Origin of the sequence: Campylobacter sp. GB48 (assembly GCF_049221845.1) — a bacterium.
In the GTDB taxonomy this organism is placed as follows: Bacteria; Campylobacterota; Campylobacteria; order Campylobacterales; family Campylobacteraceae; genus Campylobacter_D; species Campylobacter_D lari_C.
The window spans coordinates 1-42,212 of the sequence record NZ_JBMJAR010000011.1 but is presented as its reverse complement, the minus strand read 5'-3'; the positions used below and the strand labels follow the sequence as shown (position 1 = coordinate 42,212).

Genomic DNA, 42,212 nt, shown 5'->3' with positions numbered 1-42,212 from the left:
ATGATTTTAAAGAGGTATTGTTTGATTGAGAATTTTCAAATCCCCCCCCCCGTAGAATAATAAGACATTAAAACTCCTTAGAATTTTTTATGATAAAAATAAATCGGAATTATAAGAGAGGAATGTTTAAAGTTAGTTTAAGTATAGCCTAATTAAATTTTTGCTAATAAAATTCTATATTGTTCTTTATTTACATTTATCAAAAGAGAAGCAAGTTTCAAAGCTCTAAATTTTTCCATTACAAAAAGATCTTTACTATCCTTTAAAACTATAGCAACTAAATTTTTCATTACTTTATCAAGCCAAATATTTTTATATTTATCATTTGCTGAATGGTATCTTCCAATAGCATTCCAACTAAAACCATGCTTTTGTATAATCTCATGGAGCAATCTTGCTGCTGTATCGATATTTACACTAGATTTTACAATCTCTTTTTCGGCAATTTTATAGCGTTTTAAATGAATGCTATTAATTTGCATTAAACCATAATCTCTTGTTTGATTTTTATTTTTGCCGATAATATTATGCTTGTATGCAGCATTTTCTGTTAAAGCTATAGCCTTAAGTAAAGCCATAGGTATGTTATATTTTCTAGCTGCAGCTTTAAAATCCTTGTCGTATTTATAAAAATTTTCAGGTATATAAGTATCACCTATAAAAATTTTTGTATCAAAAGCAAAAGTAAAATTAAAAAATACTACTAATAATAAAATCCTTTTTAACATTTTACTCCTTTATAATGCTTATGCTATAGCAAATTTATAAATAAAAAATATGTAAATAAGTTAATAAATTATCTAAGAATTTCTTTGATAGTAAGTTGAGGGGTGATTAATCCTCTAAAATTATTTTTTGAAACACTAGCTATAAAATTAATATTTTCCCCAATTTCTGGTTCATAGTCAAAGTTAAAAAATAAAGCTTCTAAAGTTTTATTTCCTTGTGTTAAAATAAGTTTTATATGGTTTTCATCTTTACCAAGTCTTCTTTTATTTTTTACAAAAAGTTTATCAAATTTAAAATAAGGTCTTGGATTTTTATGGCCAAAAGGTTCAAAAAATTCCAATATCTCTAAAAGCTCAAAATCAACTTCATTTGGATCAATACAACCTAAAACCTCATCAGTATTGTAAAAATCATCTTTAGGGATATTTTGACAAATTTCATAAAGCTTGCTTTTAAAAACACTAAATTTTTCAAGCTCGACTAAAACTCCAGCTGCGCCTTTATGCCCACCATAGCTTAAAACAAATTCTTTAGCTTGCTCTATAATATTTAAAATATCTATCCTACCTACGCTTCTAACACTAGCTTTAGCTTTTTGCTCACATTCTGAAAAAACAAAGGCAGGCTTGTTAAAATGTTTTGCTAAACGACTTGCAACTATGCCCAAAACACCCTCATGCCAATTTTGACCATTGACAATAATCACAGAATCATTTTCATCAACTTGTTCTAAACATTGTTTAAAAAGCTCACGCTCTTCATCTTTACGGCTATTATTATAAGCAATGATTTGCTCTAAATAACCCATAACTTCATCGATATTTTTAGAATGTAAAAATTTATAAGAAATAATCGCATCATCCATTCTACCAGCACTATTAATCAAAGGTGCGATTAAAAAACTAATATTATCAAGTTCAAATTTATCCTTACCAAAATACTGCTTAATCGCTTTGAATGCCACACGCTTTGAATCATTAATACACTCTATACCTTTTCTAACTAAGGCTCTATTTAAATCTCTAAGTTCCATCATATCTGCAATAATAGCTATGGATAAAAGCTCTATAAATTTACACATGTTATAATTAATCTTACATACTTCTTTTATTGCAGCGACTAAATACCAAGCCACTTGAGCCCCACAAATTTCAATATCAGGAAATTCACAATCTTGTTGTTTAGGATTAATGATTGCATAAGCTTTCGGTAAAGTCGCTGGGGGCATATGATGATCGGTAATGATTAAATCAATTCCTTTTTGCAAACAAAGCTCTGCTGCATCAAATGCTGCTATGCCATTATCTACAGTGATAATTAAATCTACTCCATCAAGTTCATTGATGATTTCTTCATTTAGACCATATCCATCTTTAAAACGATTTGGAATTTTTACTACATAATCAAAACCAATATCATCAAAAAATTCAGATAAAATCACACAAGAAATCACCCCATCTACATCATAGTCTCCAACAATAGCAAGCTTTTGATTTTTCTCAATCGCTTCTTTAATACGCAAAGCACCCTTATAGACATCTTTTAAACAAGATGGCATAGGTAAATCACAAAGCTTTACATGTGTATCGTTGATAAAACGCTGATGTAAAATTTCTTTTATTTTAGCTTTATTGAGCATGATTTGTTAAAGATGCCTTGATAAAAGAAAAAATAGCCGGATTAACTCTAACTAAGCGTGAAGTAAATTCAGGGTGAAACTGCACTGCTAAGAAAAATGGATGATCTTTAAGCTCCACAGCCTCAACTAAACCTTCATTTTCCCCGCTTATAATAAGTCCATTTTTCTCAAACATTTCTTTGTATTTTGGATTTGCTTCATAACGGTGGCGGTGGCGCTCTTTTACGCTTTTTTGATTATCATAAACCTTACTTAAAAGTGTATTTGGCTTGATATGACACTCATAAGCTCCAAGACGCATAGTTCCACCAAGTGGAGTTTTGCTTGTTCTAATTTGTTTTTCTCCACTTGCGTCAATAAATTCATCAATCAAAAAGATGATAGGATTTTTACAATTTGGATTAAATTCATGAGAATTTGCATCTTCAAGTTTTAAAACATTGCGTGCAAATTCCACTAAAGAAAGCTGCATACCCAAACAAATTCCTAAAAATGGAATTTTATTTTCTCTTGCATATTGTATGGCTTTGATTTTTCCTTCTACCCCGCGGTAACCAAAACCACCTGCTACTAAAATCCCACTTACATCTTTAAAGCTTTCTTCGACATTTGCATTTTCTAATTTTTCACTATCAATCCATTTTAAATTTACTCTCGCATCAAGTGCTGCACCTGCATGGATAATGGCCTCTGTTAGGCTTTTATAGCTTTCTTTTAAATCTACATATTTTCCTACAAAAGCAATGCTAAGTTCATTACTCGGAGCAATAACCCTTTTTACTAAAGAATCCCATTCATTCATATTTGGCTTTAAATTTTGAAGATCTAATAAACTTGCAATAGAGTTTAAAATATCTTGTTTTAAGAAATTTAGTGGAATTTGATAAATACTAGCTGCGTCCACACTTTCTATAACACAGTTTTTTTCAACTCCGCATGAAATTGCGATTTTGTCTTTTAACTCTCTATCTAAAGATTTTTCACTTCTGCAAATGATCATATCAGGGCTTATACCTATACGGCGTAATTCTCCCACGCTATGTTGAGTTGGTTTTGTTTTAAGTTCTCCTGCTGCTTTAATAAATGGCACTAAAGTTAAGTGAATATTAATAGCATTATATTTACCCACTTCAAGCTTTAAAGCTCTAATAGCTTCTAAAAATGGTAAACCTTCTATATCTCCTACTGTTCCACCTATTTCAACGATTAAAATATCTTTATCAACTCCGGCTTTTTTAATACGATCTTTTATCTCATCAACTATATGTGGGATTACTTGTATGGTTTTTCCTAAATAATCTCCTCTTCTTTCTTTTTCTATAACACTTTGATAAACTCTTCCTGTTGTGAAGTTATTATCCTGAGATAAGCTCTCATTTAAAAATCTCTCATAATGTCCTAAGTCTAAATCTGTCTCAGCTCCATCATCTGTAACAAAAACCTCCCCATGCTCTAAAGGACTCATCGTACCAGGATCTACATTAATATAAGGATCTGCTTTTAAAATACTTACTTTTAAACCTGAATTTTTTAAAATCGTAGCTATAGAAGCTGCTGCTATACCTTTTCCTAATGAGCTTAAAACACCACCGGTTACAAAAATATACTTAGTTTGTTTTAATTTCATAAAATAACCTTAATTTCTTTTTTTGAAATTATAACGAATAAAAAATTTTATTTTTATAAACATTTGTGTAAAATTCAATTATTTTTGAAGGAATTTTTTGATGAAAATCACATTATTAAATCATACTCCACTTTCTGTATGTTCTCATGCGACAAGAACATGTTGGCAAAGTTTTGACAAAGGCGATTGTGGTGGTGAGAAAGATAAAGAATTAATCGATCGAGTGGGAAATAAATTCAAACATGCTTCAACCTTAGAGCATTTAAACTATACTTTTTATATACAAGGTATTTCAAGAGCATGTTTACAAGAAGTTGCAAGACACCGCCACACTAGTCCTAGTGTAAAAAGCACAAGATATACTTTAAAAGAGCTAAGAAATGAAAGTGAATTTAAAGAAAATGACTTTGAAAATGCTAAAAGATACTTGGTGTTAACCGGAAATAAAGTGGTAGATAATGCAAGTATTAAAGCTTTAGAAAATTTGCGTTTGATTTTGCAAAATAGCATTAGTTTAGACATAGCAAAATACTGCTTACCAGAAAGCTATAAAACAGAATTAACTTTAACGATTAATGCAAGGAGTTTGCAAAATTTTATCACTCTAAGAAGCTCAAAATCAGCCCTTTGGGAGATAAGACAACTTGCAAATGCTTTATTCGAAAACTTGCCTGAGGAACATCAATTTATTTTTAAACATTGTGTTTATCAAGAAGAAAATTCCCAAGATTAATTGGGAATTTTACTATATTTTTTTAAGAAATTCAGTTTTTAGAACAATCACACCAAATTTATCTACCTTGGCTTCAATTTCAGTATCTTTGTTTGTAAGTTTAATATTTTTTATAGTCGTACCACGCTTTAAAGTAGTACTTGCACCTTTTACTTTTAAATCTTTCACAACAATTACACTATCACCTGCATTAAGCTCGGTTCCATTTGCATCTTTTGGCATATATTCTCCTTAAAATTTATAAGTATATCCTAGATATAAACCATAATTTGTTTGTTTAGGATCATAAAAGTTTGATGAATTAGCAGTGCTAAAATTTCTTGTATCATAATGAGTTTGTTCAGCTTTAAAACCAAACTCAATTTCATTTGCTTGATTTAACTCATATAAAGCACCGATTTTTGCCCCATACGTATAACCATCAAAGTCTTGAGATAATGATAAAATACTTGTTTTTAAAGTCATATTCGTTCTTGCATAACCACCATATACACCTAAAACTGCTCTTGTTTTTTCAAAGATTTTTGGAGTAAAATCATAACCAAGTAAAAATTTATGTGTGGTAAATTCTCCATCAATTTTAAACTTTGCGGTATTGATTACATCACTAAATTCACTTGAGTAATTATAAGCACCATAAAGTCTATGATTTTCACTAAAACGATAACCAACTCTTAAACCAAAAACAGGGATGTTACCTTCTAAATCACCATTATATTTGACATTTTTTGTTTTACTATGTTCAAGATCAGATCTTACCTTAGTATGAAACCAACCAGCATCAACACCTAAAAGTAAACCTGAATTTTCATCTGCTAAAGCCAAATTTGAAGCCAAAGCTACACTTGCAACTAAACTAAATAATTTTAATTTCATATTTTCCTCCTTTTAAAATAAGACTTAATATATCCTTTTATTTTTAATAAAAATTTAATTTTGTGGCACTACTAAATCAGATCTACATTCAATCACAGTATGCACATTACCACGAGGGTTAAAATCGCCTACTACTTTTATCCATTTTGGATCAAGTTTTTCTTTTAAAGTATTATAAATTTCATTAATACTTGCTTCATGTGAAACATTTCTATGCATAAAGGTATTGATATAAAGTTTGATTGCTTTAAGTTCTACTACTAATTTATTTGGAATGTATTCTAAGTAAATTGTAGCAAAATCAGGATAACCGCTACGCGGACAACAACACATAAATTCAGGCAAAGTAATTTTAATCACATAATCATTTTTAGCATCATTTGGCCAAACTTCCATATTTTCTACACTAAATTCTTTGATTTCTTTTTCACCATATCGCATTTATAATCCTTAATTTGTTTTTAAAATTTTATAATACCACAATATTTTATATTTTATTTTGACAAAATTTAAAAAGCTTATCTTGAAGTAAGAGTAATTTTTCGCTTTCATTGCTAAGAATTTTTATACACAAACCCTCATAAAAAAGTTGATTTATATCGTCAAATGAAGCTTTTAATTCTTCATAAAACTCATCATATCCAAAAAGATAAATACTCAAATAATGCGTATGATTTGCAAAAAAATTTAATTCATTTTCTTTCATATAAGAAGGATTAATTTTAATTTTATCATTTAAAATTAAAATATCATTTCTATAAATTTGAGTTAAACTCTCATAATTTTTAAAAGCAAATTTTTCATCCATAGCCACTCTACCAAAAATGACAAAATCAACATAAACTAATCTTGAAAAAGAAGCTAGATTGACCTTTGTATTTTGTATAAAATTTGCATTTTCTTGAAGCAAAAGTGGCTTTGGCATATAAAAAAAGCTTGCATTTTCTTCAAGAGTAAAATCAATATTTTTACTCGCAAAAGAATCTTTAGTATCATATACCTTTTCATAACTTTGTGTGAGTATAGCGGTATTTGTACTTTTCTTACATATGATTTCAAAACTTAAATAATCCTCTTTGAAAATTCCAGCACTAGAGTTTAAAACATATATACTAGTTAATTTTTTATCATAAAAATTCCTCATAAGCTTAAAAGGAGGTGTGAAAAAAGAATTTTTTATGATAGTTTTTTCATTGATAGTATCTAATGTAAGTTTAAAAATACTCTTTTGAGCAAACAAATCAATCCTTTAAAAGTGTGTATTTTTTAATCCAAGTAATGATTTCTTCTAAACCTTCTTTAGTTTGAAGATTACTCATGATAAAAGGTCTATCTCCACGCATTTTTAAAGTATCTTCTTGCATGATTTTTAAAGAAGCATTCACATAAGGAGCTAAGTCTATTTTATTGATAATCATTAAATCAGACCTACAAATAGCAGGACCACCTTTGCGTGGAATTTTTTCTCCTTGAGCAACATCTATAACAAAGATAAAAAAATCCACAAGTTCAGGTGAAAAAGTCATTGATAAATTATCTCCACCACTTTCTATAAAAATAAGATCTAAATCACTAAAACGCTCTTGTAAAAGTTCAACGGCTTCAAGATTACAAGAAGCATCTTCTCTAATGGCTGTATGAGGACAACCTCCAGTTTGTACTCCAATGATTCTTTCTTTTTCAAGAACGCCTTGTTTGATTAAAAAATTTGCATCTTCATTTGTATAAATATCATTCGTAATCACAGCCAAAGAAAGTTCATCTTTTAAAGCTTGGCATAAATTTAATACCAAAGCTGTTTTGCCACTACCTACAGGACCACCTATGCCTATTTTAACCATTATAACCCTTTTAAGAAATATAAATTTTAAATGCTAAATTTTGGTGTTTTATACCCAAATAATCATTTAAAATATTGTGATTTTCACACCAATCATTTAAAGTTAAATTTTGTAATTTAGAAAGAACTCTTTCAAAATCTTGCTGAAGTTGAAAAAGTAAAATCTGCCCTTCATTTTGTGATAAAGGAACAATTTTCACAAGAATATTAATAAAATTACTCATTAAAGCAAACAAAAAACTTTCATACATAAAATCAAGCTCATTATCTTTACAAAATAAAGCATACACAAAAGGATAAATAGGAGTTTGATTTTCTTTAATGTATTGATTTAATAAAGGATTTGATAATCCATAAAGACTGACATTTTTTACAAAGCGTTTAGCTAAAAAAACATAAGCTTGACTTTGTTCTTTTGCAACTATACTTGATAAAAATTTTCTTTGATAAATTAGTAAATTTTCTACATCATTTGCATTTTCATAAGCTATTTTCAAAGCTAAAAGTTCAAAATACAAAATATTAGAATAAAGCTGAGCTTTTAAAACTTTTTTAGCATCTTCTATATTTTTTATATAAGCAAAATTCACATAAGATTCTAAACCAAAAGAATGTGAAAAAGCTCCTATAGGAAAAGAAGAATCACTAATTTGTAAAAGTAAAAAATTTAATTTATTCATCTTTATTCTTTAATAAGTTTAAAATTTGGATCAACTTGGATAAAACTTGGCATATCAAGCATATATTTTGGCTCTAAAATTTCCTCACATTTTTCGTATTTTATATTAAATTTTTCTAAAAACCTTATGATAGAGTTTTGCTCTAAAGTAATGAGTTTATGATCTTTATAAAATAAATTTAAATGCATATTGCCCACTTGATAACTTATTAAAGCAAGGTTGTATTCATTTTCTATGTGAATTTTTAAAACCTTTTCAGGTTTGATTTTCACTAAAATCAAAAAATCCTCATCATATAAACAATCATTATGATTTAAACCTTTATTATCAGGCATTTTTATAGCGACATCTAGTCCTTTTAAAGTCGTTGTTCTTAATATCTTTTTAAAAGTATCAAACCAACTAAGCTCTAAAAAATCGCATTCTTTGTTTAAATCATAATGCGTTATTTTATTTTGAAGTAAAATCATTAAATCATAAAATATTTTCTAGCTAAAGCTAAAGAATCAACGCTCTTAGAGCTAATAAGCTCACCATTTATTTTTACTTCATAAGTTTGTGGATTTACTTCTATATCTTGAACTTTATCATTAAATTTCAAGTCTTTTTTAGTAATATTTCTACAATTTTTTACTGCAACACATTTTCTTTTTAAGCTTAATTTTTCAGGTATATTAACTTCTAAAGAAGCTTTAGAAACAAAATGTAAAGCATTTTCATTTAAATTTGCACCAAACATTTTTTCATAGATAATAGGCTCAGGCGTTGGGATAGAAGCATTAGCATCGCCTATTTTTGCACCTACTATCAAGCCACCTTTTAAAATAAGCTTTGGTTTTACTCCAAAAAATTTAGGTTGCCAAAGCACTAAATCAGCAAATTTTCCTATTTCAATAGAACCAACATAACTATCAATCCCATGTGCAATAGCAGGATTTATAGTGTATTTTGCTATATAGCGTTTAATACGAAAATTATCATCTAAATCATTATCTTCTTTCAAAGCACCAAATTCTTTTTTACATTTATCAGCACTTTGCCATGTTCTTAAAATCACCTCACCTACGCGTCCCATAGCTTGAGAATCACTACTCATAATGCTAAAAACACCCATATCATGAAGTTTATCTTCTGCTGCTATAGTTTCAGGACGAATTCTACTATCTGCAAATTCAACATCTTCTTTGATTTTATTATCTAAATGATGACAAACCATAAGCATATCTAAATGTTCATCAATGGTATTTTTAGTAAAAGGCATAGTAGGATTAGTACTTGCAGGTAAAACATTTTTAAAACCTGCTATTTTAATAATATCAGGAGCATGACCACCACCTGCACCTTCAGTGTGAAAAGTATGGATAACTCTACCATTAATAGCTTTAATCGTATCTTCTACAAAACCTGCTTCATTTAAAGTATCTGTATGGATAGCTACTTGTATATCCATTTCATCAGCTATATTTAAACTAGCATCAATCACACTAGAAGTAGCACCCCAGTCTTCATGAATTTTTAAGCCACATGCACCAGCTATAATTTGTTCTTTTAAAGCATTTTTATTGCTTGAATTTCCTTTACCTAAAAAGCCAAAATTCATAGGGTAATTTTGCGTAGCTTTTAACATAGAATGTATATGATAAGCCCCACTTGTACAAGTTGTAGCATTTGTTCCCTCACTTGGTCCTATGCCACCTCCTATCATAGTAGTAACACCACTATATAAAGCACATTCAATTTGAGTTGGAGAAATAAAATGTATATGAGTATCAATACCACCTGCAGTTACTATTAAACCTTCTGCACCAATAATATCTGTACTTGTGCCTATAATTAAGCTAGGATCAACTCCATCTTGTATATCAGGATTACCTGCTTTTCCTATACCTACTATATAGCCATTTTTTATCCCAATATCTGCTTTATAAATACCGGTATAATCAACAATCAAAGCATTAGTTAAAACTAAATCCGGAAAGTCTCCCTCACTCACACTTTGAGCCATACCATCTCTGATATTTTTACCACCACCAAATTTAACTTCTTCACCATATAAAGTATAATCTTTTTCAACTCTTAAAATTAAATCTGTATCTGCTAATCTTACTCTATCATTAGTTGTTGGACCATACATATTCACATAGTCTTTTTTGCTAATCTTAATCAAAGAAATCCTTTCTCTTTTGCTTTTGATAAAGCTTTAGTTTTATTTTCATCATTGATAAAATCATCACAAAGATTATTAAAACCTAAAACCTTTTTTAAACCACCAAATTCTATTAAACTTACTGTTTTTTCTTCACCTGGTTCAAATCTCACACTTGTTCCTGAAGCAATATTTAACCTTTTACCATAAGCTTTTTCTCTATCAAAAGACAAAAAGCGATTAACTTCAAAAAAATGAAAATGCGAGCCAACTTGTATAGGACGATCACCTTTATTGCTTACTTTGATTTCTATAGAAGTTTTATTTTCATTCAGCACAATAAATTCTGATGATAAAAATATCTCTCCAGCTTTTATCTTATCATCATTTGCTATAGGTTCGTGTATAGTAACTAATTTTGTACCATCTTCAAAAGGAAGTTCTATTTGAATTTCATCAAGCATACTTGCAACACCATCTATCACATCTTCACTTGTAAGTAAAGTTTTTCCTATGCTCATCAATTCACTTACACTTAAATTTTTTCTTGCAAGTTCCATTAATTCATAACATATATAAGCTAAAGCTTCATTGTAATTTAATTTTATTTTTTGCTCTTTTCTATCTTTAGCTATTTTCCCTGCATAATGAAGCATTAATCGTTGCAATTGCTGCTGAGTAAAATGCATTTTAATCCTTATAATTTTTTAGATATTATATAACTATTTACTTGCTTTTAGGCAAAAAATTCTATTGCATTTTTTAATTCAGTTTCATAATCTTTTTGAATTTCTATAAAAGGAAGATTTAAATTTTCACATTGAGTTTTAAGTTTTTGATGATCTAAAATAAGAGTGTTTATTTCTTCTTTTTCGCTAAATAAACGCTTTTCTATAGCATTTTCATTTTGATAGATTAATTCATAATTTTGTAAAATATATTCTTTTGAAAAAATGATATAAAGTATTTTAACATCAGAATGATTTTGAAATTTTTGTAGCTTTTTTGGAGTAAGATAAATTCCTTCAATAATTAAATTTTGTTTATTTTCTATACAAGTTTGAATTATACCATCTACAATAGGAAATAAAAACTCAGCTATTTTTTCATCCTCATCTACTTTAAAAGGAAAATCTTTCATTCCTTTAATCAAACCCATTTTTAGATGATCTAAACTCAAATAAGGATAAGAAAATTTTTCAAGAAGTTTTTGAGCAAGCAAGGTCTTTCCACTATGACCTTGCCCACCAATTAAAAAAATCATTTAAAGATTAAACATCCAAATGCTTAACATCTTTAGCATGAGCTTGTATATACTCACGGCGTGGTTCTACATCATCACCCATGAAAAGGTTGAAAGTATCATTTGCTCTTTGAGCATCTTCTATGGTGATCTTTAACAAACGACGATTACTCGGATCCATAGTTGTTTCCCAAAGTTGTTCAGGATTCATCTCACCAAGACCTTTATAGCGTTGTATATAAGCACCTTTTTTAGCATTTTTTTCAACTTCATCTAAAATTTCTAAAATATCTTTATCAAATTTTAAATCTCTATCTTTGATTTTTTGATAAATATAATTTGCCTCTTCATATAAAGGATTAGCAAATAAATCATCATTGATGATAAGCTCTTCTAAACCATTTTCAGTTTGTACATAAACACGAATTTCATTTTCATTGATATATGAATTTAATATATTATGATTTTGTTTTTCTAAAAATTCTTTTATAACTTTAAATAATTCTTCATTAGAAGCTTTTATCAAATCAGGATTTTCTATCAAATATCTAATCACTGAAATTACATTAAATCTTTTTTCTAATTCTTTTAAAACACTTCTATAAGCTGCAACGATTTTTAAAAAATCTTTTAAATCATTTAATCCTATGCCCTCATAAGTAGAACTTTCTATACCTATTTCGATCAAATAATCATTTAAAGCTTTTTCATCTTTTAGATAAATTTCTTTTTTCTGACCTTTTTTATAACGATATAAAGGTGGTTGAGCTAAATAAACATGTCCATTTGTTACAAGATCATTCATAAAACGGAAGAAAAATGTTAAAAGTAAAGTTTGTATGTGAGAACCATCTACATCAGCATCGGTCATGATAATGATTTTATGATATCTTAGTTTTTCTATATCAAACTCATCACCGATCCCACAACCAAAGGCTGTGATCATATTTTGAATTTGTTCACTTTTTAAAATTTTATCTAGTCTTGCTTTTTCAACATTGAGTATTTTACCTCTTAAAGGTAAAATCGCTTGGAAAGTTCTTTCTCTACCTTGTTTTGCAGAACCTCCAGCACTATCACCCTCAACTAAATAAATTTCACTTTCACTTGGATCTTTACTTTGACAATCAGCTAATTTTCCTGGCAAAGTTCCTACACTTGAACTTTCTTTTTTTCTCGTTAATTCTCTAGCTTTTTTAGCTGCTTCTCTACCACGAGCTGCCATTAAAGCTTTATTCATGATAGCTTTTGCTTCGATAGGATTTTCTTCAAAATATTTTGTCAAATACTCAAAAGAAGCCTTAGAAACTATAGGTCTAACATAGCTTGAACCTAATTTTCCTTTAGTTTGTCCTTCAAATTGTGGCTCAGGCACTTTTACACTTACAACCGCTATCAAACCTTCTCTTACATCATCACCTGTGATTTTAGAGTCTTTCTCTCTAGCACTAGCATTTGCTTCAATGTAATTACTAATAACACGAGTTAAGCCCATTCTAAAACCTGCTTCGTGCGTTCCACCATCTGGAGTTTTGATATTATTTACAAAAGAAAGTAAATTTTCACTATAACTATCATTATAAAGCAATGCTACTTCAACATTTACATCTTCTTCATCTACATTGAAAAATATTGCCTTAGTTAAAGCTTGTTTTTTATTTAAATCTGTAACAAACTGGCTTATACCACCTTCAAAATGAAAACTTTCTGCTTTTCCTACGCGGTTATCTTTAAAATTTATAGTAATTTTTGGATTTAAATATGCAAGTTCACGAAATCTTTTAGCTAAAATTTCATAATCAAAATCAGTTACTTCAAAAATTTGATCATCTGGCCAAAATTCTATGATTGTTCCTGTTTTTTTACTTTTACCTATGGTTTCAAAATTACTTGTAACTTTACCTTCTGAAAATTCTTGGCGATAAATTTCTCCATCTCTATGCACTGTAGCAACTAATTTTTTTGATAAAGCATTAACAACACTTACACCAACCCCGTGTAAACCACCTGAAACTTTATAAGTATCTTTATCAAATTTTCCACCTGCATGAAGCACGGTTAAAACTACAGTTAAAGTAGGGATATTTTCAGTAGGGTGAATTCCCACAGGGATCCCTCTACCATTATCACTTACTATACAAGAACCTTCTGTGGTAATTTCTACATTGATCGTATCACAAAAACCTGCCATAGCTTCATCGATAGAATTATCCACTACTTCATAAATCATATGATGAAGACCGCCTATATTGGTATCACCTATATACATACCAGGGCGTTTTCTAACAGCTTCTAAGCCTTTTAAAACTTTAATATTTCCTGCGCCATAATTTTGATTTTCTTGCATTTATTTTCCTTATAAAATAACTGGCATAATTACAGTTTGTAATTCTTCACTTGAAACTAAGAATGCCATATGAGGTTCATTTATGCTAAGTTTGAATGTTTCACTTTCAATAGAATTTAAAAAGTCAGTGATAAATTTATTTTTAATGCAAAGATTAAATTCCTCATCTATATCAAGTTCCATTTCAAGTTCAGTTTTTGCTTCCATATTATCTAAACTAATACCTTCAAATACAAGTTTATCTTTATGGAAATTTAATTTCATTTTTTCAGTAATTACATTGATTTTTTTCAATGCATCCATAAATTCCTCAGTTTTAAAAATAAATTCTTTTGTGATATTTTTTGGAATTACTCTTTCATAATCAGGGAATTTATCATTAATAAGTTTTGTAAAAAATTCAAAATTATCATTTTTTGCAATTAATATATTTTCATCATAATAAATTTCAATTTTTTCAAAAAAGATTTTTTGCATTTCTAAAATAGCTTTTTTAGGAATACAAAGGTTAAATTCTTTTTCATTTGTTTTATTTAGCGTGAAAATTGCTAAGCGTTTAGTATCTGTCCCTACGAAACTAATGTGAGTAGTTTTTATATCAAGTAAAGCACCATTTAAAGAATATTTTGGATTATTTGTATCAACTGCAGGTAAGATTTTTTTCAAAGATCTACTTAAATCACTTGAATCAATATCAAATTTATCTTTTCCTTCAGTGCTTGGGAAATTTGGAAAATCTTCATAATTAAACATAGGAAGTTTATATTTAGTTCCTTTTTGTCTAATAAAAAGGAAATTTTCTATGGTTTCTAAGACTACATCTTCATTATTTAAACTTTTAATAATATCTAAAATACTTTTAGCATTAGCAGTTGCAAAACCTGCACTTTCAACTTTGATTTTTTTGATTTTATAATTAATACCTATTTCATAATCACTTGCTCTTATGATTAGTTTATCTTCAACTACTTCAAAAAGTAAGTGAGAAGCGATGTTACTTGAGTCTTTTTTATCTACATAAGAATTAGTTAAAACTATGGCAGATTCTAAAGTGTTTTTATTAATGCTAATTTTCATTTTTACTTCCTTTGTTTTTTAAATTTATTTTATCATAATAATAAGCAATGTGAAAATGTGAAATGCTTTTTAAAAGTCTTTTTTTATAGAAAATTTACTCATAGAATAAAATTTTTTGTTTTTCACTTTTATTCACAGGGTGCTTTTTATTTTTGTCAAAATTTTATTTCTTAATTCTTCTACTATGGCTTTTAAGTTTTCATTTTCACTCATTAGTTCTTGAATTTTTTTAATATTATGTGAAATGGCGGTGTGATCTTTCATATTAAAAAATCTAGCAAGTTGAGGCATAGACATAGTTGTAAGTTCTCTTGCTAAAAATATCACGACCCTTCTTGCCATAACGATATTTTGTGTTTTTTTATTTGATTTTATATCATTAGGTTTAAGATTATAGCTTTTTGAAACATCAGCAAGTATATCTTCAACACTGATATTTTCTTTTGTTTCTTTAATGTGATCTTTCATAAAGCTTTTAACGATTTCCAAAGTGATTTCTTGGTTAAAAAGTCTTGCTTGAGCATTTAGATTTGTAATCATGCCTTCAATTTCTCGGATATTATCTCCCATTGAAGTAGCAATGTAGCTTATAACTTCAGGTTTGAGATAAATAGCATTAAATTCGCATTTTTTCTTGATAATTGCGATTTTTGTATCAAGTTGAGGTGGAGTGATATCTGCGATGATCCCGTTTGCAAAACGACTTTTTAAGCGTTCTGTTATGCCTTTTAGCATATTTGGAGGATTATCACTTGTCATGATGATTTGTCCAAATTTTTCCTTGATTTCATTAAAAGTAAAGAAAAATTCTTCTTGAATTTTGTCTGTTTTACCTAAAAACTGCACATCATCGATGAGTAAAACATCACAATTTTTGTATTTTTCATGGAATTTACTCATGGTTTTGTTATTTAAATGCATGGTAAAATCATTGATAAAATTATCACTTGTAGCATAAATAACCTTATATCCATTATCCAAGCATACATTTCCGACAGCTTGAAGCAAGTGAGTTTTTCCAAGTCCTGTAGGGCCATAGATAAAGATAGGATTGTATAATTTTCCAAGTTTGCTTTTATCGGTAATAGCTTTGCAGGTTGCATAGGCAAATTGATTAGAATCTCCTACAACAAAACTTTCAAAAGTAAAAGAAGGATTTAAAATAGTACTTTGAAATTTAATCTGTGAAATATCTGTAGAAAAATGTTTTTTCTCTACCTTTTGATCATTTGTGATGATTTTAACTTGAGGATTAATTCCTGTTTTTACTTCATAAAAATAAGCTAGTTTTTGTGCGTATTTTGTTTGTATAAATTTAGCCAAAAAATGATTTGGTGCGATAAATACTAAGATATTATTTTTACTTAATTTTTCACTAAATTGTAAGTGAGAAATATAAGTATTGTATTCGTTATTGCTAATTTCAGTTTTAAACTCAAGTAAAAAATCTTTTATATTCATTATTTTTCTTATAAATTATGATGTAAAACTTAAAATTCTAGCTTATTTTTTATAAAAAATGGTTAAAATTATTCACATAAAAATTTAAATTTCACATCTATGTGAATAAAAAGGTGAAAAGTTTGAAAGTTTTAGGGATAGATCCTGGTTCTAGGTATTGTGGATATGCTATTGTAGAAAGAATTAATAATAAAAATCAACTCATAGAAGCAGGTCTTATCAAAATCAAACCTAATGATTTGCAGTATCAAATCACAGAATTATGTGAAGGACTTGATCTAATCTTTAAAAATCATCAATTTGATGAGGTAGCTATAGAAGATATATTTTTTGCTTATAATCCAAAAACGGTTTTAAAATTAGCACAATTTCGTGGAGCTTTGAGTTTAAAAATTTTACAAACTCATGGAGAATTTGCAGAATACACACCTTTGCAAGTGAAAAAAACCGTAACAGGTAAAGCAAAAGCTACTAAAGAACAAGTAGCTTTTATGGTGAAAAGATTGCTTGGAATTTCAAAAGATATCAAGCCACTTGATATCACAGATGCTATTGCGGTGGCTTTGACACATTTAGCAAATTTGAGAGTAAAAAAGTGATTTTATTTTCCACTACCTATGAAATAAATTTCAACATCATGTAAAAGTTTTTCACATATAGCTGAATCAGTATTTTTTTCTACTACTAGGTTGATGTGATTTTTAGTATCTCTAAAGCTACCTGCAGATTTTGAATTTTTTAATTCTAATTTTTGATTATCTTTTAAATATTTGATAGTTATTACAAACTTATGTGCTGCACTTGCTTCGCCTAGGTTAGTTTCTATTAAAACATTCATATTTGATGCTTTTGCTAGAGTTGCTTGGGTTTTATTGATCACTTCTTTCATTCTTCTATTGAGTTCTAAAATTCTTGAAATGAATTTATTATCTATACTTTCAAATGCGATTTTTAGTTTATTCATTATTTCTTGATTAGTTGGTTTATCAGGAGCTACATACACCATATATAGACCGTTTTTAATATCTACTTTAGTACTTTTTGTATCACGTCCACTACCAAAAATTTTAATATAAATGGCATTATCAAGATATACTCTATCTATCATAGGTCCATAAATTTCATATTCTCTTTTTCTTACGATTACTTCTCTTGCGGCTACTTGAATTTTTACTGAACAATCATGAATTATAGGTTCCATTTCTTTTTTTATCTCAAGTAGTTCTCTAAGCATTTTCCATCCTTGTATATTTTTAAATAAATTATAACAAAAAAAAATTGAATTTTTTTGTTAATTTTAGTTTGTGATATTTTTATATATTTTTGATTTTAAATTAAAAGTTTAAGGAAAAAAATGAAAATAAAAACTATAGTTTCAAGTTTAGTTTTGGCAAGTGCTTTATTTGCTGCAAATTCTCACCATGCTCATCATGGAGCTTCTGGAAGTATCTCATCACAAATCATGATGAGTATGCATGAACCTATGATGAAAAATCCTTTAGTACAAAGTAATGACATAGAAAGAGATTTTTTAGCTAATATGATCCCACATCATCAAGGTGCTGTTGACTCATCTAAGCTTTTATTAGAGCATACAAAAAGTGAAGAGATGAAAAAAATCGCTCAAAATATCATCAAAACTCAAGAAAAAGAAATCCAAGAATTTCAAGAAATTTTAGATAAAAATCTTTATACAAAAACTCAAATTGATGAAGAAACTTATAAAAAATTCGTTCAAGAAGAAAAAGAGTTAATGCAAAAAATGATGATTTTAATGAGTTCGGTTAAAGAAAGCAAAAACATCAATAAAGACTTTTTAGAAGCGATGATAGCACATCATCAAGGCGCGGTAGATGCTTCAAAACAAATTTTATTTTATTCTAAAGATAAAACTATCACTGATATAGCGAAAAAAATCATTTTAGACCAAGAAAAAGAAATTCAAGATTTTACGAATTTGTTAAAGTATATGTAAAAATATATCAAGGAAATTATTCCTTGATATGAGTGCTATTTTATAGTTTTTATAAAATTTAATTTATTTCTTATATTATTTATTGAACAATATTTATCTATTTCCCAGTGATTTATTAAAAATTCAATTAATTTATTTGTTCTTTCATTTATTTCTTCAATTCCCCATTCTTCTTTTTCATTTATTTCTTGCTCAGAATAAGAACCGTTTTTATAACCGATAAATTCTCTATCTTCTCCATTTTTTTTGATATAGAAATTTTTGTTATTTAATTTGGAATTTTTAGCTTTTGATAATGGAATTAAATTTCCTAAAGAATTAATTATATATTTATAATCATTTGAATTAACTTGTTTTAGTTTATCTACCCAATAATCATCTGTAGGTGTTTGAGGTAAAATATGCTCAATACTATGATAATCTTTTTTTGAATTTATATATTCTTTCCAATTGATTTTAATTGTATTATTTTTACTTTTATGTTGAAGTGATAATTCATATTCAAATAAGAAATATGATAAACCAGTCCAACTATAATAACCATCTTTATTTTTGAATTTGTCTTTTAAATAAATATAAAATTGTTCAATATCAACATATGAAACAAGCCACCAATTAATTCCAGAATATTCATCATTTTTTAAATCATATACTCCTATGATATCTTTAATAGAAATATTTGATTTATCATTGTGATAATATTGGTTTGCATAGTTATAAAAAGTACTATCACCGGTATTTGATCGTCTTTTTGAAATTTCAAAAATTAAAAAAATAAATTTTTCTATCATTTTAAGTAAATCACAAATTTCATCATTATTAAATGTATTATTTTTACTAAATACAGCCATTAAAAGTGGTGCAAAAGATCTATAACCTAGTCTATTTAATTTATCAAGTAATGTTTTTACTTCTTCGGTGTAATTAGATTGTTCAGGATTAAAAAGATAATACCAATGTTCAATACTTGTGCTAAGACTTAAAATGTAATCATTTATTTCTTTAATAGTTAAAGGATTATCTATATTTTTTCCTAGTATCCTTTTACAAACAAATATTTCTTCTAATAACGATACAATATAATCATTTCCTTTTTCTCTACTGTATTTAAAATACATAATCCAGTGATTTTTAAGAAAAACATCATCATTTAAAGGTTGTAATTTATTTTTTCCTAGGTATTCATATATTTTTTTCCAACATTCATTAATTTTTCTTCTTAAAGAAAATTTATCCTCATCTTCAAATTTTGTAGATAAATAAATTAGTCTATTTTTTAATAATTCTAAATTAGATAATTTTTTACCTCTATTGTTCATGGTTTCAAAAGCAATGAATACATCTAAATCATTGGATATTTCATATACATTAAATAAAAGCTGTTCAGTTATTTTTTTAAAGAGATTTTCTTTTTGTTTTAATGTAAAATTATTGATTTTTTCTTTAAAAAATTTTTTTGCATTTTCTAGATTAGCTGTGTATAATGTTTCATTATTAGTATTTGATATGCTTTGATTTTCAAAAATTTTTGTTTTTAAAAATTCATAACTTGGGTTATCTGTTGTATATCCAAAATAATATAAATATTCACCATTTTGATTTGATTTTGCAATATATTTTTTATACAAATCATTATATTCTTCATCACTAAACCATAGAGTTTTATCTTTTATTTGTTGCGTTTCTTTTATATTATTTAAAATTACTGAAATTAAAATAATGCTTGTTGTTATTCTTTGCTGTCCATCTACAATATAAAATACATTATCTGACTTATATGCTCCATAATCTATTTTCCAATATTCAATCTTTTCTTCTTTTTTTTCTTGTGTAACTTTTTCTAGTGTTAAAACTCCCATATAATGGGTTTTATCATTTTCTAAATTTTCCAAATCTTCCCAAAAATCTTTTAATTGATTATACTCCCAAGCATAACCTCTTTGATAATCTGGTATTCTTAAATATTTTCCATCAAATACATTTTTTAGTGATTTTAATTCATTAGTAGCCATAATTATTCCTTATATAATTTTATGATTAATATTGTAAAAATTTACAATAAAATTGTGTTTTATATTACCTACAGCTTTTTTGTATCGTTTATCACTAGGTTTTAAATTTCTAATATCTTTATCTTGTAAGCTTTGTTTTGCTATGTTTGCTATTATTTTCCTTTAAATAACCCTATTAGGTTTTAAGAACCCTAATAATGACCTTAATTAATTGAAAATAATTATAACACAAAAGAAATTGATTGAAATCAAAGATCGTTTAATTTGTTTATATATAGCATTTTGAAAGCATTTTTTGGAAATTAAAGAAATCGAAAGAAACAAAAAATGGTGGCTCCGATTGGACTTGAACCAACGACCACCACCATGTCAAGGTGGTGCTCTACCAACTGAGCTACGGAACCAAAAAATGAAAATTATATAAAAATATTTTTACATTGTGCTTAAAATCACTTTTTAACTTTTTTCATATTGTTTAGCCATAAGTCTAGCTGCGCTTCAAAACCTATACCTTTGCTATGATAAAATTTCAAGTCTTTTTCTAAGTATCTTTGCTTAACCCAACCACCAAAATCATGCGGGTAAAGGTAGTTTTTTCTTTGTGGGTTGTTATTATCAAGATAAGGAAGTATTTTTAATGCGGGGTTGTTTTGCACATAATTTAGCGCTTCATTTATAGCAAGATAGCTTGAGTTTGACTTGGGTGAACTTGCTAAAAATACCACACATTGAGCTAAGATGATCCTAGCTTCAGGATAGCCTATGTTTTTTACTGCTATGAGTGTGCTTGTGGCTAGATTAAGTGCTTGTGGGTTTGCATTTGAGATATCTTCGCTTGCAAATATTACTAATCTTCTAGCGATGAAATCCGCACTTTCGCCCCCATCAATCAACCTCGCAAGATAATACAAACTCGCATCTACATCACTTCCCCTTAAGCTTTTTATCATAGAACTAGCTAGTCTATAGTGTGTGTCTTTGCTTGAAGTACCATCGCTTAAAACATTTGCTCTTAATTTTTTCAAAGTTTCAAGTGTGATATGAGTGCTATCTAAAGCCAAAGCAAACTCACATAAATTTAAAAAACTTCTTGCATCATTTGCACTAGAAGTGATTAAAAAGTTTTTAGCATCATCATCGATTTTACATTGGAGTTTTTCTTGCACCTTTGTGGCAAGTTTTTCTAAGTCTTTATACTCTAAACCTTTAAATTCAAAAAGCATACTTCTGCTTCTTATGCCTGAAGTTAAAGTAAAATAAGGGTTTTCAGTGCTTGCACCTATGAAAAGGCATTTTTGATTTTCCAAAGGGATTAAAAGCATTTCTTGTTGGGTTTTTGAAAGTCTATGCACCTCATCGATAAAGATCAAAGGTTTGTATAAAGAATTTTCATAATTATTTAGTATTTTTCTAAGCTCTTCAAGTTTAAAATTTCCTCCATCAAACTCATAAAAATCAAGTTTATACTCATACGCTATAGCCCTTGCAAAAGAAGTCTTTCCGCAACCTGCTGGACCAAAAAATACACTATGAGGGAGTTTTGAAACTTGTATGAATTTTTTAAAAATTTCTACTAAATTTTCTTGTCCTAAAACCTCATCTAAAGTTTTAGGACGAAAAGTTAAGCTTAAATTTGTCATTGTGGATTTATGGTAAGTCTTTCACCATTAATGATAGTTGTAACATCACTTTTATTAGAATCATCATAGATAAAATCAAGCACATAAGAGCCATTATTATCTACAAAATAAGTATCAAAATTTGCAAAATCAGGCCAAATTTGACTAGGAAGAATTTCTGTGTTTGCATGCAATTGTGATTTTATATTATTTTCAGTGAAAATAGTTTGCCCATTTGCGTCAAATTTTTTACCTTCTTTTTCAAAGCTTAGGTTATTTAAGATGATTTGTGGGTTTGCTTTTAAAAACTGACTTGCTAAAAGCATCATAGAAAAAATATCAGTGTTTGAGTTTTGTACTAAACTATCATAAGCCTTTTTAGAAAGATTATTAAAATTCATATCTAAGTTAATGTTATTTAGCATAAAGTTTTCATTTGCAAGATTAAATTTAGCTAAATCTAGTTTTAAAACACTATCATAATCATTTTGAGCATTTTGAGCTGTTTTTGCAAAAATTTTTAATTTATCAAAGTCAAAAGTAATAGAACTTATAAAATTAACACTATCAATGCTTATATTTTGCTCACTATTTCTACTAGGACTAAAGATATCATTAAAACTTAATTTTTGTATAGGAAATTCAGAAATTTTGATATTTTTTGCTTCTAATTTTTCTTCATGAGATAGTTGTTCTAACAAAATATAACCTAGATTAAGCTCCATATTTTTTACAAATTCCTCAGAACCTGTAATCTTAAAAGATGTATTATTTAAAACTAAATTTGTATCATTGCGGGTAAAATTGATATCATTTATTTTTGCATTGATGTTAATGTCTCCACCTTTTGCACTAACTAAGATTTTAAAGATTTCCTCATTTGGGAAAATGCCTTTTAAATCTTCATTTTTATTTAAAATAGAAATGATAGCATTATTGCTTGCAAAAAAATTATTAGAAAAATCCACATTCACTTTAAAACTATAAGGTAAGTCATTCAGTGTAGCTATAAAACTTCCTTTGGAGTTTAAAAGTCCTTTGGTATAGTTAGCATCTTCAACACTGTAATATGCTGTATCTTGGCTCATTTGAGCAAATATTTTTCCATTGATAGAGTTAATGTAAGAAGCTGAGGTAAAAAATCCTATAACTAGTAAAACTACTACAACTCCTGCGATGATTTTTTTCATTCATTTTCCTTAAGTGAAATTTTAAAAATTATATATTTTTATTACTAACTAATGCTTATAAAATTCTTACATTTATACATTACTTAACTTTTTTTCTTATAATTACACTATTTAAAATCAAAGGTAAAAAAAATGAAACTTTTTGGAACAGATGGAGTACGCGGTAAAGCAGGGGAGTTTTTGGATTCGTTTTTAGCCATGCGTTTGGCTATGGCTGCTGGAATTTATTTTAAAGACAAAGCTCTTACAAACAATATCTTAGTAGGAAAAGATACAAGAAGAAGCGGTTATATGATAGAAAATGCTATCGTTTCAGGACTTACTTCTATAGGTTATAATGTCATAGAAATAGGTCCTATGCCAACACCTGCTATTGCGTTTTTAACTGAAGATATGCGTTGTGATGCAGGGATTATGATATCAGCTTCGCATAATCCTTACTATGATAATGGTATTAAATTTTTTGATGCCCATGGAAATAAACTTGATGAACAAGCAGAAGCGAAAATAGAAGAAATTTATTTTAACGATAAACTCATAGAAGAAGCAAGAACAACAAAATCACAAATTGGGCAAGCAAAAAGAATTGATGATGTGATAGGAAGATATATTGTTTCTATAAAAAATTCTTTTCCTAAAGAGCTGACTTTAAAATCTTTGCGCGTTGTTTTAGATGTGGCTCATGGGGCTTCTTATAAGGTAGCACCTACAGTTTTTAAAGAACTAGGTGCAGATGTGATTGTGATCAATGATAAACCAAATGGTTTAAATATCAATGAAAATTGCGGGGCTTTACATCCTTTAAATTTAGCTTTAGAAGTAAAGAAATTTAGAGCAGATGTGGGCTTTGCTTTTGATGGAGATGCAGATCGTTTGGTTGTTGTGGATGAAAAAGGCGAAGTAGCTCATGGAGATAGTCTTTTAGGTGTTTTAGCTTTATTTTTGAAAAAACAAGGCAAGTTAAAATCAAGTGTAGTTAGCACTATAATGAGTAATGGTGCTTTAAAAGAGTTTTTAACTAAACATAAAATCACGCATGAAACTTGCAATGTAGGCGATAAATACGTGCTTGAAAAACTCAAAGAATGTGGTGGAAATTTTGGCGGGGAGCAAAGCGGGCATATTATCTTTAGTGACTATGCAAAAACTGGAGATGGCTTGGTAGCTGCTTTACAATTTAGTGCTTTAATGCTAAGTGAAGCAAAAAGTGCGAGTGAAATTTTAAATCAAGTTAAACCTTACCCACAACTTTTGCATAATCTTAAAATTTCAGAGAAAAAAGACTTAAGCAAGCTTGCAGGTTTGGAAGAGTTGAAAAAAGACTTAGAAAAAAAAGGAATTGCTAGTTTGTTTAGGTACTCAGGTACAGAAAATTTAATACGCTTATTACTTGAAGCAAAAGACATTAAGCTTTTAGAAAAAGAAATGAAAGCTGTTGAGAGCTTTTTTATGAAAGCATTGAATGCTTAAAATCTTGCCTTTAAAATTTTGGCTTGTTTTTGCTTTAGTTTTTATACTAGATCAAGCAAGCAAATATTTGTTTTTACAAGGGCTTGAGTATAAGGGTAATTTTTTTGATTTAGTTTTAACCTATAATACCGGTGTGGCTTTTTCGATGTTTGCCTTTTTAGGAGAGTATTTAAAATATATACAGCTTGTTTTTATTTTGGCTTTGTTCGGGTATTTGCTTTATCAAAAAGACTTTTTTAAAACGCATTTGATTGCTTTTGCTATTATGCTATCTGCTGGGTGTTCTAATTTACTTGATCGCTTTGTGCATATAGGTGTAGTGGATTTTGTATTTTGGCATAAGTGGTTTGAATTTGCTGTGTTTAATTTAGCTGATGTGATGATAAACATTAGCGTAGCTTTGATTTTAATAAAAGAAATTTTTAATAAAAAAGGAGAAAAATGTTAGATTTTTTAACCGACTGGTATTTATGGATTAAAATGGTGCATTATTTGGCTTTTGTTTCATGGATGGCTGGATTGTTTTATTTGCCAAGACTTTTTGTCTATCATACAGAACATAAAGATAATAAAGGCTTTGTGGAAGTGGTGAAAATTCAAGAAAGAAAATTGTATTTTTATATCCAAACTCCTGCTATGATTGTAACTTTAATAAGTGGTAGTTTAATGCTTCATGCTAATAAAGCTTTAATGGTTGGATCAGGTTTTATGCATGCTAAATTAACCTGTGCTTTGCTTTTAATTATTTATCATTTGCAAAATTATTATTATTTAAAACAACTTCAAAATGATACTTGCAAAAAAAGTGGGAAATTCTTTAGAGCTTATAATGAAATTCCAACGATATTATTTATAATCATCGCTATTATGATGGTAGTAAGACCATTTTAGTAAAAAAGCCTTAAAAAAGGCTTTTTATCCTTTAAACTCCATACTTTTAAAATCAAGTGGATTAACATTTTCTTGCATGATATTAATGTGTTCTTTATCTTGTAAGCGTTTGTCATCTCTAAATACAGCACGCACTAAATCCATGCCTGTGTAAAAGTCTTTCATCAATACCATAAACAAATAACGTCCAAATTCACTTGTATATAAGGTATTGTTTTCTTTTTTTATAGCCTTGCTTAGTTTAAGGCCTAAAAGTTCTATGAAAAGATCTTTTTCTAAATTACATTCTAAAGTTTTGTTAAATTTATCAATTTCGATTTTACCGGTAAACATTTCGGTTAAAAAGACATATTTGATGATTTCTTTTTTACCAAAATTAGCTTTAGCAATATTTGCATTTTGCTTTTCTTTGATGAGTTTAGAATAATCATTTAAATTAAAAGCATTGATTAAAAGCTCTCCATCTAAAAAGCTAAAAGCCCCGCTTCCCACGCCCAAATACTCATGATGGCTACTTACATACTCATCATTAAAGTTACTTTTTTCTAAAGAAAATGACCATGCGTTATTTCTTTCATAATCTTTGAAAAAATCTACAATGATTTTATAAAACTCAAATTCATTATCTTTAAAACTTACTCCTAGAGTTTTTGCAATATTATCTTTTGTGAGGTTTGATTTCATCAAAGGATAAGTTGTGATTTGTTGAGGTTTTAAGCTTTTGGCTATTTCTAAATCATTGAGTAATTGCTCTTTAGTTTGAGAAGGAAAATTAAAAATCAAATCAAGACTCATAATAGGAAGCACACCTATGGCTTTAGAGAGTTTTTCTTGAAGTTCTTTACTTGAGCCAAATTTATGGTATCTTGCTACTTTTTTTAAAGTATCATCATCAAAACTTTGTATACCACAACTTAAACGATCTATAAGCCCTTTAAACATTTCTAATTTTTTTGGGTCAATATGGTTTGGATCGGTTTCGCAAGAAATTTCTTTGATATTAAATAATTTTTTGCAAAGTTCTAAAGTTTTAGCAAGCTCTTCTTCGTTGATCAAAGTAGTACCACCACCCACATACATAGAGGTAAAATCAAATCCTTTATCTTTGATTTGTTTAATTTCTTCTCTTAAACTTTCAAAATATCTTTTTGCTAAATCTTCATTGTAGTAATACTTATGAAAACTACAATATGGGCAAAAAGTATGGCAAAATGGTATATGAGCATAAAGCATATAAGATTTTTTTGGATTAACTTTTTTTTCTTGTCCTTCTTTTAAAAGTTTCACATCAAAACCATTCTCTAAAGATTTTTGCATAGCCTTGTGTGAGTAAGAAAGAGCTAAGTTTTGTAAAAAATTCATATTTTTCCTAAATTTTCATTTTGTAGTTATTTAAAAAGACTATAATTGTATCATATTTTTACAAAGGCTTTATAATGAAAAAGATTTTTATAGCATTTTTTGTATTTTTGTTAGGATTTATAAGTGTGTCAAATTCTGCACCTTTAGATGAAATTTTTCAAGATGTTAATATTTCAGGTAGTATGCGTTATCGTTTCGAGCATAATAGCCCAAAAGATAGAGGAAATAATAATTTTAATCAAAGAATTCAAATTCAAATGCATTGATGATTTATGAAAAAAGTAATTTTAGTATTTATCTTTTTTGCAAATATAGCTAATTGCATCCCTATTGAAGAAGCTGTTAAAAACTTCCTGTGCCACCAAAGAAATGTTATTATTGTGTAGTAGATGATAATAGTTCAAAAATAACTAAGCCTTAAAGGCTCAGTTGTTATAAAAGTTTTCCTTTAAATTTTCTTCCATAGCTTTGATGTTTTCTTTTGACTCTTCTTTAGCGTTAAATCCTCCACCAAAAGCTTTCATAACATCTACAATGGAATTTGCAAGCTCATAAGATGAATTAGTATAAGAAAGTTTAGCATTTAAGTAATTTCTTTGATCTTGTAAAAAATCAGCCAAGTTAATCACACCATTTTCATATCTTAAGGTAGAAATTTCATAAATTTTACTTTGAGCTAGAAATAAATTTTTATAATTTTGCTCATTTTCATAATAGCTTTGGCGGTTAAATAAAGCAAGTCTTATCTCTCCAAAGGCTGTTTTTAATGTATTTTCATATTGTAAAAAAGCTTCATCTTTGGTAAGTTTTGCAATATTAACATTATTCATAATCTCACCCCAATGAAAAATCGGCATTGCAAAATTTCCAGCTACATTCCAAGTATTGCTTCCATGTTTAACTAAAAGATCTAAATCATTACTTTGAAAGCCCAAAAGTCCTGTTAAAGAAAGGTTTGGCAAAAATGCAGTTCTAGCTACTCCAACAAGATAGTTTTTTTCTTCTAAAATTTTTAAACTAGCTTGCACATCAGGTCTTTGAAGCAAAATTTCACTGCCAATGCCCTCAGGTATGTTAAGCTCGTATTGTCCTATTTTTTTATACTCTATGCTATTATAAAGTATATCATCAATATCATTTGAAGTTAAGATTTTTAAAGCTTTAGTATTAGCTTCTTTTTGAATTTTAGCATTTGTGAATAAAACTCTTGAATTTTCAAGCTCAGCTTTAAATTTGTTAAGCTCATACTCACTAATTACTCCAAGTTTAAAATGCTCTAATTTTAACTCATAAGTTTTTTGATAACTTTGGGTTGTTTCTTCTAAAATTTTTACTTGCTCGCTTAAGCTTGCTAGGTTAAAATAAGTTTTTACTACATTAGAAATTAAACTCAATCTCGCACTTTCATAGTCAAACTCACTAGCTTGCAATTTTGCTTTTGAGGCACCATAAGTATCTCTGTATTTACCCCATAGATCTACTTCATAGCTTAAATTTAAACCCATATTAAAATCGTTACCATAAGCAAACTGATTGCTTTTATTGCTTGGAGCATTAATGCTAGTTTTTCCTCTTGCTCCACTAGCGCTTGCATCAAGCTTAGGAAGCAAATCGCTTCTTGCTATACCTAAAGTTTCATAAGCTTTTTGTAAATTCATATATGCAATTTGCAAGTCGTTATTATTTTTTAAAGCTTGATCGACTAAGGTATTTAAATAATTATCATCAAAAGCTTTCCACCACTGTTTATTAATGCTAATATTTTGGTCTAAGCTTTTGGTGTAATTTACATCTTTGATTTCTAAATTTGGTTTTAAACTACAAGCTGTTATTAAAAAACAACTTGCAAAAATTATTAACTTATGCATGTTTTTTACCTCTTTTTTTATCAAGCCATTGATTAAAACTTTCTAGTAAATAGAAAAATAAAGGTACAAAGAAAATAGCTATAGTGGAAGCTGCTATCATGCCCCCTATAACACCTGTACCTATTGCATGACGACTCGCACTTCCTGCTCCATAAGCAAAATATAAAGGTAAAATACCACAAATAAATGCTAATGAAGTCATTACAATAGGTCTAAATCTTAACTTAGCTGCGCTAATAGAAGCTTCAAAAATACTTTTTCCTTTTTTAAGATGTTCTTCCATAGCAAACTCAACAATCAAAATAGCGTTTTTAGCTGAAAGACCTATTAAAAGTAAAAGTCCTGTTTGAAAATATATATCATTTTCTAAACCTCTAAGCCATACAAGAAGTAAAGAACCAAACACTGCAAAAGGTACAGCAGTGATTACTGCTAAAGGCATGAGCCATCTTTCATACTGAGCTGCTAGAATCAAAAATACAAATAAAAGTCCTAACATAAATGCTATTTGTCCTGCGCCACTACTTGTAACTTCTTGATAAGCAGATCCTGCCCAAGCAATAGAATAATCCTCTCCTAAAGTTTCTTTAGCAACTTGTGCAATAGCATCAATGGCTTGTCCTGAGGTATAGCCTGGAGCAGGATCACCTTGCACTAGTGCTGATGGGAACATATTAAAGCGTTTTACATCATCAGGTCCAACACCTCTGTGAAGAGTTAAAACGCTATCTAGGGCTATCATAGAGCCATCTTTTGCTCTAACGAAAATATTCTTTAATGCATTTTGTGTATTTCTAAAATCTCCTATGGCGCTGATATTTACACGATAATTTTTTCCAAGCATAGAAAAATCATTCACATAATAAGTCCCTATAGTAGCATTTAGCGTGCTAAATACATCTGCTAAATTTAAACCATAAAGTTTTACTTTGTCACGATCAATTTCTAATTTTAATTGTGGAAAATTAGTATCAAGTGTCGTTCTTACATTGTTGAGTTCAGGACGTTTATTTGCTGCTTCAACTAATTTATTTACATCTGCTTGAATTTCATCATAGCTTTTACCACCACGATTTTGCGCATACATTTCAAAACCACCGGTCAAACTTAAACCTTGGATTGGCGGTGGATTTATAAAGAAAGTTTGGAAGTTTGGATTTAAAAAATATTGTTTATTATAAGATCCAACTATATTAAAACTGCTCAAGTTTCTATTATCCCAATCTTTTAAATTAACAAACATAGCTCCAGAATTTTCTTTTAAAGATCCTGTGAAAAGATCATATCCTATAAGTCCAACAACATCGGTTATGTTTTTATTTTTAAGAATTTCTTCAGTCATTGCATCCATTGCGCTTGTGGTTCTGTGTAAAGAAGAAGCTGCGGGTAAATTTACTACGGATAGAAAATTTCCTTGATCTTCAGGTGGAACTAATGAGTTTGGCACAATTTTAAAAAGTCCATATAAACCGCCAAGTAGAATAAAAAATATAAGCACAAAACGTATAGTCCTTTTTAATATATATGCTACACCTTTGCCAAATACTTCAGTTGACCAATCAAAAATGTCGTTAAATTTTTTTACTAAATAAAACGGCTTACCTTCGTTTCTTTTTAAAAAGATTGCACAAAGTGATGGGGTTAAAGTTAAGGCAACAAATCCTGAAATTGCAACGGAAATTGCTAGTGTTATAGCGAATTGCTTTTGAATTTCTCCCACAAAACCAGATATAAATGAAACAGGTATAAATACCGCACAAAGTACAAGAACGATAGATACAACAGGTGCAGCAACTTCATCCATTGCTTTTATAGCTGCTTCTTTTATGCTTATATTAGGATCTTCATGCATAATTCTATCGATATTTTCAACCACAATAATTGCATCATCAACAACAATACCAATGGCTAATACTAAGGCAAAAAGTGTAAGTAGGTTAATACTAAAGCCTAAGACATATAATCCTGCAAAAGTTCCCAAAATAGATACAGGTACAGCAATCATAGGTATGATGGTTGAGCGGAAATTTTTTAAGAATAAATACATTACAATCACAACTAAAATGAGAGCTTCAAAAAAGGTTTTTATCACTTCTTTAATGGAAGCTTTAATAAATATAGTTGTATCATAAGGAACTTTATAAGCTAAACCTTCGGGAAAATTTTTTGAAAGTTCTTCAAATTTTTTCTGTACTAATTCAGCTGTGTTTACTGCATTTGCTCCAGTTTGTAAGAAAATCAAAATAGGGGTTGCGTCATTTCCGTTTAATCTACCATTGAATGTATATTCTCTTGAGCCCAAAGAAACTTCAGCCACATCTTTAAGTCTTAAAAAAGAACCATCGCTATTTGCTTTTATGATAATTTCTTCAAATTCTTTGGTATTTTTTAACCTTCCTTGCATAGTTACTGAATACACATAAGGAGATCTTTCTATCAAAGGCTCTTGACCTATCTTACCAGTAGCATATTGAGTGTTTTGCTCGCTAACTGCAGCAATAACATCAGTAGCAGTAACTTGATATTTGTTTAATAAATCAGGATTGAGCCAAATTCTCATAGAATAATTTCTTGAGCCAATAGCCACAGCATTACCTACACCAGGAACTCTAGCAAGATCATCTAGGATATTTAATGCAGCATAATTATACACTTCAAGCGAATTCATAGAACCATCAGGGGAGTATAAAGTAGCAACTTCTAAAATACTTGAACCAGTTTTTCTTACACTAACTCCGGTTTTTTTAACATCTTCAGGTAGTTTAGCCATAGCAGCTGAAATTCTGTTGTTAACATCAACTGTTGCTTGGTCAGGGTCTGTACCTATATTAAAGTATACACTTAAACTCATATCTCCTGAAGAACTTGAGGTTGAATCCATATAAATCATATTTTCAACCCCATTGATTGCATCTTCAAGAGGAATAGCTACTGTTTGAGCTACTGTTTGAGCATCGGCTCCCGCATAAGTAGCACTTACTTTTACAACGGGTGGAGTTAAAGAAGGATATTGTTCAACAGGTAAAGAATAAAGGCCTATAATCCCTGCTAAAGAAATGATAATAGCTACAACAGAAGCAAATACAGGTCTTTCTATGAAAAATTTAGAAAACATTATTTATTCTCCATTATGCTAACACTTGCACCAGGACGGATCTTTTTGAAGTTATTTAAAATAAGTTTATCTCCATTTTTTAAACCTTTATCAATAATTGCTCTATCAGAGGTTTGATAGATAACATTAACAACGGTTTTAACTACTTTTCCATCTACTAAGGTATAAACATAAGTAGCGCTATCATCTTGTAAAAGCGCAACTTGAGGAATTTCAAAGCCATCTTTTTGAACAAAACCACTAACATGAACATTTGCAAAAGAACCAGGCATCAAATTTGAGTTGTTATTATCGAAAATAGCCTTTGCTTTTACCGCACCACTACGAGTGTCTATAACGCTATCTATAAAATATAATTTTCCATTAAAAAGTTCACCGCCAATATTAGCTTGTACTTGAATATCTTCTAGTTGCCAATTTCCACTTTGAAGATTTTTATTCATATTGATTTTATCTACATCAGAAATATAAAAGTCTGCAAAGATAGGGTTGATATTTGTAATGCGCACAAGTTCGCTTGATGAAGCATTTACATAATCTCCCACATCCATTAATGTATCACCTAAAACTCCATCAAATGGGGCACTTACTACGGTGTATTTTAAGTCTAATTTTGCATTAGCAAGTTTTGCTCTAGCGCTTTCTAAATTAGCTTTTGTAGAATTAAATTTAGCTAAGCTTGCATCAAATTCTTTTTGTGAAATAGCATTTTTTTCTATTAAAATTTGATCTCTTTTAAAATTTTTTTCAGCATCATCAAAGCTGGCTCTTGCGACTAGAGCTTCTCCATAAGCTATATTTACACTTGATTGGTATTTATCAGGTTCTATAAGAAAAAGTTTATCACCTTTTTTTACAGCTTGACCGCTTTTGAAGTATTTTTGCTTAATTTCGCCACTTACTTTAGGTTTGATGAGTACATCTAGTTCAGTGCTTAATCTAGCAGGATAAGTAAATTCTAAAGGTAAATTGGCGCTTTGCATGATCATAATATTAACAGGTTGAGGAGGGAGTTGTTTAACTTGCGCATTTTTATCTTCTGAGCATGCTACAAAGATAAGTGAAGCACAAGTTAGAGTTAAAAGTTTTGTTTTCATTAGCTTCCTTAAAAAATTTAGTCGAACAAAAAAAGTAATTTATATTACAAAATTATATTTGGGGAAAATTCTATCAATATAGAGTTAATTAAAGTTAATAATCCCCTTGGTAAAGAGTTTTACGATTTTTGATGCATGTTCTTCTTGTTCTTTTTTATCCATCAGTACTTTGTTTCCAAAAATGCTTTGCATAAAAAAAGTTCCTCTTAACATAGCACAAAATGTAATGCTTAGAAATTCAGCATTATTGGCTAAATATTCATTTTCCATTTCAAATCTTTTTCGTAAAACATTTTCAACTTCTTTGCGATTATTACCTTTAAACCATGAAGAAAAATCAAATTTATCATTATAAATTTGAGAGTATAAAAGTCTTACTATGGAAATGGTTTTTTTGTTATTGAAAATTTTTAAATAAGCTAATGAATATTGGTACAAATACTCTTCTAAGTTTAGTTCATTTGTGATTTTCATATTCTTTTTTAAATTAGCTAAAAAATGGTTTTCAGCAAAATCATTTAATATATCTTCAAACAAACCTTCTTTGCTTTTAAAATGTTTGTAGACGCTAGAAAAAGATCCTCCAGTTTGTTTGATGATATCCTTAAGATTGGTTGCTTCGTAGCCATTTTCTAAAAACGACTCCGCAGCAATTTGTTTGATTTTTTCAAGCCTTGCTTGAGATTTTGAAGAAAGTCTTTTTTTCATTTTAGTGTTTTTTATGCTCTATAATTGAGTTTTGAGGATACACAAAATTACTTTCTCTTGTGATTATGATGTTTTTATCATCAAGTGCATAAGCTTTGATAGTTAAAGGTATTACGGTATCTTTCCTATCATTATCAGCTAGTTTTTTAGTAGCTTTTAAAACAACTATATGTTTATCTTTTTCACCAGCTTTTAGTTTAAAAGGTTTTTTTGGTCTAATGATTTCTAAACTATCTTCAATACCTTGTAATTTCACATCAAAATAATACTCATGAGTTTTATTATCTGTATTTTGAAATAAAAATACATAAGCATTACTAATGATTAATTCTCCATCATGGGCTTTTCTAATTTGATAAAGCTCGCTAGAACGATTGATGTTTAAAAGCATATTTTCTTTTTTACTTCCCATTAAAATTAAGGCTACAAAAACACCACATAAAACCACTAAATATCCAATAGTTCTAAATCTAAAATATTTTACTTTTTCTCTTGTTTCAATAGCTTTTGCACTAGTCCAGTTAATCAAACTAGGGCGATCAAATTTAGCTTGAATTTTTGAACAAGCATCAGCACATTCAAGACAGTTAATACACTCAAGTTGCATTCCTTGGCGTATATCTATATGAGTAGGGCAAATTTTTACACAGGCTTCACAACCTATACATTCACCTTGTGGTGGTTTTTGGTAAAGTTTAGTATGTCCATCATAAATCACACCGCCTCTTTTATCATCATAAATAACTTGAACGGTATTATTGTCAAACATTACAGATTGAATTCTTGCATAAGGACATACATAAACACAAAATTTTTCACCCAAATACACTATATCAAAAGTAAAGGCTAAAGAAGCACAAAATAAAATCCCCAAAAGCAATAAATGATCAGCAGGATTTTGAATATATACAAAAAAATCTTCAGGTGGTACAAAATACCATAAAAATACACTTATCATTAATAGAGAAAAAAGATAAAAAATCACAATACTTAAAACTTTTTGAACAAAAAATCCATCAGCTTGTTTTTGTTTGTTTGCGGTGCTTTTGTGAATTTTAAAGATTTTTGTTTGCAATAAATCTCTATAAATAACTCTAGCAATGGTTTGAGGACAACTCCATGCACACCAAATTCTTCCTGCTAGGGTAGTAACAAAAAGTATAGTTAAAAACATACCCATGATAATAAAAGGCATTAAATAAAGCTCCTGGGTATCAAAAGCAATAAAAAATAAATTAAGTTTTTTATGGTCAAAACTTAATAAAAAGAAATGATTTCCATTGATTTTGACAAAAGGCAACGCTATGAAAATAATCATAGAAATGATATAAGCTATATATCTTTTTTTAGTATAATTGGTAATACAAGCACTCATTTTATTTTCCTTGAGAAATATTTTTTTAATTGTAGTACTAGAAAAATTAAACCAAACTTTGTCTTAATTTGAGAATTTATATTTAATTTTTATTTATGTAATTATTACAAAAATAAATTTTATTTTCAAGTGAAATTGTGATATAATCCTTATTTTTAATTTTATTTAAGAAAGGTGGTGAGGGTCGTGCCAGGAATCAAGGTACATCCTAACGAGTCTTTTGATGAAGCGTATAGAAAATTCAAAAAACAAGTAGATAGAAATCTAGTTGTTACTGAAGTTCGCGCAAGAAGATTTTTTGAGCCTATGACTGAAATTCGCAAAAAACAAAAAATTTCAGCTCGCAAAAAAATGCTTAAAAGACTTTATATGCTTAGACGCTACGAGTCAAGACTCTAATACCAAAAAGCCGAGAAATCGGCTTTTCTTCATTGATTACTTATGTTTCTTTGGGTTTTAATTATTCATTTTTTTGGACTTATTTTACCAGGACCTGATTTTTTCTTAGTAAGTTCTTATGCTTTAAGAGAAGGTATTAAGAGTGCTTTAAAAGCTAGCTTGGGCGTGAGTTTGGCTATGAGTGTGTGGATTATACTTTCTATACTTGGTTTGAGTGTTATTTTTCATCAATTTCCGTTTTTACAGATTGCTTTATCAAGTTTTGGGGCTTGTTATCTTTTATATTTAGCTTATAGAATTTACAAAAATGCAAAAATAGGTAATATAAAAGTTCAAAAAACTCATATATCCGCATTTTTAAGTGGGATGATTACAAATTTATCTAATCCAAAAGTTATTTTTTATTTTGCTAGTGTTTTTGCAAGTTTTGATTTTATCCAAATGCGGTGGATGTTGATAGTTTTAATTTTTGTTTTGATTTTAGAAACTATAATTTATTTTTCTTTAGTTTCTTTACTATTTTCAAAACCTTTCATGGTAAGAATTTATCAAAAGAATTTAAAACTCATTGATTATTTAAGTGCTTTTATATTTTTTGTTTTTGCTATGTCTATTTTAAGTAGTAATTTAATGACTATGGTAAATTAAAGCAATTAATTTTTATTAATACTTTTTTTGTTAAAATCTTATTTAAGTTAAACTTATTAAATTATAGGAAAGATCATGAAACACATTAAAACTATACTTAAACTTAGTATGATAAGCGGTATTGCTGCAATAAGCGCAGGTGCTTTAAGTGCATGTAGCAACAATACAAGTGATTCTAATAATGCAGTAAGTCAAGCAGCAAATGCTCAAGGTGCTTTTGTTATCATCGAAGAAACTGCTCCAAATCAATATAAAATCAAAGATCAATTTCCAAGTGATGAAACTAGGGTGGTTTTAAAACAACTTGATGGCACAGAAAGAGTTTTAAGTAAAGAAGAAATGGATAAGCTAATCCAAGAAGAAGCTGCTAAAATAGACAATGGTACTTCAAATTTAACAAATCCAAATAACGCTCAAATGAGTAGCGGAGGGCTTTCTTTAGGTGAAACATTGCTTGCAAGTGCAGCTGGTGCTATACTTGGTAGTTGGATAGGCTCAAAGCTTTTTAATAATCAAAATTTCGCAAATCAACAAAGGGGAGCATTTTCAAATCAAAGTGCTTACCAAAGAAGTGTAAATAGTTTTAATAAAGCAAGCACAAGTGCCACTTCAGGCTCAAGTGCGAAAAAATCAGGCTTTTTTGGCGGTGGTTCTAAAGCTACTTCAAGTTCTTCTAGCTCTTTTGGCTCTTAAGGGTGTAAAATGAATTTTTTAAAAGTAAATCCTTTAGAAAAATCTTACTTAGATCAAATTGGCTTTTCATGGCATACAGATAATGATGGAAGTGATTATTTAGATTCTAACTTAGTTTGTGTGAAAGAAAATGAAGCAAATGCATATTATGAAGCAGTGAATGAGCTTTATGATATGTTTGTAGCTGCTGCGCAAGAAGTGATTGATAATGATCGTTTTGATGAGCTTGGAATTCCTTTTAATTTAGTTGATGCGATTAAGATGAGTTGGGAAAATGATGTGCATTGGCATTTATATGGAAGGTTTGACTTAGCAGGTGGGCTTGATGGCAAGCCTATAAAGCTAATAGAATTTAATGCTGATACTCCAACATCTTTATTTGAAAGTGCTATTTTACAATGGGCTATTTTAAAGCAAAACAACCTAGATGAAAGTTCGCAATTTAATAATATATATGAAGCCTTAAAAGATAATTTTAAAAGACTTATCACTTTAGAAGAAGATGTAAGCGAGTTTGAAAAGTATTATGAGGGTTGGAAGATATTATTTTCTTCAATTGCAGGTAGTGATGAGGATATGATTACAACCAAACTTTTAGTACATATTGCTAGTGAAGCAGGTTTTGAGAGTGAGTTTTCTTTTATAGATGAAGTAGAATTTTCGCCTGAAGGTGTTTTTAAAAATGATGTAAATTTTGAGTATTTTTTCAAACTCATTCCGTGGGAAAGTATAGCCATAGAAGAGGGTGAGCTTGCTATGCTTTTAACGCAAATCATGCAAAATCAAAAAGCAATCATTTTAAATCCTGCTTATACTTTACTGTTTCAAAGCAAGGGTATAATGAAAATTTTATGGGAGCTTTATCCAAACCACCCTTTACTGCTTGAAACAAGTGATCAACCTTTAGTGGGTAAAAAATGTGTTAAAAAACCTGTTTTTGGTAGAGAAGGAGCCAATGTTTCCATTATAGAAGCTAATGGAGATGTAAGTTTTGAAACAAAGGGAGATTACCAAAATAATCGCTTTGTATATCAAGAATTTGCTGAGTTTAACAAAAATGAAAATGATTATTATCAAGCAGGGGTTTTCTTTGCTTATGAGGGTTGTGGATTAGGTTTTAGAAAAGGTGGATTAGTGCTTGATAATTATTCTAAATTTGTAGGGCATATAGTAAAAGATTAATGAAAATAGTGTGCTTAGATGCTGCCACCTTAGGTGGAGCGGATTTAACGGCTTTTGAAAGTCTTGGCGAGTTTATGAGTTATGATTTAACTTCTAAAGATGAGGTTATCACAAGAATAGCTAATGCACAAGTTTTGATGATAAATAAAATCATCATTGATAAAGAAGTGATAGACAATACCAACTTAAAGCTTATTTTGCAACTTGGTACCGGGGTAAATAATATAGATGTAGCTTATGCAAATTCTAAAGGTATAGTGGTAAAAAATGCAGCTAGTTATTCTACAAAAAGTGTTTTAAGTCATACCTTTGCCTTGCTTTTTGCTTTTTTAAATCAAATTCCATATTATGATAAATGGAGCAAAGAAGGCAAATGGTGTGAGAGTAAAATGTTTTGTGATTTTAGCAAGACTTTGCATACTTTAACTGGTAAAAAACATGGCATTATAGGACTTGGAGCTATAGGTAAAGAAGTGGCTAAGGTTTCTCAAATGTTTGGTTCTAAAATTTGTTACTATTCTACCTCAGGGACTAATAATAATGATGAATATGAAAAAGTAAGTCTTGAAGAGCTTTTAAAAACTTGTGATGTAATTAGTATTCACGCACCTTTAAATGAAAAAACAAAAAATTTATTAAGTAAAAAAGAGCTAATGCTTTTAAAAGATGATGCTATTTTGATTAATGTAGGACGCGGTGGAATCATCAATGAAACAGATTTAGCTCAAGTTATGAATGAGAAAAATATCAAAGCAGGGCTTGATGTGCTTGAAATAGAACCTATGATTAAAAATCATCCTTTACTTAGTATAAAAAATAAAGAAAATTTAATTATCACTCCACATGTTGCATGGGCAAGTGAAGAATCTATACAAAATTTAGTCCAAATTGTATTTAATAATCTTAAGGAGTTTATAGAAAATGGCAAGTGAACATAGTTTTGATATTAGTGGGGAAATTGATAAGCAAGAGTTAAAAAATGCTTTAGAGCAAGCTAAAAAAGAACTTGATAGTAGATATGATTTAAAAGGCATTAAAAGTGAAATAGAGTTAAATGAAAAAGAAAGTGTTTATAAACTTATTTGCTCTAGCGAAGCAAAGCTTGAAGTGCTAAAAGATATTGTTATTTCAAAGCTTATTAAAAGAGGGATAAACCCTAATGGTATTAAAGAGTTAAGCAGGGAAAGTGGAGCAAATTTTAGACTAAATTTAAAAGTTAATGACGCTATTGATACTGATAGTGCTAAGAAGATTAATAAAGCTATAAAAGATAGCAAGCTAAAGGTAGCTTCAAGCATTAGAGGTAATGAAATTCGCGTAGTTGGTAAGCAAATTGATGATTTACAAAGCGTGATGAAAATAGTAAAAGAACTCAATTTAGAACTTAATCTTAGTTTTAAAAACCTTAAATGAAAACTTTACTTCAAATATTTTTTTTGTGTTTTGTGTGTGTTTTTTTAAGCTCTTGTGCTTTAAAAAGCAAAACACAAGCACAAAGTACTTATGTTATTTTAAAAACCTCAGAGTTTAAATTTGCTGATTATGGTTTTTTATATGAGGGAAAAAAATTTACAAGTTTAGAGCTTTATAATGCTTCTAAAGCCTTGCTTGAGTTAAAAATTAGCGATAAAATTTGCGTTAATGGCATATGCTATGCAAAAACTTTTTTTAATAAAAGATTTTTTAATAATGAATATTATGATGATTTTTTACAAGATCTAATCTACAAAAAGCCTATTTTTTATGGAAAAAATAAACAAACTACCTCTTGTGGTTTTACTCAAAAGATTATAAGTAAAAATTATGATATTTTTTATGAAGTTTGTGATAAAAATATGAGTTTTAATGATAAAAAATCCAAAATCAAATTTAGCATAAAGTTAATATAAAGGAAAATATGAAAGATTTAAAACTTTTTCTTAATGATACTTTTAAAAGTAATATCTATAAAAACTTACAATGCAGTGAAGATGAAATTTTAATCTTAAAACATTTGTGCAAAAATTATTTGCAGGCAAATGCAAGCATTAATGCTTATAATCTTCTTAGTGAAGTTTTTAAAAATGATGAATATGAGTATTTAGATCATTTAAAAGATCTTAAAAATCTTATAGAAAAAGGTTTTATTGTTCAAATTTTTTCTGATTTTAAAGCAAGTAAAAATTCAAGTTTGCTTTTAAATTTATTACAATGTGAGTTAAGTTTAAGTGAAGTTTTCTTGCAAGTTTTAGAAAATAAAAGCATACAAGATTATATGCAAGATCAAATTTATGAAGATCATATTGCGTATTTAAAAGATGAATTTTTTAAAATCGAGCTTTATCAAAGATTGCGTTTTTTTGCTAAAAGCTCTCAAAGTAAGAATATTAAAAAAGAGATAGCAACCTTTGAAGCATATATTAAAGAGCGTTTAAAGAAAAGTAAAATTTCTAATGTTTTAGCAGAGATTTTTAAAGAATATGCTTTAAACGATAATGAATGTTTGATATTTATTAGTTTGTTAAAAGAAGAGTATTTGCTAAATACTGAAAATTCTTATAGCAGAGATTTTAATTTTTTACTTCATTTAATTAGTGAAGATGATGCGCAAAAGCAAGAAAACAAAGCTCTGTTAGAAGAAGATTCTAAGTTACTTAGTTCAAATCTTTTAGAATATGATGAATTTGTTAATTCTTTGGGTGATATAACTAAGATTTTTTATTTAAGTGATGATATTTTACAAAGAATTATTAATTTCAAAGAGCCAAAGAAAAATAAAAAAATTAAACTTCAAAATTTGGTTAAAGAACAAGATATCTTTGAGCTAATCGAGCCAAATATCAATATAGATGATGTTATTATGCCTCAAAGTACTAAAGATCTATTAGAAAGTATATTAAAACAACAAGATAAAAAGGTTTTAGAAAGATTAAATAAATGGGGTATAAAAACTAATAAAAATATAGAAGCTAAGATAATTTTCTATGGTCCTGCTGGTACAGGTAAGACTATGAGTGCATTAAGTATGGCAAAAGCTATGAAAAAATCTATTTTGAGTTTTGATTGCTCAAAAATTTTAAGTAAATATGTGGGTGAGAGTGAGCAAAATGTAAGAAAGATTTTTGATACTTATAAAGAACTTTGTCAAACAAGTAAGCAAAGTCCTATTTTGCTTTTAAATGAGGCGGATCAATTTTTAAGTACAAGAGTAGAAAGTAGTGCTGGTGCTGATAAAATGCATAATCAAATGCAAAATATTTTTTTAGAGCAAATTGAGCGTTTTAGTGGAGTTATCATAGCTACAACAAACTTTTTAGAAAGTTTAGATGTGGCTTTTTCAAGAAGGTTTGAGTATAAAATCGAATTTAAAAAGCCAAATTATGAACAACGCTTAATGATATGGCAAAAGGCTTTGCCTAAAAATGCTAAATTTGACGATAGTTTTGATTTAAAAAATTTAGCTTCATATGAATTAAGTGGAGCTCAAATTGTAATGGTAGTTAAAAACACAGCTTTAAAAGCGGCTATTTCTAAAGATGGTGTTTTTAAAATGAGTGATTTTTTACATACTATAGAAAAAGAAATAGAAACTTCGTTTGATAAAAATAAGATAGTTGGTTTTAAAAATTAAAATTCACACAAATTTCACAAGCAAACAATATCATTCTTTCAACTTTTATTTAAAGGAGAAAAAATGAAAATGAAATTAATGGTAGCTAGTTTAGTTTGTGCAAGTTCTATGTTTGCAGATATGGTTGTTAGCCCAAATGCTTTACCTCAAAAGGCTCAAGAATTTTTAAACACTCATTTTAAAGGTGTAAATGTAGGTTATGTAAAGCAAGATGTAGATTCTTATGAAGTAAATTTAGTTGATGGAACTGAAATTGATTTTATCATTAATGGAGACTGGAAAGAAGTTGATGGAAAATATAAAGCAATTCCAACAGGATTTATCCCAAAAGAAGTTATTGCAAAAGTACAAGCAGCACAACCAAATGCAGCTATTGTAGAAGTAGATAAAAAAATCAATGGTTATAAATTCAGAACAAACAATATGATGGAAATTTATACAGATTTTAAAGGTAATATTTTAGGTCAAAAATTTGATGATTAATCACCTAAACCAAACCCTAAGGTTTGGTTATCATTTAAAACTTCTTCTTCCTAGCATCTTCTAAGATATCATTAGCTATTTTATTTACATTATCAGATATAGCTGCACTATCTTTTG

General features: G+C 28.6%; 42 protein-coding genes and 1 tRNA gene. 16 read left to right on the top strand and 27 right to left on the bottom strand.

Annotated features, from left to right (window positions below; translation table 11 throughout):
• Positions 1–152: 152 nt before the first annotated feature.
• The 3 genes from ACOTVC_RS06550 to ACOTVC_RS06540 form a co-directional block, all read right to left on the bottom strand.
• A complete protein-coding gene (locus tag ACOTVC_RS06550; RefSeq protein ID WP_052241286.1) occupies positions 153–728 on the bottom strand; it encodes a lytic transglycosylase domain-containing protein in 576 nt (191 codons plus the stop codon).
• Between the two features lie 68 nt (positions 729–796).
• The gene (recJ, locus tag ACOTVC_RS06545) at positions 797–2,368 is read right to left on the bottom strand and encodes a single-stranded-DNA-specific exonuclease RecJ (protein WP_421628039.1); all 1,572 of its coding nucleotides are present in this window, start codon (positions 2,366–2,368) and stop codon (positions 797–799) included.
• On the bottom strand, positions 2,358–3,995 hold the full coding sequence (locus ACOTVC_RS06540; RefSeq protein ID WP_087690383.1) for a CTP synthase: 1,638 nt from the start codon (positions 3,993–3,995) through the stop codon (positions 2,358–2,360). Before ACOTVC_RS06540 ends, recJ begins: the two co-directional genes overlap by 11 nt.
• A gap of 100 nt (positions 3,996–4,095) precedes the next feature.
• Here ACOTVC_RS06540 and thyX point away from each other — a divergent pair, with 100 nt between their 5' ends.
• On the top strand, positions 4,096–4,728 hold the full coding sequence (thyX, locus tag ACOTVC_RS06535) for an FAD-dependent thymidylate synthase (RefSeq protein WP_039640407.1): 633 nt from the start codon (positions 4,096–4,098) through the stop codon (positions 4,726–4,728).
• A 12-nt stretch (positions 4,729–4,740) separates the two neighbouring features.
• Here thyX and ACOTVC_RS06530 read toward each other — a convergent pair whose 3' ends face one another.
• The 13 genes from ACOTVC_RS06530 to dnaA form a co-directional block, all read right to left on the bottom strand.
• Positions 4,741–4,950: an alkylphosphonate utilization protein gene (locus ACOTVC_RS06530; RefSeq protein WP_214116811.1), complete on the bottom strand. Its 210-nt coding sequence runs from the start codon at positions 4,948–4,950 to the stop codon at positions 4,741–4,743.
• Positions 4,951–4,959: 9 nt separating this feature from the next.
• Positions 4,960–5,604 (bottom strand): outer membrane beta-barrel protein, encoded by a 645-nt coding sequence (locus tag ACOTVC_RS06525; protein ID WP_214115513.1) that lies wholly within the window; start codon positions 5,602–5,604, stop codon positions 4,960–4,962.
• A gap of 54 nt (positions 5,605–5,658) precedes the next feature.
• Positions 5,659–6,045, bottom strand: coding sequence for a preQ(1) synthase (queF, locus tag ACOTVC_RS06520; RefSeq protein ID WP_039640403.1), 387 nt, complete (start codon positions 6,043–6,045; stop codon positions 5,659–5,661).
• Between the two features lie 46 nt (positions 6,046–6,091).
• Positions 6,092–6,844, bottom strand: coding sequence for an urease accessory protein UreD (locus ACOTVC_RS06515; protein WP_039640401.1), 753 nt, complete (start codon positions 6,842–6,844; stop codon positions 6,092–6,094).
• A 1-nt stretch (position 6,845) separates the two neighbouring features.
• Positions 6,846–7,445 carry an urease accessory protein UreG gene (ureG, locus tag ACOTVC_RS06510; RefSeq protein ID WP_039617044.1) on the bottom strand — a complete coding sequence of 200 codons (600 nt, stop codon included), beginning with the start codon at positions 7,443–7,445 and terminating at the stop codon, positions 6,846–6,848.
• Positions 7,446–7,455: 10 nt separating this feature from the next.
• Positions 7,456–8,124, bottom strand: a complete 669-nt coding sequence (locus ACOTVC_RS06505) for an urease accessory protein UreF (RefSeq protein ID WP_214099560.1) — start codon at positions 8,122–8,124, stop codon at positions 7,456–7,458.
• 2 nt (positions 8,125–8,126) lie between these two features.
• Entirely contained in the window at positions 8,127–8,594 is a 468-nt protein-coding gene (locus ACOTVC_RS06500) for an urease accessory protein UreE (RefSeq protein WP_039624994.1), read from the bottom strand.
• Positions 8,594–10,291, bottom strand: a complete 1,698-nt coding sequence (gene ureC, locus ACOTVC_RS06495) for an urease subunit alpha (RefSeq protein WP_421628035.1) — start codon at positions 10,289–10,291, stop codon at positions 8,594–8,596. Before ureC ends, ACOTVC_RS06500 begins: the two co-directional genes overlap by 1 nt.
• Positions 10,288–10,959: an urease subunit beta gene (ureB, locus tag ACOTVC_RS06490; protein WP_039617037.1), complete on the bottom strand. Its 672-nt coding sequence runs from the start codon at positions 10,957–10,959 to the stop codon at positions 10,288–10,290. Before ureB ends, ureC begins: the two co-directional genes overlap by 4 nt.
• Before the next feature lie 47 nt (positions 10,960–11,006).
• On the bottom strand, positions 11,007–11,534 hold the full coding sequence (locus tag ACOTVC_RS06485; RefSeq protein ID WP_047207823.1) for a zeta toxin family protein: 528 nt from the start codon (positions 11,532–11,534) through the stop codon (positions 11,007–11,009).
• Between the two features lie 7 nt (positions 11,535–11,541).
• Positions 11,542–13,860 carry a DNA topoisomerase (ATP-hydrolyzing) subunit B gene (gyrB, locus tag ACOTVC_RS06480; protein WP_421628033.1) on the bottom strand — a complete coding sequence of 773 codons (2,319 nt, stop codon included), beginning with the start codon at positions 13,858–13,860 and terminating at the stop codon, positions 11,542–11,544.
• A gap of 9 nt (positions 13,861–13,869) precedes the next feature.
• A complete protein-coding gene (gene dnaN / locus ACOTVC_RS06475; protein ID WP_421628032.1) occupies positions 13,870–14,937 on the bottom strand; it encodes a DNA polymerase III subunit beta in 1,068 nt (355 codons plus the stop codon).
• A 132-nt stretch (positions 14,938–15,069) separates the two neighbouring features.
• On the bottom strand, positions 15,070–16,398 hold the full coding sequence (dnaA, locus tag ACOTVC_RS06470) for a chromosomal replication initiator protein DnaA (RefSeq protein WP_087684857.1): 1,329 nt from the start codon (positions 16,396–16,398) through the stop codon (positions 15,070–15,072).
• A gap of 122 nt (positions 16,399–16,520) precedes the next feature.
• Between dnaA and ruvC the strand changes: the two genes are divergently transcribed.
• Positions 16,521–16,997: a crossover junction endodeoxyribonuclease RuvC gene (ruvC, locus tag ACOTVC_RS06465; RefSeq protein WP_039619511.1), complete on the top strand. Its 477-nt coding sequence runs from the start codon at positions 16,521–16,523 to the stop codon at positions 16,995–16,997.
• A gap of 2 nt (positions 16,998–16,999) precedes the next feature.
• Here the strand turns inward: ruvC and ACOTVC_RS06460 are convergent, their stop codons facing one another.
• Positions 17,000–17,632 (bottom strand): hypothetical protein, encoded by a 633-nt coding sequence (locus ACOTVC_RS06460; RefSeq protein ID WP_039619509.1) that lies wholly within the window; start codon positions 17,630–17,632, stop codon positions 17,000–17,002.
• A 120-nt stretch (positions 17,633–17,752) separates the two neighbouring features.
• On the opposite strand from ACOTVC_RS06460, the gene ACOTVC_RS06455 reads away from it, so the two are divergent.
• Positions 17,753–18,373: a DUF305 domain-containing protein gene (locus ACOTVC_RS06455; protein WP_257912960.1), complete on the top strand. Its 621-nt coding sequence runs from the start codon at positions 17,753–17,755 to the stop codon at positions 18,371–18,373.
• 35 nt (positions 18,374–18,408) lie between these two features.
• Here the strand turns inward: ACOTVC_RS06455 and ACOTVC_RS06450 are convergent, their stop codons facing one another.
• The 4 genes from ACOTVC_RS06450 to ACOTVC_RS06435 all read right to left on the bottom strand — a co-directional run bounded on the left by ACOTVC_RS06450 (position 18,409) and on the right by ACOTVC_RS06435 (position 23,194).
• Positions 18,409–20,385, bottom strand: coding sequence for a DUF262 domain-containing protein (locus ACOTVC_RS06450; protein ID WP_421628029.1), 1,977 nt, complete (start codon positions 20,383–20,385; stop codon positions 18,409–18,411).
• Positions 20,386–20,713: 328 nt separating this feature from the next.
• Positions 20,714–20,789 (bottom strand) — tRNA-Val (locus tag ACOTVC_RS06445).
• Positions 20,790–20,834: 45 nt separating this feature from the next.
• A complete protein-coding gene (locus ACOTVC_RS06440) occupies positions 20,835–22,025 on the bottom strand; it encodes a replication-associated recombination protein A (RefSeq protein ID WP_421628028.1) in 1,191 nt (396 codons plus the stop codon).
• On the bottom strand, positions 22,022–23,194 hold the full coding sequence (locus ACOTVC_RS06435) for a hypothetical protein (protein ID WP_421628026.1): 1,173 nt from the start codon (positions 23,192–23,194) through the stop codon (positions 22,022–22,024). The genes ACOTVC_RS06440 and ACOTVC_RS06435 overlap by 4 nt, the downstream gene beginning before the upstream one ends.
• Before the next feature lie 132 nt (positions 23,195–23,326).
• On the opposite strand from ACOTVC_RS06435, the gene glmM reads away from it, so the two are divergent.
• Genes glmM through hemJ form a run of 3 tightly spaced genes read left to right on the top strand, consistent with a single transcriptional unit; the run spans position 23,327 to position 25,555 of the window.
• A complete protein-coding gene (gene glmM, locus ACOTVC_RS06430; protein WP_039629248.1) occupies positions 23,327–24,664 on the top strand; it encodes a phosphoglucosamine mutase in 1,338 nt (445 codons plus the stop codon).
• Positions 24,657–25,112 carry a signal peptidase II gene (gene lspA, locus ACOTVC_RS06425; RefSeq protein ID WP_421628025.1) on the top strand — a complete coding sequence of 152 codons (456 nt, stop codon included), beginning with the start codon at positions 24,657–24,659 and terminating at the stop codon, positions 25,110–25,112. Before glmM ends, lspA begins: the two co-directional genes overlap by 8 nt.
• Positions 25,106–25,555: a protoporphyrinogen oxidase HemJ gene (gene hemJ, locus ACOTVC_RS06420; protein ID WP_039619499.1), complete on the top strand. Its 450-nt coding sequence runs from the start codon at positions 25,106–25,108 to the stop codon at positions 25,553–25,555. The genes lspA and hemJ overlap by 7 nt, the downstream gene beginning before the upstream one ends.
• 24 nt (positions 25,556–25,579) lie before the next feature.
• Here the strand turns inward: hemJ and ACOTVC_RS06415 are convergent, their stop codons facing one another.
• Complete coding sequence (locus ACOTVC_RS06415; protein ID WP_421628023.1) at positions 25,580–26,917, bottom strand: coproporphyrinogen III oxidase family protein; 1,338 nt, start codon at positions 26,915–26,917, stop codon at positions 25,580–25,582.
• A gap of 74 nt (positions 26,918–26,991) precedes the next feature.
• Between ACOTVC_RS06415 and ACOTVC_RS06410 the strand changes: the two genes are divergently transcribed.
• Positions 26,992–27,183 carry a mini-MOMP protein gene (locus ACOTVC_RS06410; RefSeq protein WP_039642475.1) on the top strand — a complete coding sequence of 64 codons (192 nt, stop codon included), beginning with the start codon at positions 26,992–26,994 and terminating at the stop codon, positions 27,181–27,183.
• Between the two features lie 159 nt (positions 27,184–27,342).
• Here the strand turns inward: ACOTVC_RS06410 and ACOTVC_RS06405 are convergent, their stop codons facing one another.
• The 5 genes from ACOTVC_RS06405 to ccoG all read right to left on the bottom strand — a co-directional run bounded on the left by ACOTVC_RS06405 (position 27,343) and on the right by ccoG (position 35,080).
• Positions 27,343–28,785, bottom strand: coding sequence for an efflux transporter outer membrane subunit (locus ACOTVC_RS06405; protein ID WP_421628020.1), 1,443 nt, complete (start codon positions 28,783–28,785; stop codon positions 27,343–27,345).
• Entirely contained in the window at positions 28,778–31,900 is a 3,123-nt protein-coding gene (locus ACOTVC_RS06400) for an efflux RND transporter permease subunit (protein ID WP_421628019.1), read from the bottom strand. Before ACOTVC_RS06400 ends, ACOTVC_RS06405 begins: the two co-directional genes overlap by 8 nt.
• On the bottom strand, positions 31,900–32,997 hold the full coding sequence (locus ACOTVC_RS06395) for an efflux RND transporter periplasmic adaptor subunit (protein ID WP_214099553.1): 1,098 nt from the start codon (positions 32,995–32,997) through the stop codon (positions 31,900–31,902). Before ACOTVC_RS06395 ends, ACOTVC_RS06400 begins: the two co-directional genes overlap by 1 nt.
• 84 nt (positions 32,998–33,081) lie before the next feature.
• Entirely contained in the window at positions 33,082–33,705 is a 624-nt protein-coding gene (locus tag ACOTVC_RS06390) for a TetR/AcrR family transcriptional regulator (RefSeq protein ID WP_214099552.1), read from the bottom strand.
• Position 33,706: 1 nt separating this feature from the next.
• On the bottom strand, positions 33,707–35,080 hold the full coding sequence (ccoG, locus tag ACOTVC_RS06385; protein ID WP_421628017.1) for a cytochrome c oxidase accessory protein CcoG: 1,374 nt from the start codon (positions 35,078–35,080) through the stop codon (positions 33,707–33,709).
• A gap of 186 nt (positions 35,081–35,266) precedes the next feature.
• Between ccoG and rpsU the strand changes: the two genes are divergently transcribed.
• From rpsU to ACOTVC_RS06340, 9 genes are all read left to right on the top strand, one after another.
• Complete coding sequence (gene rpsU / locus ACOTVC_RS06380) at positions 35,267–35,479, top strand: 30S ribosomal protein S21 (RefSeq protein WP_002780697.1); 213 nt, start codon at positions 35,267–35,269, stop codon at positions 35,477–35,479.
• A gap of 42 nt (positions 35,480–35,521) precedes the next feature.
• Positions 35,522–36,127, top strand: a complete 606-nt coding sequence (locus ACOTVC_RS06375) for a LysE family transporter (RefSeq protein ID WP_214116299.1) — start codon at positions 35,522–35,524, stop codon at positions 36,125–36,127.
• Between the two features lie 75 nt (positions 36,128–36,202).
• Entirely contained in the window at positions 36,203–36,820 is a 618-nt protein-coding gene (locus ACOTVC_RS06370; protein WP_214099551.1) for a UPF0323 family lipoprotein, read from the top strand.
• A 9-nt stretch (positions 36,821–36,829) separates the two neighbouring features.
• Positions 36,830–38,002: a glutathionylspermidine synthase family protein gene (locus ACOTVC_RS06365; RefSeq protein ID WP_214116298.1), complete on the top strand. Its 1,173-nt coding sequence runs from the start codon at positions 36,830–36,832 to the stop codon at positions 38,000–38,002.
• On the top strand, positions 38,002–38,934 hold the full coding sequence (locus ACOTVC_RS06360) for a D-2-hydroxyacid dehydrogenase (RefSeq protein WP_214116297.1): 933 nt from the start codon (positions 38,002–38,004) through the stop codon (positions 38,932–38,934). The genes ACOTVC_RS06365 and ACOTVC_RS06360 overlap by 1 nt, the downstream gene beginning before the upstream one ends.
• A complete protein-coding gene (locus ACOTVC_RS06355) occupies positions 38,924–39,415 on the top strand; it encodes a YajQ family cyclic di-GMP-binding protein (protein WP_087684876.1) in 492 nt (163 codons plus the stop codon). The genes ACOTVC_RS06360 and ACOTVC_RS06355 overlap by 11 nt, the downstream gene beginning before the upstream one ends.
• Positions 39,412–39,891 carry a hypothetical protein gene (locus ACOTVC_RS06350; RefSeq protein WP_039642465.1) on the top strand — a complete coding sequence of 160 codons (480 nt, stop codon included), beginning with the start codon at positions 39,412–39,414 and terminating at the stop codon, positions 39,889–39,891. Before ACOTVC_RS06355 ends, ACOTVC_RS06350 begins: the two co-directional genes overlap by 4 nt.
• An 8-nt stretch (positions 39,892–39,899) precedes the next feature.
• Entirely contained in the window at positions 39,900–41,612 is a 1,713-nt protein-coding gene (locus ACOTVC_RS06345) for an ATP-binding protein (RefSeq protein WP_214116296.1), read from the top strand.
• A 63-nt stretch (positions 41,613–41,675) separates the two neighbouring features.
• Positions 41,676–42,095 (top strand): PepSY-like domain-containing protein, encoded by a 420-nt coding sequence (locus tag ACOTVC_RS06340; protein WP_039619466.1) that lies wholly within the window; start codon positions 41,676–41,678, stop codon positions 42,093–42,095.
• Positions 42,096–42,212: the final 117 nt, after the last annotated feature.

Bases quoted from the DNA above. Each gene is read 5' to 3' on its own strand.
- ACOTVC_RS06550 (WP_052241286.1), bottom strand. From the start codon at position 728: ATGTTAAAAAGGATTTTATTATTAGTAGTATTTTTTAATTTTACTTTT.
- recJ (WP_421628039.1), bottom strand. From the start codon at position 2,368: ATGCTCAATAAAGCTAAAATAAAAGAAATTTTACATCAGCGTTTTATC.
- ACOTVC_RS06540 (WP_087690383.1), bottom strand. From the start codon at position 3,995: ATGAAATTAAAACAAACTAAGTATATTTTTGTAACCGGTGGTGTTTTA.
- thyX (WP_039640407.1), top strand. From the start codon at position 4,096: ATGAAAATCACATTATTAAATCATACTCCACTTTCTGTATGTTCTCAT.
- ACOTVC_RS06530 (WP_214116811.1), bottom strand. From the start codon at position 4,950: ATGCCAAAAGATGCAAATGGAACCGAGCTTAATGCAGGTGATAGTGTA.
- ACOTVC_RS06525 (WP_214115513.1), bottom strand. From the start codon at position 5,604: ATGAAATTAAAATTATTTAGTTTAGTTGCAAGTGTAGCTTTGGCTTCA.
- queF (WP_039640403.1), bottom strand. From the start codon at position 6,045: ATGCGATATGGTGAAAAAGAAATCAAAGAATTTAGTGTAGAAAATATG.
- ureG (WP_039617044.1), bottom strand. From the start codon at position 7,445: ATGGTTAAAATAGGCATAGGTGGTCCTGTAGGTAGTGGCAAAACAGCT.
- ACOTVC_RS06505 (WP_214099560.1), bottom strand. From the start codon at position 8,124: ATGAATAAATTAAATTTTTTACTTTTACAAATTAGTGATTCTTCTTTT.
- ACOTVC_RS06500 (WP_039624994.1), bottom strand. From the start codon at position 8,594: ATGATTTTACTTCAAAATAAAATAACGCATTATGATTTAAACAAAGAA.
- ureB (WP_039617037.1), bottom strand. From the start codon at position 10,959: ATGCATTTTACTCAGCAGCAATTGCAACGATTAATGCTTCATTATGCA.
- ACOTVC_RS06485 (WP_047207823.1), bottom strand. From the start codon at position 11,534: ATGATTTTTTTAATTGGTGGGCAAGGTCATAGTGGAAAGACCTTGCTT.
- gyrB (WP_421628033.1), bottom strand. From the start codon at position 13,860: ATGCAAGAAAATCAAAATTATGGCGCAGGAAATATTAAAGTTTTAAAA.
- dnaN (WP_421628032.1), bottom strand. From the start codon at position 14,937: ATGAAAATTAGCATTAATAAAAACACTTTAGAATCTGCCATAGTTTTA.
- dnaA (WP_087684857.1), bottom strand. From the start codon at position 16,398: ATGAATATAAAAGATTTTTTACTTGAGTTTAAAACTGAAATTAGCAAT.
- ACOTVC_RS06460 (WP_039619509.1), bottom strand. From the start codon at position 17,632: ATGCTTAGAGAACTACTTGAGATAAAAAAAGAAATGGAACCTATAATT.
- ACOTVC_RS06455 (WP_257912960.1), top strand. From the start codon at position 17,753: ATGAAAATAAAAACTATAGTTTCAAGTTTAGTTTTGGCAAGTGCTTTA.
- ACOTVC_RS06450 (WP_421628029.1), bottom strand. From the start codon at position 20,385: ATGGCTACTAATGAATTAAAATCACTAAAAAATGTATTTGATGGAAAA.
- ACOTVC_RS06440 (WP_421628028.1), bottom strand. From the start codon at position 22,025: ATGACAAATTTAAGCTTAACTTTTCGTCCTAAAACTTTAGATGAGGTT.
- ACOTVC_RS06435 (WP_421628026.1), bottom strand. From the start codon at position 23,194: ATGAAAAAAATCATCGCAGGAGTTGTAGTAGTTTTACTAGTTATAGGA.
- glmM (WP_039629248.1), top strand. From the start codon at position 23,327: ATGAAACTTTTTGGAACAGATGGAGTACGCGGTAAAGCAGGGGAGTTT.
- lspA (WP_421628025.1), top strand. From the start codon at position 24,657: ATGCTTAAAATCTTGCCTTTAAAATTTTGGCTTGTTTTTGCTTTAGTT.
- hemJ (WP_039619499.1), top strand. From the start codon at position 25,106: ATGTTAGATTTTTTAACCGACTGGTATTTATGGATTAAAATGGTGCAT.
- ACOTVC_RS06415 (WP_421628023.1), bottom strand. From the start codon at position 26,917: ATGAATTTTTTACAAAACTTAGCTCTTTCTTACTCACACAAGGCTATG.
- ACOTVC_RS06410 (WP_039642475.1), top strand. From the start codon at position 26,992: ATGAAAAAGATTTTTATAGCATTTTTTGTATTTTTGTTAGGATTTATA.
- ACOTVC_RS06405 (WP_421628020.1), bottom strand. From the start codon at position 28,785: ATGCATAAGTTAATAATTTTTGCAAGTTGTTTTTTAATAACAGCTTGT.
- ACOTVC_RS06400 (WP_421628019.1), bottom strand. From the start codon at position 31,900: ATGTTTTCTAAATTTTTCATAGAAAGACCTGTATTTGCTTCTGTTGTA.
- ACOTVC_RS06395 (WP_214099553.1), bottom strand. From the start codon at position 32,997: ATGAAAACAAAACTTTTAACTCTAACTTGTGCTTCACTTATCTTTGTA.
- ACOTVC_RS06390 (WP_214099552.1), bottom strand. From the start codon at position 33,705: ATGAAAAAAAGACTTTCTTCAAAATCTCAAGCAAGGCTTGAAAAAATC.
- ccoG (WP_421628017.1), bottom strand. From the start codon at position 35,080: ATGAGTGCTTGTATTACCAATTATACTAAAAAAAGATATATAGCTTAT.
- ACOTVC_RS06375 (WP_214116299.1), top strand. From the start codon at position 35,522: ATGTTTCTTTGGGTTTTAATTATTCATTTTTTTGGACTTATTTTACCA.
- ACOTVC_RS06370 (WP_214099551.1), top strand. From the start codon at position 36,203: ATGAAACACATTAAAACTATACTTAAACTTAGTATGATAAGCGGTATT.
- ACOTVC_RS06365 (WP_214116298.1), top strand. From the start codon at position 36,830: ATGAATTTTTTAAAAGTAAATCCTTTAGAAAAATCTTACTTAGATCAA.
- ACOTVC_RS06360 (WP_214116297.1), top strand. From the start codon at position 38,002: ATGAAAATAGTGTGCTTAGATGCTGCCACCTTAGGTGGAGCGGATTTA.
- ACOTVC_RS06355 (WP_087684876.1), top strand. From the start codon at position 38,924: ATGGCAAGTGAACATAGTTTTGATATTAGTGGGGAAATTGATAAGCAA.
- ACOTVC_RS06350 (WP_039642465.1), top strand. From the start codon at position 39,412: ATGAAAACTTTACTTCAAATATTTTTTTTGTGTTTTGTGTGTGTTTTT.
- ACOTVC_RS06345 (WP_214116296.1), top strand. From the start codon at position 39,900: ATGAAAGATTTAAAACTTTTTCTTAATGATACTTTTAAAAGTAATATC.
- ACOTVC_RS06340 (WP_039619466.1), top strand. From the start codon at position 41,676: ATGAAAATGAAATTAATGGTAGCTAGTTTAGTTTGTGCAAGTTCTATG.